Annotated in this window: 57 protein-coding genes and 1 pseudogene (2 of these 58 only partly in view); 28 read left to right on the plus strand and 30 right to left on the minus strand. The window is 68.4% G+C overall.

What is annotated here, in order from left to right; genetic code table 11:
- Positions 1–2,748, plus strand: partial view of a UPF0182 family protein gene (locus AC3EO7_RS22170; protein ID WP_431965650.1) — the 3' portion only. It extends 156 nt beyond the left edge of the window; the window shows 2,748 of its 2,904 coding nt (coding positions 157–2,904); the start codon falls outside the window, past its left edge; it ends in the stop codon at positions 2,746–2,748.
- 34 nt (positions 2,749–2,782) lie between these two features.
- Here AC3EO7_RS22170 and AC3EO7_RS22175 read toward each other — a convergent pair whose 3' ends face one another.
- A complete protein-coding gene (locus tag AC3EO7_RS22175; protein ID WP_431965652.1) occupies positions 2,783–3,895 on the minus strand; it encodes a CapA family protein in 1,113 nt (370 codons plus the stop codon).
- Between the two features lie 39 nt (positions 3,896–3,934).
- On the opposite strand from AC3EO7_RS22175, the gene AC3EO7_RS22180 reads away from it, so the two are divergent.
- Positions 3,935–4,693 carry a Mut7-C RNAse domain-containing protein gene (locus tag AC3EO7_RS22180; protein ID WP_431965654.1) on the plus strand — a complete coding sequence of 253 codons (759 nt, stop codon included), beginning with the start codon at positions 3,935–3,937 and terminating at the stop codon, positions 4,691–4,693.
- A 2-nt stretch (positions 4,694–4,695) separates the two neighbouring features.
- Here the strand turns inward: AC3EO7_RS22180 and AC3EO7_RS22185 are convergent, their stop codons facing one another.
- The 5 genes from AC3EO7_RS22185 to AC3EO7_RS22205 form a co-directional block, all read right to left on the minus strand.
- Complete coding sequence (locus AC3EO7_RS22185; protein WP_435592292.1) at positions 4,696–5,139, minus strand: nuclear transport factor 2 family protein; 444 nt, start codon at positions 5,137–5,139, stop codon at positions 4,696–4,698.
- A 177-nt stretch (positions 5,140–5,316) separates the two neighbouring features.
- The gene (locus AC3EO7_RS22190; RefSeq protein ID WP_431965658.1) at positions 5,317–6,018 is read right to left on the minus strand and encodes a TetR/AcrR family transcriptional regulator; all 702 of its coding nucleotides are present in this window, start codon (positions 6,016–6,018) and stop codon (positions 5,317–5,319) included.
- A gap of 99 nt (positions 6,019–6,117) precedes the next feature.
- Positions 6,118–7,713 (minus strand): GMC oxidoreductase, encoded by a 1,596-nt coding sequence (locus tag AC3EO7_RS22195; RefSeq protein WP_435592293.1) that lies wholly within the window; start codon positions 7,711–7,713, stop codon positions 6,118–6,120.
- Positions 7,714–7,800: 87 nt separating this feature from the next.
- A complete protein-coding gene (locus AC3EO7_RS22200) occupies positions 7,801–9,084 on the minus strand; it encodes a lipase family protein (protein WP_435592320.1) in 1,284 nt (427 codons plus the stop codon).
- Positions 9,085–9,388: 304 nt separating this feature from the next.
- Positions 9,389–9,532, minus strand: a complete 144-nt coding sequence (locus tag AC3EO7_RS22205; RefSeq protein WP_431965662.1) for a hypothetical protein — start codon at positions 9,530–9,532, stop codon at positions 9,389–9,391.
- A 168-nt stretch (positions 9,533–9,700) separates the two neighbouring features.
- On the opposite strand from AC3EO7_RS22205, the gene AC3EO7_RS22210 reads away from it, so the two are divergent.
- Positions 9,701–10,369, plus strand: coding sequence for a cyclase family protein (locus AC3EO7_RS22210; protein WP_435592294.1), 669 nt, complete (start codon positions 9,701–9,703; stop codon positions 10,367–10,369).
- Positions 10,370–10,400: 31 nt separating this feature from the next.
- Here AC3EO7_RS22210 and AC3EO7_RS22215 read toward each other — a convergent pair whose 3' ends face one another.
- Together AC3EO7_RS22215 and AC3EO7_RS22220 are read right to left on the minus strand one after the other, a co-directional pair.
- Complete coding sequence (locus AC3EO7_RS22215; RefSeq protein ID WP_431965666.1) at positions 10,401–10,724, minus strand: hypothetical protein; 324 nt, start codon at positions 10,722–10,724, stop codon at positions 10,401–10,403.
- Between the two features lie 32 nt (positions 10,725–10,756).
- Positions 10,757–12,523, minus strand: coding sequence for an FAD-dependent monooxygenase (locus tag AC3EO7_RS22220; RefSeq protein ID WP_435592295.1), 1,767 nt, complete (start codon positions 12,521–12,523; stop codon positions 10,757–10,759).
- Between the two features lie 397 nt (positions 12,524–12,920).
- On the opposite strand from AC3EO7_RS22220, the gene AC3EO7_RS22225 reads away from it, so the two are divergent.
- Complete coding sequence (locus AC3EO7_RS22225) at positions 12,921–13,568, plus strand: response regulator transcription factor (protein ID WP_435592296.1); 648 nt, start codon at positions 12,921–12,923, stop codon at positions 13,566–13,568.
- Positions 13,569–13,796: 228 nt separating this feature from the next.
- Here AC3EO7_RS22225 and AC3EO7_RS22230 read toward each other — a convergent pair whose 3' ends face one another.
- From AC3EO7_RS22230 to AC3EO7_RS22245, 4 genes are all read right to left on the minus strand, one after another.
- Complete coding sequence (locus AC3EO7_RS22230; protein WP_435592297.1) at positions 13,797–14,084, minus strand: hypothetical protein; 288 nt, start codon at positions 14,082–14,084, stop codon at positions 13,797–13,799.
- 244 nt (positions 14,085–14,328) lie between these two features.
- The gene (locus AC3EO7_RS22235) at positions 14,329–15,288 is read right to left on the minus strand and encodes an Acg family FMN-binding oxidoreductase (protein ID WP_431965674.1); all 960 of its coding nucleotides are present in this window, start codon (positions 15,286–15,288) and stop codon (positions 14,329–14,331) included.
- Between the two features lie 180 nt (positions 15,289–15,468).
- A complete protein-coding gene (locus AC3EO7_RS22240; RefSeq protein WP_431965676.1) occupies positions 15,469–16,371 on the minus strand; it encodes a DUF302 domain-containing protein in 903 nt (300 codons plus the stop codon).
- 18 nt (positions 16,372–16,389) lie between these two features.
- A complete protein-coding gene (locus AC3EO7_RS22245) occupies positions 16,390–16,914 on the minus strand; it encodes a flavodoxin family protein (RefSeq protein WP_431965678.1) in 525 nt (174 codons plus the stop codon).
- 533 nt (positions 16,915–17,447) lie between these two features.
- Between AC3EO7_RS22245 and AC3EO7_RS22250 the strand changes: the two genes are divergently transcribed.
- Positions 17,448–17,915 carry a CBS domain-containing protein gene (locus tag AC3EO7_RS22250; protein ID WP_431965680.1) on the plus strand — a complete coding sequence of 156 codons (468 nt, stop codon included), beginning with the start codon at positions 17,448–17,450 and terminating at the stop codon, positions 17,913–17,915.
- Positions 17,916–18,653: 738 nt separating this feature from the next.
- Positions 18,654–19,370, plus strand: coding sequence for a metal-dependent hydrolase (locus AC3EO7_RS22255; protein ID WP_435592298.1), 717 nt, complete (start codon positions 18,654–18,656; stop codon positions 19,368–19,370).
- 147 nt (positions 19,371–19,517) lie between these two features.
- On the opposite strand, the gene AC3EO7_RS22260 is transcribed toward AC3EO7_RS22255, so the two are convergent.
- Positions 19,518–19,979: a MarR family winged helix-turn-helix transcriptional regulator gene (locus AC3EO7_RS22260; RefSeq protein ID WP_435592299.1), complete on the minus strand. Its 462-nt coding sequence runs from the start codon at positions 19,977–19,979 to the stop codon at positions 19,518–19,520.
- A gap of 238 nt (positions 19,980–20,217) precedes the next feature.
- On the opposite strand from AC3EO7_RS22260, the gene AC3EO7_RS22265 reads away from it, so the two are divergent.
- Positions 20,218–21,222, plus strand: a complete 1,005-nt coding sequence (locus AC3EO7_RS22265; RefSeq protein WP_435592300.1) for an SMP-30/gluconolactonase/LRE family protein — start codon at positions 20,218–20,220, stop codon at positions 21,220–21,222.
- A gap of 45 nt (positions 21,223–21,267) precedes the next feature.
- On the plus strand, positions 21,268–22,518 hold the full coding sequence (locus tag AC3EO7_RS22270; RefSeq protein ID WP_435592301.1) for a lipase family alpha/beta hydrolase: 1,251 nt from the start codon (positions 21,268–21,270) through the stop codon (positions 22,516–22,518).
- Between the two features lie 7 nt (positions 22,519–22,525).
- On the opposite strand, the gene AC3EO7_RS22275 is transcribed toward AC3EO7_RS22270, so the two are convergent.
- Positions 22,526–23,617 carry a hypothetical protein gene (locus AC3EO7_RS22275; protein WP_435592302.1) on the minus strand — a complete coding sequence of 364 codons (1,092 nt, stop codon included), beginning with the start codon at positions 23,615–23,617 and terminating at the stop codon, positions 22,526–22,528.
- Positions 23,618–23,711: 94 nt separating this feature from the next.
- Here AC3EO7_RS22275 and AC3EO7_RS22280 point away from each other — a divergent pair, with 94 nt between their 5' ends.
- On the plus strand, positions 23,712–24,509 hold the full coding sequence (locus AC3EO7_RS22280; protein WP_435592303.1) for a HugZ family pyridoxamine 5'-phosphate oxidase: 798 nt from the start codon (positions 23,712–23,714) through the stop codon (positions 24,507–24,509).
- A 460-nt stretch (positions 24,510–24,969) separates the two neighbouring features.
- Here the strand turns inward: AC3EO7_RS22280 and AC3EO7_RS22285 are convergent, their stop codons facing one another.
- Positions 24,970–25,584 carry a TetR family transcriptional regulator gene (locus tag AC3EO7_RS22285; RefSeq protein ID WP_435592304.1) on the minus strand — a complete coding sequence of 205 codons (615 nt, stop codon included), beginning with the start codon at positions 25,582–25,584 and terminating at the stop codon, positions 24,970–24,972.
- A gap of 136 nt (positions 25,585–25,720) precedes the next feature.
- Between AC3EO7_RS22285 and AC3EO7_RS22290 the strand changes: the two genes are divergently transcribed.
- Positions 25,721–26,596 (plus strand): TIGR03619 family F420-dependent LLM class oxidoreductase, encoded by an 876-nt coding sequence (locus tag AC3EO7_RS22290; RefSeq protein ID WP_431965695.1) that lies wholly within the window; start codon positions 25,721–25,723, stop codon positions 26,594–26,596.
- Between the two features lie 18 nt (positions 26,597–26,614).
- Positions 26,615–27,460, plus strand: a complete 846-nt coding sequence (locus AC3EO7_RS22295; RefSeq protein ID WP_435592305.1) for a fructosamine kinase family protein — start codon at positions 26,615–26,617, stop codon at positions 27,458–27,460.
- A gap of 11 nt (positions 27,461–27,471) precedes the next feature.
- On the opposite strand, the gene AC3EO7_RS22300 is transcribed toward AC3EO7_RS22295, so the two are convergent.
- The 3 genes from AC3EO7_RS22300 to AC3EO7_RS22310 form a co-directional block, all read right to left on the minus strand.
- Positions 27,472–28,251, minus strand: a complete 780-nt coding sequence (locus tag AC3EO7_RS22300) for a helix-turn-helix domain-containing protein (RefSeq protein ID WP_431965699.1) — start codon at positions 28,249–28,251, stop codon at positions 27,472–27,474.
- A gap of 69 nt (positions 28,252–28,320) precedes the next feature.
- Positions 28,321–28,680, minus strand: a complete 360-nt coding sequence (locus tag AC3EO7_RS22305) for an RsbRD N-terminal domain-containing protein (RefSeq protein WP_435592306.1) — start codon at positions 28,678–28,680, stop codon at positions 28,321–28,323.
- Between the two features lie 356 nt (positions 28,681–29,036).
- On the minus strand, positions 29,037–29,732 hold the full coding sequence (locus tag AC3EO7_RS22310) for a S1 family peptidase (protein ID WP_431965703.1): 696 nt from the start codon (positions 29,730–29,732) through the stop codon (positions 29,037–29,039).
- A 181-nt stretch (positions 29,733–29,913) separates the two neighbouring features.
- Here AC3EO7_RS22310 and AC3EO7_RS22315 point away from each other — a divergent pair, with 181 nt between their 5' ends.
- Positions 29,914–31,500: a serine hydrolase gene (locus AC3EO7_RS22315; protein ID WP_435592307.1), complete on the plus strand. Its 1,587-nt coding sequence runs from the start codon at positions 29,914–29,916 to the stop codon at positions 31,498–31,500.
- Between the two features lie 7 nt (positions 31,501–31,507).
- Here AC3EO7_RS22315 and AC3EO7_RS22320 read toward each other — a convergent pair whose 3' ends face one another.
- Positions 31,508–32,017 (minus strand): mycothiol transferase, encoded by a 510-nt coding sequence (locus tag AC3EO7_RS22320; protein WP_435592308.1) that lies wholly within the window; start codon positions 32,015–32,017, stop codon positions 31,508–31,510.
- A 182-nt stretch (positions 32,018–32,199) separates the two neighbouring features.
- Here AC3EO7_RS22320 and AC3EO7_RS22325 point away from each other — a divergent pair, with 182 nt between their 5' ends.
- A complete protein-coding gene (locus AC3EO7_RS22325) occupies positions 32,200–32,559 on the plus strand; it encodes a hypothetical protein (RefSeq protein WP_431965709.1) in 360 nt (119 codons plus the stop codon).
- Positions 32,560–32,633: 74 nt separating this feature from the next.
- On the opposite strand, the gene AC3EO7_RS22330 is transcribed toward AC3EO7_RS22325, so the two are convergent.
- Positions 32,634–32,795 (minus strand): hypothetical protein, encoded by a 162-nt coding sequence (locus AC3EO7_RS22330; RefSeq protein WP_157119503.1) that lies wholly within the window; start codon positions 32,793–32,795, stop codon positions 32,634–32,636.
- Between the two features lie 196 nt (positions 32,796–32,991).
- On the opposite strand from AC3EO7_RS22330, the gene AC3EO7_RS22335 reads away from it, so the two are divergent.
- The 4 genes and pseudogenes from AC3EO7_RS22335 to AC3EO7_RS22350 all read left to right on the plus strand — a co-directional run bounded on the left by AC3EO7_RS22335 (position 32,992) and on the right by AC3EO7_RS22350 (position 35,512).
- Complete coding sequence (locus AC3EO7_RS22335) at positions 32,992–33,816, plus strand: DUF72 domain-containing protein (RefSeq protein ID WP_431965711.1); 825 nt, start codon at positions 32,992–32,994, stop codon at positions 33,814–33,816.
- Between the two features lie 36 nt (positions 33,817–33,852).
- Positions 33,853–34,164, plus strand: a pseudogene (locus AC3EO7_RS22340) (DMT family transporter); the annotation flags it as partial.
- 54 nt (positions 34,165–34,218) lie between these two features.
- Entirely contained in the window at positions 34,219–34,980 is a 762-nt protein-coding gene (locus AC3EO7_RS22345; RefSeq protein WP_431965715.1) for an enoyl-CoA hydratase/isomerase family protein, read from the plus strand.
- A gap of 25 nt (positions 34,981–35,005) precedes the next feature.
- The gene (locus AC3EO7_RS22350; protein ID WP_431965717.1) at positions 35,006–35,512 is read left to right on the plus strand and encodes an SLOG cluster 4 domain-containing protein; all 507 of its coding nucleotides are present in this window, start codon (positions 35,006–35,008) and stop codon (positions 35,510–35,512) included.
- A gap of 2 nt (positions 35,513–35,514) precedes the next feature.
- Here the strand turns inward: AC3EO7_RS22350 and AC3EO7_RS22355 are convergent, their stop codons facing one another.
- The 3 genes from AC3EO7_RS22355 to AC3EO7_RS22365 all read right to left on the minus strand — a co-directional run bounded on the left by AC3EO7_RS22355 (position 35,515) and on the right by AC3EO7_RS22365 (position 39,235).
- Positions 35,515–37,368 (minus strand): DUF4153 domain-containing protein, encoded by a 1,854-nt coding sequence (locus tag AC3EO7_RS22355; protein WP_435592309.1) that lies wholly within the window; start codon positions 37,366–37,368, stop codon positions 35,515–35,517.
- A 92-nt stretch (positions 37,369–37,460) separates the two neighbouring features.
- Complete coding sequence (locus AC3EO7_RS22360) at positions 37,461–38,393, minus strand: HAMP domain-containing sensor histidine kinase (protein ID WP_431966163.1); 933 nt, start codon at positions 38,391–38,393, stop codon at positions 37,461–37,463.
- Positions 38,394–38,518: 125 nt separating this feature from the next.
- Positions 38,519–39,235 carry a response regulator gene (locus AC3EO7_RS22365; protein ID WP_431965721.1) on the minus strand — a complete coding sequence of 239 codons (717 nt, stop codon included), beginning with the start codon at positions 39,233–39,235 and terminating at the stop codon, positions 38,519–38,521.
- A gap of 251 nt (positions 39,236–39,486) precedes the next feature.
- On the opposite strand from AC3EO7_RS22365, the gene AC3EO7_RS22370 reads away from it, so the two are divergent.
- The 4 genes from AC3EO7_RS22370 to AC3EO7_RS22385 all read left to right on the plus strand — a co-directional run bounded on the left by AC3EO7_RS22370 (position 39,487) and on the right by AC3EO7_RS22385 (position 42,990).
- Positions 39,487–39,684: a hypothetical protein gene (locus AC3EO7_RS22370; protein ID WP_431965723.1), complete on the plus strand. Its 198-nt coding sequence runs from the start codon at positions 39,487–39,489 to the stop codon at positions 39,682–39,684.
- Between the two features lie 175 nt (positions 39,685–39,859).
- On the plus strand, positions 39,860–40,471 hold the full coding sequence (locus tag AC3EO7_RS22375; RefSeq protein WP_435592310.1) for a nucleoside deaminase: 612 nt from the start codon (positions 39,860–39,862) through the stop codon (positions 40,469–40,471).
- Between the two features lie 378 nt (positions 40,472–40,849).
- Positions 40,850–42,250: an FAD-binding oxidoreductase gene (locus AC3EO7_RS22380; RefSeq protein ID WP_431965727.1), complete on the plus strand. Its 1,401-nt coding sequence runs from the start codon at positions 40,850–40,852 to the stop codon at positions 42,248–42,250.
- 59 nt (positions 42,251–42,309) lie between these two features.
- A complete protein-coding gene (locus tag AC3EO7_RS22385) occupies positions 42,310–42,990 on the plus strand; it encodes a S1 family peptidase (RefSeq protein WP_431965729.1) in 681 nt (226 codons plus the stop codon).
- 40 nt (positions 42,991–43,030) lie between these two features.
- Here the strand turns inward: AC3EO7_RS22385 and AC3EO7_RS22390 are convergent, their stop codons facing one another.
- A complete protein-coding gene (locus AC3EO7_RS22390; protein ID WP_431965731.1) occupies positions 43,031–43,816 on the minus strand; it encodes a helix-turn-helix domain-containing protein in 786 nt (261 codons plus the stop codon).
- Positions 43,817–44,257: 441 nt separating this feature from the next.
- Between AC3EO7_RS22390 and AC3EO7_RS22395 the strand changes: the two genes are divergently transcribed.
- The 5 genes from AC3EO7_RS22395 to AC3EO7_RS22415 all read left to right on the plus strand — a co-directional run bounded on the left by AC3EO7_RS22395 (position 44,258) and on the right by AC3EO7_RS22415 (position 48,778).
- Positions 44,258–45,079, plus strand: coding sequence for a hypothetical protein (locus AC3EO7_RS22395; RefSeq protein ID WP_431965733.1), 822 nt, complete (start codon positions 44,258–44,260; stop codon positions 45,077–45,079).
- Positions 45,080–45,141: 62 nt separating this feature from the next.
- Entirely contained in the window at positions 45,142–45,924 is a 783-nt protein-coding gene (locus tag AC3EO7_RS22400) for an SGNH/GDSL hydrolase family protein (RefSeq protein WP_431965735.1), read from the plus strand.
- A 136-nt stretch (positions 45,925–46,060) separates the two neighbouring features.
- The gene (locus AC3EO7_RS22405) at positions 46,061–46,588 is read left to right on the plus strand and encodes a hypothetical protein (protein ID WP_435592311.1); all 528 of its coding nucleotides are present in this window, start codon (positions 46,061–46,063) and stop codon (positions 46,586–46,588) included.
- A 428-nt stretch (positions 46,589–47,016) separates the two neighbouring features.
- Positions 47,017–47,586, plus strand: a complete 570-nt coding sequence (locus AC3EO7_RS22410) for a copper chaperone PCu(A)C (protein ID WP_431965739.1) — start codon at positions 47,017–47,019, stop codon at positions 47,584–47,586.
- Entirely contained in the window at positions 47,579–48,778 is a 1,200-nt protein-coding gene (locus AC3EO7_RS22415; RefSeq protein ID WP_435592312.1) for a Dyp-type peroxidase, read from the plus strand. The genes AC3EO7_RS22410 and AC3EO7_RS22415 overlap by 8 nt, the downstream gene beginning before the upstream one ends.
- 50 nt (positions 48,779–48,828) lie before the next feature.
- On the opposite strand, the gene AC3EO7_RS22420 is transcribed toward AC3EO7_RS22415, so the two are convergent.
- The 5 genes from AC3EO7_RS22420 to AC3EO7_RS22440 all read right to left on the minus strand — a co-directional run bounded on the left by AC3EO7_RS22420 (position 48,829) and on the right by AC3EO7_RS22440 (position 53,892).
- Positions 48,829–49,179, minus strand: a complete 351-nt coding sequence (locus AC3EO7_RS22420; protein WP_431965743.1) for a hypothetical protein — start codon at positions 49,177–49,179, stop codon at positions 48,829–48,831.
- Positions 49,180–49,502: 323 nt separating this feature from the next.
- Positions 49,503–51,785 (minus strand): serine/threonine-protein kinase, encoded by a 2,283-nt coding sequence (locus AC3EO7_RS22425; RefSeq protein ID WP_488186284.1) that lies wholly within the window; start codon positions 51,783–51,785, stop codon positions 49,503–49,505.
- Positions 51,786–52,044: 259 nt separating this feature from the next.
- Positions 52,045–52,446 (minus strand): nitroreductase/quinone reductase family protein, encoded by a 402-nt coding sequence (locus AC3EO7_RS22430; protein WP_431966165.1) that lies wholly within the window; start codon positions 52,444–52,446, stop codon positions 52,045–52,047.
- 342 nt (positions 52,447–52,788) lie between these two features.
- Entirely contained in the window at positions 52,789–53,184 is a 396-nt protein-coding gene (locus AC3EO7_RS22435) for a VOC family protein (RefSeq protein ID WP_435592313.1), read from the minus strand.
- A gap of 405 nt (positions 53,185–53,589) precedes the next feature.
- Positions 53,590–53,892 carry a GlcG/HbpS family heme-binding protein gene (locus AC3EO7_RS22440; RefSeq protein WP_435592314.1) on the minus strand — a complete coding sequence of 101 codons (303 nt, stop codon included), beginning with the start codon at positions 53,890–53,892 and terminating at the stop codon, positions 53,590–53,592.
- A gap of 229 nt (positions 53,893–54,121) precedes the next feature.
- Here AC3EO7_RS22440 and AC3EO7_RS22445 point away from each other — a divergent pair, with 229 nt between their 5' ends.
- Positions 54,122–54,736, plus strand: coding sequence for a TetR/AcrR family transcriptional regulator (locus tag AC3EO7_RS22445; protein WP_431965751.1), 615 nt, complete (start codon positions 54,122–54,124; stop codon positions 54,734–54,736).
- A 212-nt stretch (positions 54,737–54,948) separates the two neighbouring features.
- On the opposite strand, the gene AC3EO7_RS22450 is transcribed toward AC3EO7_RS22445, so the two are convergent.
- Entirely contained in the window at positions 54,949–55,269 is a 321-nt protein-coding gene (locus AC3EO7_RS22450) for a hypothetical protein (RefSeq protein WP_431965753.1), read from the minus strand.
- A gap of 141 nt (positions 55,270–55,410) precedes the next feature.
- Here AC3EO7_RS22450 and AC3EO7_RS22455 point away from each other — a divergent pair, with 141 nt between their 5' ends.
- Positions 55,411–56,204: the 5' portion of an ATP-binding cassette domain-containing protein gene (locus AC3EO7_RS22455; RefSeq protein ID WP_435592315.1), read on the plus strand. It continues 148 nt past the right edge of the window; 794 of the gene's 942 nt are visible here — the first part of the coding sequence; it begins with the start codon at positions 55,411–55,413; its stop codon lies off the right edge, out of view.

The following is a 56,204-nucleotide window of genomic DNA, read 5'->3' on the forward strand; positions in this document are numbered from 1 at the left end:
GGCGTCTGGCTCACCGTGTTGCTCACCCGGCTGTCGCTGTTCGTCATCGTCGGGCTGCTCATCGGCGGCGCCCTCTTCGGGGCCATGTGGCTCGCGTTCCGCTCCCGGCCGCTCGTCGTACCGGCCTCCGAGGAGGAAGACGTTCTCCGTCCGTACCGCGACATGGTGCTCCGGCGGCCACGGCTGTTCGGCGTCGGGATCGCCGCCGCGCTGGGGATTCTGTGCGGTCTCATCGGACAATCCGGCTGGGTGACGGTTCAACTGTTCCTGCACGGCGGATCCTTCGGCATCACGGATCCCCAATTCGGCCACGACATCGGCTTTTACGTCTTCGACCTGCCCTTCTACCGGTTGCTGCTGAACTGGTTGTTCGTCGCCACCGTCCTCGCGTTCCTGGCTTGCCTCGCGGCGCACTACCTGTTCGGGGGACTGCGGTTGTCGGGAAGCTCTCCGGGGCTGACCCACCCGGCCCGCGTCCAACTCGCGGTGCTCGCAGGCACATTCGTCACGTTGAAAGCGGCCGCCTACTGGCTCGACCGCTACTCGCTGCTCTCGACCCGCAGCAAGGAACCCACCTTCGCCGGCCCCGGCTACACCGATATCAACGCGGTGCTCCCCGCCCGGCTCATTCTCTTCGCGATCGCCGTCATCTGCGCCGCGGCGGTCTTCGCCGCCGTGGTGGTCCGCGACCTGCGCATCCCGGCGATGGCCGCGGCGCTGCTGCTGTTGTCCTCGATCCTGGTGGGCGCGGTCTGGCCGCTGGCCGTCGAGCAACTCTCGGTGCGCCCGAATGCCGCCGATATGGAGCGCGTCTACATCGAACGCAACATCACGGCCACCAGGCAGGCGTACGGAATCGGCAGCGACCATGTCGAATACAAGGACTATCCCGGGATCGGCACCAAACCGCCGCCGGAGGTGCCCGCGGATGTGACGACGATCGCCAACGCCCGCCTGCTCGACCCGAACGTGCTCTCGCGCACTTTCACCCAGCAACAACAGCTGAAGAACTTCTACAGCTTCCCCGCGCATCTGGACCTGGATCGGTATCCCATCGAGGGACAGTTGCGCGACTACGTGGTGGCCGCCCGCGAGCTCACACCGACCGCGCTGAGCGGCAACCAGCGGCACTGGGTCAATCGGCACACCGTCTACACCCACGGCAACGGGTTCGTCGCGGCGCCGGCCAATCGCGTCAACGCCGCGGTCCGCGAGGCGGCGGGCGACGCCGCGAGCAGCAACAGCGGGTACCCGATCTACACCGTGAGCGACATCGCCTCGCAATCCTCCGGGCACCAGGTGATTCCGGTGGATCAGCCGCGCATCTATTTCGGTGAAGTGATCGCCCAGGACGATCCCGACTACGCCATCGTCGGCGGCGGCACCGAATCCCGCGAGTACGATACCGATACGACCAAGTACACCTACACCGGCGCGGGCGGGGTGCCGATCGGGAACTGGTTCAACCGCTTGGCATTCGCACTCACCTACAGCGAGCGAAACATCGTCTTCTCCAAGGCGATCGGTTCCGGATCGAAGATCATCTTCAATCGGGATCCGCGCCATCGCGTCGAACTGGTCGCGCCGTGGCTGACCACCGACCACAACCCCTATCCCGCCGTCGTGAACGGCCGGATCGTCTGGATCGTGGACGCGTACACCACGATCGACGGCTACCCCTACGCCAAGCACACCTCCCTCGAGGCCCTCGAGCCGGGCGAGCAGCCCGGCACGGGATCGCATCGGGATATCTCCTATCTGCGGAACTCGATCAAGGCCACCGTCGACGCCTACGACGGCACGGTCACCCTCTACCAGGTCGATCAGCACGACCCGGTCCTCGCCGCGTGGATGAAGGTGTTCCCCGGTACGGTCGAACCCGAGTCGTCGATCAGCCCGGAACTGCGGGCCCACTTCCGTTATCCGGAGGACCAATTCGAGGTGCAGCGCGAGATGCTGGCCAAGTACCACGTGGACGAACCGCGAGAGTTCTTCACCACCAACGCTTTCTGGTCGGTGCCCAGCGATCCGACCGTCGAGGCCAATCCGCACCAGCCCCCGTTCTACGTCCTCGCCGGTGATGCCGACACCGCCAGGCCGACGTTCCGGCTCGCCACCGCGATGGTCGGGTTCAACAGGGAGTTCCTGTCCGCCTACGTCTCCGCCGATTCCGATCCGCAGAACTATGGCAAGATCACCGTTTTGCAGCTGCCCACCGACAGCATCACCCAGGGCCCGCAGCAGATCCAGAACTCGATGATCTCCGACACCAGGGTGGCGTCCGAGCGGACGTTGCTGGAGCGATCGAACCGGATCCAGTACGGCAACCTGCTGACGCTGCCGATCGCTGACGGCGGTGTGCTCTACGTCGAACCGCTGTTCACCGAACGGATCTCGACGACGCCGGACGGATCGACGTTCCCGCAGCTGGCGCGGGTGCTGGTCAGCTACCGCGAGCCCGGCACCGGCGGCGTGCTCGTCGGCTACGCGCCGACCATCGCCGAGGCGCTCGACCAGGTGTTCGGCCCCGCGACCGGCAGGCTGGCCACTGCGCCCGGCGGCGGGCCGGGGGCGCCGCCGCCGCCTGGCCAGCATCCGTCACCGGCGCCGTCGCCGCCACCTCCGCAGGCCCCGCCGCCGGTGGATCAGGCGAAGATCGCCGAACTCAACGCGCAGATCGACGCCATGCGCGAGGCGCTGAATCGTCTTCAGCAGCAGCTCAACGAGCTCGGTATTCCCGGTCGATAGTCGTTGTCCCCGAAGGCGTTCACCGCGTCGATCCTCAGTGATACGCCGCCGGATACACCACCGGAAGGTCGTCGGGCCGCGCGGCGACGCGGGTGTCGAATCCGCGGCTGATGTCCGCCATCGTGTCGCACAGCCAACGGGATTCGTCGTATCCGGCCGATTGGAGGCGCATGTTCCGCATCCGCAGCGGAATCAGGCGCACCTCGATCTCGGAATCCACCGTGACGAGGAACAACAGCCGAAGATCGGTGCGGTATCGCGCATGGCCCCCGATGCCTTCGTAGTCGTCGACGACGTCGCCGCACCCGTACAGAATCGGTTTGCCGCGGTAGAACTCGATCGGCCGCGGATGGTGTGCCGAATGCCCGTGCACCACATCGACTCCCGCATCGATCAACCGATGCGCGAAGCGTCGTTCGCTCGGTGTCACCCGGTAGCCCCAATTGGGCCCCCAGTGGATGGAGACGATCGCGACGTCCTGTGGGCGGGTGTACGCCGTCACCGTCTCCGCGATCTCGTCGGTCGCGGCGAGGCTCGGGGCGTCGCCGACCCGCCACAGTCCCGGCCGGTCGTGCTGCGCCGCCCAATATTCCGGAACCCCGCTCGATCCCGCGGCGACCGACACGATCACCGCCCGTCGCCTGTCGTCGAGTTCGGCTGTCGCGGGGGCACGGGCGCCGTCGAGATCCTCGCCGGCTCCGGCGTGGTCGACGCGAGCGGCATCGAGCGTGCGGAGGGTGTCGGTGAGTCCGCGCACGCCGAAATCCAGCACGTGGTTGTTGGCCAGCGCGCAGACGACCGGCGCGATGACGGTCAGCACCGGCACGTTGCGCGGGTTCATCCGATAGTGGATGCCTTTGGCGGGAGCGAACGTCCCGCCCGCGGTGATCGCGGTTTCCAGATTGATCAATCGCACGTCGGCCAGCGCGAGAAACGGCAGGGCGTCACCCCACGGCGCGCGGAAGTCCACGGGACGGGTGAGCGGGCCGTTGGCATTCTCGGCCAGCTGCACATACGTGCGCGCGTCCTCGACGAATCGTTCGCGCAGCGCCGGGTCGCCGGGATGCGGCAGGACCTGATCCATCCCGCGGCCCAGCATGACGTCGCCGCCGAGTAGCACCGTCGGCATACCACCATTGTCGATCACCGATCGGTCGCGCGCCTCGACCGGGACGACAATGGTCCTATGACCGCCGGTGTCGAACTGCGCGTGTACGCCGAGCTGAACGATTTCCTGCCCCCGGACGTCCGGTTCACGGCGCAGCGGCGGCCGATGCGTCCGCATCAGACCGTGAAAGACATCGTGGAGGCCGCGGGCATCCCGCACACCGAGGTCGATCTGTTGCTGGTGAACGGCGCGTCGGTCGGCTTCGGCCACCACCCGTGCCCCGGCGATCGGCTCGCCGCGTACCCGATGTTCGAAACGCTGGACGTCGGGCCGCTGACTCGGGTGCGCGCCCGCCCGCTGCGCGATCCGCGCTTCGTCGTCGACGTCAATCTGGGCGGGCTCGCGCGGCTGCTGCGGCTGCTGGGAATGGACGTCCGCTGCGAATGGGACGCCGAGGACGCCGTGCTGGCCGAGATCGCGGCCGCCGAGCACCGGATCCTGCTGACTCGCGACCGCGGACTGCTCGAACGCCGCAATGTCACCCACGGTGTGTTCGTGCACGCGGACCGTCCGTTCGAGCAGGTCGTCGAGGTGATCCGCCGTCTCGACCTGACCGGTCGGCTCGCGCCGTTCAGTCGCTGTGTGCGCTGCGGCGGCGTCGTCACCGATGTGGCCAAGGACGACGTCATCGATCGGATCCCGCCGCTGACCCGCCGCTACTACGACGACTTCCGGCGATGCGCGCAGTGCGGCCGCGTCTACTGGGCGGGCTCGCATCAGCGGCGGCTCGACGACCTGGTCGCCCGCGTTCGCGCCGCGACCGGGTCACCGCGCTGAGGTCAGAGACCCTTCTCCTGGCCCGCGAGGAACATGTAGCTCTTCTCCTCGACGCGCCGCCGAATGCGCCACCGACCCTCGACGCGGGCGAAGGTGTCGAGGTACCACAGCCCGCACAGCATCAGGCTCTGCGCGCCGTTCTCGCCCGCGACGAGCATCGGGTTGTGGCACATGGTGCGCGCGGTCGCGGTGTCGCCGTCCACCGTGATGGAGGAATTGCCGACCAAGTGCTGGAAAGCGGGGAAATTCGGGAGGACGTCGGCCAGGAATTTCTTGGTCGAGGCCAGATCGCCCGCCGGTCCGCCCATCGCGGTGTAGTCGATGTGCGCGTCGGCGGTGAAGATCTCGTCGAGCAGATCCCACTGCCGAGTGTCGACCGCGTGCGAATACCGGACCATCAGATCCTCGATCTCGAGCCGATCCGAAATCTCCTGCAACGACAGCATGGGTGCCTCCGAAGGTGCGACGGCGGGGCCTCGCCCCACCCTAGAACACGTTCCTATCTCGTGGACCGGTCCGCGCGCTGCCGTTCGTCGGAAATACCGGACCACACGGAGCCACGCGAGCGTCACCTCGCCCCACCCGCTAAACCATCCGCGCGGGCCTCATCGAGCCGTGACGCGCTACGGCTGGTCCGTGGCGACCGGGTCGTGCGGTGCCTGCTCGCCGGTGTCGGGGCCGGGGGAGTAGGGCGAGACGATCGCGGGACTCCAGGTGAAAGGTGCTGTGTCGGCGGTGAGCGGGCGTCCGGCGGCCGCCGCGAAAGGCTCGTTGTTCCCCGTCATCCGGGTGATCGTGCGTTCGAGCGCCGGGAGGATCTCGGTGATCTCGAGATCGTCGTGCGCGAAACGGCCGACCAGGGCGTAGACCATATTGCTCAGCACGAGCCCGACGTCGGCGATGTAGTCGGCGTCGATGCCCGCGAACAGGGTGCTCGCGGCGGGCAGGACGGCGTCGAAGCCCTGGGTGTCGAGTCGCTGGCCGCCGGGTCCGGAGCGCGCGCGGTAGTAGGCCACCAGCATCCGGGGATTGTCCTCCCACGGCTCGAACACGTACCGGACCATCCGCACCAGACCGTCGGCCAGCGACTCGTTCTCACGCGGCGGCGCCATCTCGGTGTAGATGTTGGCGGCCATCCACTGTTCGACCGCGGCCAGGATCAGCTCGTCCCGGGTCGGATACAGCTTGTAGACCGTGGCCAGCGAGACGTGCGCCTGTTTCGCGACAGCGCGCAACTGGACCGCGTCGTAGCCGTCGGAATCGAGCAGCGACAACACGGTGTCGATGATCTTCGTTGCTGGATCGCTCTCGCCTGTCCTGGCCACCTCGCTACGGTAATCCAGGGCGCCGGTGCGTCCCGGCATCTCGCGAGTGCGCCGAGGCCGCCGCCCCCCTCCACAGTGCGGCGGCATCGGCGCATCGCGTCAGATACGTGTACCCACGTCGCGGGCGACGAGGTTGTCCAAGGCCCGTTCGGCGACCGCCGCGATGGTCATCGAGGGATTGCAGGCGGCGGTGCTGCCGGGCATCAGCGCACCGTCGAGCACGTAGAGCCCCGGTTGGTCGTGGACCCGGCCGTCCAGGTCGCACACCGCGCCCATGCTCGCCCCGCCCAGCGGATGCCAGGTCGAGGGGAACAGGGCGTTGGTGTCCAGCAGGACGCCGCCGGGTCCGGCGATCTCGTGGACGGCCGGACCGATGTGGTTGTCCTGGATGCCGCGGTCACCGTCCTCCGGCCAGTGCAGTATCGCGTCGTCGCGCGCCGCGTCGTAGCCGAACGCGCCGCGCCCGTCGCTGACGCCGTAGCCGACCATCATGGTGCTGGCGACGTCGAGCGACAGCGGCGGGATGGACGCCTGGATCACGGTGTAGGCGGCCCGTGGATCGGCCCAGTTCTTGCTGCCGTAGATCACCGGGCCGCCTTGCGGCGCACCGAATCCCGCGGCGGGATCGGCCCACACGTAGATGCGGTCGGCGTTGGTGCCCCAGCCTTGGCCGAGGCCGTCGGGCAGGTCGGGGATCAGGCCCTTGGCGCCTGCGCGCACCAGCAATCGGGTGGTGTTCAGGCTTCCGGCGGCCATGATCAACGCACCGGTGGTGAGGACCTTGTGCCCGACCACGGCGCCGGTGGTGTCCAGGTGTTGCACGTGCACGATCCAGCGACCGTCGGGTGCGCGTTCGACGTCGGTCACCTCGTGCAGTGTCTCGACCCGCACCAGCCCGGTGGCTTCGGCGGCGGCGATGTAGGTGACGTCGACGGAATGCTTGCCGCCGTTGTTGACGCCCATCGCTCCGTCGCCGTTGGTGTAGGACGCCTTCATCTCCCCGCGCAGTTCGGCCAGCGCGAAATCCCAGTCGATCGGCATCGGGATCTTCGACAGCGGCATCCCGGCCGCACGCACACGGTCGGCGAAAACCCTTGCCGCCCGATAGTTCTCGGTCGCGATCAATTCGTCCGGCGCTTCGGCCAGACCGAGCATCCGCGCCACCCTCGGGTAGTGCACCCGGTTCATGGTGGCCCAGTCCAGCTCCTGCGGAAAATGCGCGTCGAACACGTGCTCGGCGGGTTGCAGCGACATGCCCTGGTAGACCAGCGACCCGCCACCGACTCCCGCGGCGCACAGCGCCGTCATGTTCACGCCGGGCACCGCCTCCACCAGACCGGTGTAGGGCTCGAACGCGAGAGGCTTGCCGAACAGGTTCGGGCTCGACCTGCACCACAGCAACCGTTTGTCCGGCGCGGAGGCGCGGGGAAAGGTCTCCGCGTTCGGCCCGGTGGGCCAGCGCAGGCCGCGCTCGAGCACCGTCACCGGTACGCCTGCTTGCGCCAAGCGCAGTGCGCTGACTCCGCCGCCGAACCCGGAACCGACTACGACGACGCGGTGCTCTTCATAGGTCAGCGGAACGCTGCTGACCCGCGCGGCGACCGGAGCGGGCACCCCGATCGAACGAGCGCCGAACAGTACGGCGCCCGCTGCGGCGGCGCCGGTCAACATCGACCGGCGCGAGATTGCTTTCATGACAGGACCTTCGGGGTGATCGTCGGCCACCGCGCGGTTCGGCGGCGGCCCCTTGGCGTGCGCCGCGTCGTTGCGGCGCACGGGAATTCAGTCGAGGGTGCAGCCGGCGACCGGTTTGCCTGCGAGGCGATCGAGCAGGTAAGTGATCGCGTTGTCGGGGCCGAAGCCGTCGATCAGTTCCGGTCCGAAGTGGTTGGGGATCGTGGCGCCGGAGAAGATCGGCGGCAGGTCGTTGGTGCGGAAGGTGACGGTGGCCCCGTTGGCGCACCAGTCTTCGGCGAGCCGGCGGGCCTGGTTGTAGGGGACGGTGTCGTCGTTGAGGCCGCTGGTGATCAGTACCGGTGTGGTGGGCGTCAGGGTGCCGACGCGGAGTTCGCTCAGCGCGCGCGCCGCCTCGGGAATCGCGTGCAGATGTTCGGTGAGTGATCGGCCGTCGATCGTCAGCGAGCTGGTCTGCAGGAAGGGGTGGTGGGTGATGACGTCGCCGATACACGAGGTGCTGAGCGTGTCCAGCATGGCGCGTCCGGCGGGACTGGTCACCCGGTCGACTGCCGTGTGCAGCTCGGGGTAGCGCGCGAGCATGCCGTTGATGGCGAATCCGATGGCGCCGCCGATCAGCGCGCCGTCGATGCGCTCGAGGATCTTCGCCAGATCCGCGACTGGCCCGCCTGCCCAGGTGCCCTTCAGATTCAGCTCCGGCGCGTAGCTCGGCTGCATCTCCGCCGCCGCGGCGGCCGCGCCGCCGCCTTGCGAGTAGCCCCAGAACACCAGGGGGGTTTCCGGTCCGACGCCCGCCAGGTTGTTGGCCGCGCGTGCGCCGTCGAGCATGGCGTGTGCGCCCTCGATGCGATTGGCGAAGGTGTGGATGCCCGGGGTGCCCAGGCCGATGTAGTCGGTCACCAGAACTCTGGCGCCGAGCGCGCTCCACACCGCGGACGACGGGAGTTCCTGATTCGCCGACAGCCCGGGCGACGGATCGGTGAACAACGCCATTCCGGTCGAGAACGCCACCGACATCGCGCACCGGTCGGCCTGACCCGAGGTGCCGGGGCCGATGACAACGGTCGGGCGCGGGCCCTCTCCCTGCCAGGGACCGGTGGCGTCGATGAACGTTCCTGTCACCGCGACCGGCGACCCGTCCTGGAGCCGCGTCGTGTACATGACGTGCTGCGCTTGCCCCGGCCATCCCGCGACCGTGGGGGCGGTCGCGAACAGCGGCATCGGCTGGGTCTTGATGATCGCGCCTGGGCCGGACGGGATCTGGGCGGGCGGAGTGTAGAAGGCGCTGACCTCGTCGGCCGCCGCTTCCTTGATGTCCATCCCGACCCCGGCTACGGCGGTGGCACAGGCCAAGGCCACCGCCGCCGCCATTCGACCGGCCCGCGGTAGCGACCCGGACCGCGAACGTCCTTCGTGCTGTCGAAGCATCGATAACTCTCCGTGAACTCCGCCCCCGGCGCCGTCGCCGGAGTGCCCTGTATCGCATCGCGTCTGCGGGATGACACCCGTCACAGCCGCGATGCGGTGTACAGTAACATGGTTACTGCAAGGTGCGAATCCAATCGGTCTCAGAATCTGGGGAGTCACTCGAACGAAGAAGCCAGATCCAGCCGTGCCGGGACGTGCCGGATGACCGTAGCGTCGGTCAACGCGAAAAGTGATGTGCGCGAAGGAATTACGGCAGCGTTGCCAGCGCGTCCGCCGCGAGGGCGGCGAGGTCGCGGGGCAGCACACGGGTCACATCGAGGGCGCCACTCGCCTCGACGATCCGGGCGACCTCGTCGATATCGCCGGCTGTGAGGCACTCGCGACGAATCATGTTCGCCAACCGGCCATCCCGCGAGCGGCCGGGCGAGGAAAGGCCACTCGTCGCGGACGGCGGCCGCCATCAGCACGCTGAGCAGATCGGCGCACACGTCCACGCCGGGCGTCATCAACGCGCTTCGAGTGACCGCCACGGACCTGTTCGCCCGGTACGGTCGCACATATGAGCAAGGCGATCGTGGAGCTGTCCCACCCGATCTCCGACGGCATGCTCACCTACCCCGGTCTGCCTGGGCCGCGAGTCACCACGGAGGTTTCGCGGGAGCGGTCGCCGCTGATCGACATGATGTACGACATCGCACGCGTGAACATGGTCGGCAACACCGGGACCCATATCGATGCACCGTTCCATTTCCATGCCCGCGGCGTCGATATCGCCGAGCTGCCGCTGGAGCGGCTGCTCAACGTGCGGATCGTCATGATCCGTGCGGAGGGGGTCCGCGCGGTGGGACCGGATGCGCTCGGCGACCCGGCACGACTGTGGGGCAGGGCGGTGCTCGTGCACACCGGATGGTCGGCCCGGTGGGGCTCGCCCGCCTACCTCGGGCCGGGGCATCCGTTCCTGGTGGGCGAGGTCGCGGAGGCGCTGGTGGCCGCGAACGTGGCGCTGGTCGGCATCGATTCGCTCGATATCGACGACACGTCCCTGCCGACGCGACCGTGCCACCACACACTGCTCGGCGCGGGCATCCCGATCATCGAGCACATGACGAACCTCGACGCGGTCCCGAACACCGGCGCCCGGCTGGTCGCGCTGCCCGCGCCGATACACGGGATGGGCACGTTCCCGGTGCGCGCGGTCGCCTGGACCGACCACGGCGTCGGTCGCTGATCAGGCATCGTTCGTGCCGTGCGAGTGTGCGTCAACCACAGCAGAAGGGGTTGTCGCATGGATCGCCGATTTCACTGGCGTAGGCGACGAAGTCTCCGATGGGCTCCAGGATCTCCTCGACCGTCCCTGGCTCCAGCGCCGGAGCGGAAGGGTCGAACGGCTTGCCCCACGTCGATGGCGTGTCATCGATGTCGAAACGGCGCAGCCCGTCGACGAAGAGCGTCCAGAGCGGGTGATCGGGAAAGCAGTTGAGCCGCAACACCCACCACGATCCGTCCACACAGGCCGCGACCGGGAAATGCGCTTTCCCGGTCTTGCTCCACCGAGGCCGTGCGTTCAACTCCGGGTATGACATGCCCACAGTCTCGTCGATCGAGCCGTCACCCGTCACGCGCGACCGTTCGGGAGGGTCGCCCCGGGCGCGGCCCCGCGAACGCGGTCCAAGACATCGGCGGGCCGATCGGGAACGGTGTCACCGCGCCAGGCGACGTGCTGGTCGGGGCGGACGAGCACGAGGTTCCGCTCGTACTGGATGCGCGCGTGCTCGTCGCGGATGTCCACGACATCCAACGGCAGACCGCGTTCGGCCGCGGCCGTCACGAAGGCGGTGACGTCGCTGTCGTCGAAGCGCAACAGGGTGAAACCGCGGCCGAACAGATCGAAGACGGCTTGGCCGTCGGCGAGGAACAGACTCGGTGGCCGGGTCCCGGGCAGTGTGCCGGGGAGGTAGGTGTGCATGCTGTCGGTCGGCGCGGGGTGTCGTTCGTGACAGATGACGGGTGAGTTGTCGTAGCGGTACCCGTATTCGATTCCGTCGGCTTCGTTTTCCAGGTTGCCCAGATCCAGGATCTCCCGGCCGGCACGACGACGGTCGCGATCTCCCGACCAACCCTCGTCGTGAATTCGCTTGCGGTAGCCGGTCTTGATCGCCAGGCGCACCAGCGTGTGCCGTGCGGAGGCCGTCCGGTTGCGCACCGCGACCGGACGGCGCTCGGCTTCATACGCGTGCAGCAGGCGAGGATCCGCCCATCCCTGCACGACGGCGGCCAGCATCCAGCCCAGGCCCACCGCGTCACCCACTCCGGTGTTCATGCCGTATCCGCCTGCGGGGACGACCTGATGTGCGGAGTCGCCTGCCAGCCAGACCCGTCCGCTGCCGTAGCTGTCGGCCAGCGACAGCCGCGGACGCCAGGCGTTGGCGACGACGATGTCGCAGTCGAACTCGATTCCCAAGCGCGCGAACAGAAACCGCTTCGGATCGATCGCCTCGGCATCGACGCCCTGACCGATGGGCATGTGCAGTGTCCAGGTGTCGCGATCGTTCTGCGAGATCAGCGTCCATCCCTCGGGTGACTGGGTGTGCCAGGCCGTGCCGAACCGTTCGAGCGGCCTGCGGTCGGGCGAGGTGAAGTGGATCAGGTAGACCCTGCCGTCCATCGGCCTCTCGCGCTCTTCGCGATAGGCGCGGACTGCCGCCGCCACTACACGTCCCAAGCCCAGTTCGCGCGCGGCGAGGCGGCGCAGATCGATGTCGTCCAGGTCGATGCCCAACCCTTTGCGCACGATGCTCCCCGCACCGTCGCATCCGGCGAGGAACTGCGCGCGCACCGTGCGGGTCCGCCCGGTCGCCGAGCAGCGGATCACCGCGTCGACCCCCGCGTCGTCCTGACGAAACGACTCGAGCCCCCAGCGGTAGCGGACGTCGATGACTCCCGCCCGGGTCTCGAGAATCTCTTTCAGCGCGGGCTCGAGCAGCGCCTGTGACACCCGCATCGGGGGTTCCAGCGTGGTCGTGCCGTCGTTGCGCTCGCGAATGAGCGCACGACCTTCGGCGACGGTCGGGTAGCGGAAGCGCGCCAGTTCCCACCCGCTGAGCTTGGTCACCCACGACACGTCGAACGGATGATCCTCCGGCACCGCGACTTTCCGCACGTCCTCGGCCACACGCAGCTTGCGGAACAGTTCCATGCTGCGGCCATTGGTGATGTCCATCTTCGGGTGCGTGGTCGTGGACGGGTTTCGTTCCACCAACATCGCGGCCACACCGTGGTGCGCCAATGTCAACGCCAAGATCAGACCGACCGGACCGCCACCGACGACAAGGACCGGAACCTGCTCGTCCTCCGCTTCCGTCGCATCGGCATTCGAACTCATGGTCACGCCCCTTCGGTACCGCGGCTGGGATCACCCACGAGCAATATTGAACACTACTGTTCAATTCGGATCAAGTTTGCCTATCGTCAGAGCACGGGTCGATCAGGCTCGTCCAGCTGCCGTGTCACTGCCCGCCGTCGATTGCCGATCGCCGCATGGAGCACCGGCCTCGAGGCGACTCCCGCAGATCGCCACCATGGCGGGGACGGCGGCGAATTGGCCGGAAGCGGCGTCCATCGGCACCGGCCTGTTGCGCGCTGATGTCGTGGCGGCGGCACGCCGGGAGTGAGACGGCGAGCGGTCAAGGGGCTTCGGTCACCACTCCGAGGGCGAACTCCGGCACGATCCGGCGAATACCTTCGTACGCTGAAAGCATGGCTGACGGAGGTGCATGGACATGATCAAGGTGTTCCTGGTCGATGATCACCACATCGTGCGGCGCGGGGTGGCCGACCTCATCGATACCGAGTCCGACATGGACGTCGTCGGCGAAGCGGGCAGCATGTCGCAGGCGCTGGCGCGAATCCCCGCGCTGCGACCCGATGTCGCGGTGCTGGACGTGCGGTTGCCCGACGGCAACGGCATCGAGCTGTGCCGCGAGCTGCTGAACCAGCAGCCGGAGCTGCGCTGCCTGATCCTCACCTCGTTCACCGACGAGCAAGCCATGCTGGACGCGATCCTGGCCGGGGCCAGCGGCTATGTGGTCAAGGACATCGGAACGACCGACCTCGTCGACGCTATCCGCGATGTCGGATCGGGCAAATCACTGCTGGACAACCGGGCCGCGGCCGCGTTGATGGCGAAGTTGCGCGAAGAGGCCGAGGCCAAGACGGGACCGCTGGCCGCGCTCACCGATCAGGAGCGTGTTCTGCTGGGTCTGCTCGGTGAGGGGTTGACGAACAGGCAAATCGCCCAGCGAATGTTCTTGGCGGAGAAGACGGTGAAGAACTACGTGTCCCGGCTGCTGACGAAACTGGGTGTCGAACGACGCACCCAGGCCGCGGTGCTCGCTTCCAAACTGAATGCCTCTAATAACCGGGGCTGAGATTCGCGGCGGTGCACGAGCGCGTCTATCCGGGGTTCGTATTCCGTAGCGGCCGGGTGGATGTCAATCGTGCCTCCTGTCATCTGTCTGTTCCTCCGTTCAACTCAGCGGGCCCGATCGCGGTTCGACAGGGCCGATGGTTCCTGTCGAACCGCGATTCGTCACCGAGAATGTCAGCGACTTCGGGTACCTTCCGGACAACCTCGGCGGTAGGCGTAATCGTGCTCGTCAATCGCGAGGCTGCTGCTCGGTCCGGACCGGACCCCGGCGTTGGGCGAGACGGCGCAGCCGCTCGTGCTCGAGCCAGAACACCGCGACGCTGGAGATGAAGCACAGCGCGGTAACGGTGGCGCCGACCGCGACCCATCGGGTGAATCCGTCTCCCGCTGCGGTGAGCGTGGATGCCAGGCTCACCACACCCGCGATGAACAGCACGATGCCGGGGATGTTGTAGATGTCGGCGAGGCTTTCTCCCGGCTTGGCGTGGTACTGCTGGCCGGATGTCGTGTCGCTCACGGTGATTCCTCTGGTGTCGGTTCGAGCAAGCCGCCGCTGGGAGGTGCCGCGGCCCGTCATCACCATGCCCGCCGAGGCGAACCCGAGCGCAGAGTCGTTGGTCCTTGTGCGGCCGGACCAAGGTCGACACAGCCCGGTGACTTACCCTCCCGCACCGCAGGAAAACGCCTCGAGGCAAGCCTGTTTTGCAGCGCTGGCGTCGCACAACCGGCCGCTGGGATGCGTCGGCCCGCTGGCGACGGTGTCAGGCGTGGACGGGAGAGAGCAGTACCTCCGCGAGCGATCGGCGTGGGGTGATCGGCGGCGGCTCAGTGGTGTCGGGAGCCTGGCCCACACGCAGGATGACTTGGGGGTGTGCGGAGTTGTCGAGGATGTCGCGTCGCAGCTGAAGGCGTCGGTCGGCGCTGTCGAGAGGGGCCGAGAGCGGGCAGGTGGCCAGCCCGATGTTGGTCGCGGTCAGCAGTACCGCGCTCATCGCCTCGCCAGCACGCAGTTGCGCGAGTGGGTCGTCGTCGGAGGTGGCCAGCAGAAGCAGGTCGGCGTGATCAGGCCCTTCGGTCGCATCGGCCCAGTCAGCGGTGGTCAGCGCGCGTTCAGAGGCAAAGTCGGCCCAGGTCTCCTGGGTGCGGTATGCCGTCGCGTCGTCGAGGTCGTAAGGTCCTCGGCTGCCGGATGCGGGGGAGTCGTCTGCCCAGCCTCGCGTCGCTGATCGCGTCCCGACAGTCGAGCGCTCGGCGATACGGTCGTGAAGCGGTCGAATCAGTGCGCCCAGAGCCGCGGCACGTTCGGCCAACAGCCCAAGGTATCCCGGTGGGACGGCCCAGTCGCTGTAGCGCCTGCGGTCGCTGCGCCGACGGGTGATCGCGGCGCTCATGGCGATGTCCTGGCCGGTGGGCCGCCGCGCCACGGCTGCCACGGTGGCCAGATGGTCCGGGTTGTCCGGACTCGGCATCCGATGCACGATCGTCGCCCAACCCAGCGCGGCGAAGGCCACCGACAGATGATGCAGTGCCGCCCCGCAGCCGAGTAGCACATCACGCCGGTCGCCCACGGACAGCGATCGTGTCCGATCCAGATACAGATGCACACTGCCCGGAGCGATCCGCCAGCGCCACGGCTGCATGTTGCCTCTCGACGGCGCGCGCAAGGCCAGCGCCAAGGCGGTGGCGACGGTGTCTTCCTCCGGTAGTCCGCGGTCGTCCATGGGTGTCGTAGCCCTTCGCGGGTCGAATCGCTTTCCTCCACGATCCCCCTGCCGCAGCGCCCTGCGGCAGGGCACGATGACCCCTGATGAGCGGACTTCCGCCCGACACGGCCGGGACTCGGCCAGTTCGATCTCATCGGGCCACCGGTGTGGGGATCGGCTCGTCGCCAGGATTGCGGATCAGTGGCCGTCGCCGGGGATTTCCGCGGTCGGCTCGGCCGAGGAGGCGCGCACCCGCGCCAGCGCAGCGACCAGACTGTGGCGGACCTGTCGCGCGATGGGGTTCCATGCGTGCGTGTGGGTCTGCTCGACCATGGTGAGCGGGTCGGCTGCCTCGATGACGCTATAGCGGCCCTCCGCGCGCACGACGAGGGTGCAGCCCATCATCAGTCCGAGACGTCGGTCGATGTCCAGTGCTCGGGCGGCCAGTTCCGGATTGCACGCGCCGAGAATCACGTAGTCGGCGATGTGCCGACCGGTGCGGGCGGCCACGGTGGCACGCACGTCGAGTTCGCTGAGCACGCTGAAGCCGTGTTCGACGAGTGCCTCGCGGACGAGAAGCACGGTGTCGGCGACCGACGCCGCGACAGTCGCGCTCAAATCCGTGGGTGCGACCGGGATACGGATCTCGGTGACCAGGTCGTGAGCGCTCACCGCCTGCTCGGGCGCGACCAGATACACCTCGGTAGGCGGCCCGACCGCCCGGTACGGCGCTGCGCCGAGCCAGGTTTCGAGCGCGCGGTAGGCGCGGGTGATCGTCTGGTAGCCGCCGCGGTGGACGGTGCGCGCATACCAGCCGAACTCAGTGGCTCGCATCGTCGGCTCGTCGGCGACCCCCGAAGGGGAATCGGCCGTGCCGACAGGAAGCGCGAAATCGACCTCGACGATGGTTCCGGGGCGAAAGTCGCCATGGTAGGTGGTCGACGGCGGCCCCGAGGCCGTCAGTCCGGCGGAAGCGGCGAGAGCATAGAGCGCGTCCATGCCAGCGCCGATGTCGTCGCCGGCATGGTCGGCGCGGATCGTGCGGTGCAGCTGGAGCACCGTGTGCGGAACCGACTCGACCACCGCGACCTGGTAGGGCATGACCGAGATGCCTTTCGCTCAGCTGCGGTGAGCGCTGCGCTCGAGTTCGTGAGCGAGCTCTTCGCCCCACCGGCGGGCACGATCGAGTTCGCCGGCGCTGAGCGGCCCGGTCATCCCGTCGACCAGGAAATCGGCGGGCTCGCTGACCAGCTGGTAACCCAGACCGCGCAACCGTCGTGCGATACCGCGCGCTGCCGAGCCCGTCAGCCACCGCGGGTGGGCGGTCTTGGTTCCGAACGCCGCGGCGCGGGCGCCCTCGGGAACCGGCAGTGCGCTGCCGAGCCACTCACGGATACCGGTTTCTACCGCGACCGGTGCGGTGGTGCGGGTGGCGGCGTCACGACGTGTACGGGCCCGGCTGAGCCCGAAGACGTGGGTCGGGCCGCCGACCACCAGAAGATCGACCGTGGGCGCGGGCGACTGGGCCGCAGTGGTCACCTCGAGCAGGTCGACGGCGGCGTGCGCACCCGCCCCCTTGGCGATCGCCTCGGCAATCGTGGCGGTATTGCCGAACATCGACTCATAGACAACACGGACCCTCATCGGAGTCTCCTTCATGCCTCGGATTCGCGGCTCTGCAGGACTCGACGCTACGGCGGGCATCCCTTCGGCCGACAGTGCCGAACCGCCATCGCGGCGAGGACCTTCGTCGCCGAACGAGCCGCATCGCTGGCCCCCTCCCGGCTCGGGCCGGGCGATGTCACCACTGCATGCGCCCCGCGGTCATCGGTTCTGCCGCCCAAGCGCATGTTCGAGCAGGCCACGATGTCCATCTCACGCTGCGCCACGGTCGATCCGTCGTGCAAGCCGCTGCACGCTCGGCTGATGACAGTGACTGTTCTCCCGCAGCCTGCACCCATGGCGTCGACCGGTCCCGCAGCAGAGACGAACGGCCCTCGCAGTCGGGTCGGCGGGCCCTTGCGCCGCACGGCAGAAGCTTGGTCGAATCGAGGTTGCTTCCCGATTCGACCGACTGCGAGCCGATGCCTCGCCCCGGATGTGTGAGGGCGGTTTCCGTGCGGCGCGCCGGTGGGCGACTGCCGACACAACCTCGACGCGAACGACAGGAGATATCGATGACCACGGCACAGATGATCATGCATCCCGGCGCGGCCTGTATCAGCGTGCGCGACACCATGCAGACCGTGGCGGAGCGGATGCACCAACTGGATGTGGGTGCGATGCCGATCTGCGACGGAGAGGGGCGCCCCGTCGGCATAGTCACCGACCGCGACATCGTCGTCAAATGCCTCGCAATGGGCCACTCGCCCCACACCACGACCGCGGGCGAGCTGGCTCAGGGCATCGAGGGACTGCACACCGTCGAGGCGGGCGAGGACATCGGCAATGTGCTCGCTGTCATGGAGCGCCACCAGATCAGGCGGCTACCGGTCACCGAGCACGGACGCCTCGTCGGCATCATCACCGAAGCCGATCTGGCGCGACGAATGCCCGATGAGACGGTAGGGGAGTTCGTCGAAGCGGTGTGCGCGCAGCATCTTCCGACCCCCGCCTCGCAGACCACCGAGAGCACCACGCTGTAGCGACAACGGAAATCAGAGCGGCATTGGTGTCACGCGACCGCAGCCGCCGCGCACGCCTGCCGTGCTGTCCCCACCGCGCCCAGCGACACCGTCGAACAGGTGCTCGCCGGAATTCGAGGGCGCAGGTTTCGCCATCCGAACCGACGAATCATCAACGCCGAACGCGTTTTTCGTCACTGTGACGCATTAGACCGGCTGGCCACAGGGCGGGGAAGTAGCCTTTCGAGCCAAATCTTGGCAATTTCCAAGACATTAGAATGATTCCGACGATCGCCGGAAAATTTACGGCCGTAGAAATATGCGCCGAGGGGACAACGGCGACGTTCCGTGACACAGAGTCACACCTCAGGAATACGAGAAACGGCGGATGCCGACGAGCGCCGGACACGAGACGCAACAGCAAGCAAATCAACGACATTCGACGGCGACCGAACCCCTTCCCCCGACGCCGTTCTCGCGCCGATAATCGACATTATGTCAAGTAACACCCGTGAAGCGTGACCCCCAAACCGTCACTGCGCCCTCTCGCCCAACACCCCGGGCCTCGTGCTCGAACCGACAAGGACATGCTCGATGCACCCGTACATCGTGCCGCTCCACGAACATCTCACACCCACCCGACGCCCTCGACCGCGCCCGTCACTCGCGCCGCACAACGCGCACCGGCCGAGCATGCCAATCCGCTGGCGGACAGTCCGATTACGCCGTGTGGTCACACGTTCAACTAACCTCCAAGCGGTGCTTGGACATTCACATGCGACCAGCGGCGCGCTCGCCTGGTCGGTGGCGGCGGCGACGCTGCCTCTCGCGGCGTTGACCTATCCGGTATTGCAGACCAGCGAGGCTCGGCTGGGACCGGTCGACATCCTCCTCGGCGTCTTCCTGACCGCGGGCGCGGCGCTGCTGCCCGATGCCGACCATCCCAAAGGAACGATCGCGCATGCGCTCGGCCCACTCTCCTATTTCCTCTGCAAAGTCATCTCGACCGTCGCGGGCGGACACCGGCAGGCCACCCATTCCTTCGCGTTCGTGATCGTGGCCGCGTACGGTACTTGGGCCGGAATGCACTGGATCGGACGAGGATTCACCCTCGCACTCGTGTTCTTCCTCCTCGCCTTGGCAGTACGGGCCCTGCACCTGTACCCGCCGGGCGACGGAATCCGCTCGTGGGGCACGGTCGTCGTCCTCGCGACCGCGGGCACCTTCGCGATGGACAACTGGATCAGCGACCGGCCCGCCTGGTTGCCGTTCTGCGTCGGCCTCGGCGCCTTCGCCCACCTCGTCGGCGACTGCCTCACCGACCGCGGCTGCCGGCTGTTCTGGCCGTTCAAGCTGCGTACTCGCCTGCCGATCATCGAACGAACCGGGAACAAGCTCGAAACCTGGATTCTCACACCGCTGTTCGCGGTAGCCACGCTCGGCGTGCTGTGGCACGTGTTCACCACGAGTCCGTAGCGGAACGGGTGGGTCGCCACGGTGACCCACCACTCCCCTCGTCTATGCGTCTTTCAAGTCGTAAGAGGTCGAAAGAAGTTGCCCGTCTTCAGGGTTGCAATATAGATCGATATGCATATCTAGATATCGGTATCTTTTATCAGACCTTCACGGCCGAGGCCAAGGCCGTCGGTCGATCCGCTCGATATCGGTGTTGAACCGCTCCAGGAATCCGGCGAAAGCCGCCACGTCGGCCGCCGACCACTCCCTCAGGACGGCCTCCAGCGCCGCGACGTTGTACGCGCGCTCGTCCTCGAGACGTCGCTCCCCTTCGGCTGCGACGCGAAACTTGCGGGCCATCCCGCCCTCCGGATCGGGAATGCGTTCGACAAGACCGGCTTTCATCATCGCGGTCGTCTGCCGGTGCAGTGTCGAGGTGTCCAACCCGAAGGCATCACTCAACTCCCCCACCGACATCGGACCCTGCACCTGCAACCGGCACAGCACGATGTAAGCGCTGCGATCGAGGTGGCCGGTTGCCCGGCGCGTCTTGGTGCGGAGTCGCGGCCCTCGCCGCCCTCGCCATCCCGGGACGCCGCGCGCCGGCCGTGGCGACGGAGAAGGACGCACGAGACATGGCCGCCGCCAACGCTTGACATTCGACGCGGGTGGATTCGGCTTGGCACAGCGTCGAATCAACCCGCGTCCGGATGGAACTCCCTTCCCCGTCTTTGCTTCGCAAGGTTTGCCGGGCGCTGAAGGGCTATCGATATCTCATGGTTAGATGCGCATATTTCCATATCGAGATGTAGTTTTCCGTACTCGATTCTTCAGCTATTCCGGCTCCGCCGCGGATACGCTGGCCGCCATGTTCGCAGGCTCGACCATGCAACCGCACCGCTGGACTCCGCCGTCCGCCCCCGAGAGGGCGCGCGAGAAACGCAGCACTCCCCCACTGCCGCCGGTCACCAGGATCGAACTCCCCGGCGCAGCACCCGAAGACGTGGTGCGCACGCCGGACGGAAGGGTGATCGCCGGCCTCGAGAACGGCGCGATCGTGAGCATCGACCCTGCCGGCGGGTCGGTGCGCGAAGTGGCGAACACCGGCGGCCGCCCGCTCGGACTGCACGCCGATGCCGACGGCTCCGTGCTGATCTGCGATTTCGCGCGCGGACTTCTGCGCATGGACCCCGACGGCGCGCTCGAGGTACTCGTCGACGAGATCGACGGCGAGCGACTCGCGTTCGCCAGCAATGTGGTTCGCGATGTCGACGGCACCATCTATTTCTCCGCGTCCTCGCGCCGCTATCCCCTCGACCAGTGGATGGGCGATCTGCTGGAGCATTCCGGCACCGGCCGCCTGTTCCGGCTCGACCCGTCGGGCAAGGTCGAAACCCTCCTCGACGGGCTGCAATTCGCCAACGGCGTGGTGCTCGCCCCCGATCGCTCCTGCGTGTTGGTGGCCGAGACCGGCGCGTATCGTGTGACCCGCTATTGGCTCACCGGACCGCGGGCGGGCACTCACGATCGGTTCATCGAGAACCTGCCGGGTTTCCCGGACAATATGGCGCTCGGTAGCGACGGCCTGGTCTGGATCACGTTGCCCGCCCCGCGTGATCCCCTACTGGACCGCCTGCTTCCACTGCCGGGCGTGCTGCGCCGCGTGGTGTGGTCGCTGCCGGCATGGGCGCATCCGAAACCGCCGCGCACAGTCTGGGTGCAAGCGGTCGATTTCGACGGGACGGTCGTGCACGATCTCCAGGCCGAGGGCGCGGATTTCTCGATGGTCACCGGGGTGGTGGAACACGACGGCACGTTGTATATGGGCAGTTTGACGGAGTCGGCCGTCGCCGTCAGTCGCGTGCCGAGCTGAACACTCCCCGCGACAGAATTCAGTGCACATATGTACACTGAATGCATGTCGGAGAGAATCCCGCAGCGCCGGGCGGAGGTTCGCGCCCTGGCCCGTTTGGCGGGCGACGAACTGGGTGGCGCGGTGGACGGCATCGCGACGATCCATCGGGCGGTGTCGGATCGCGTGTTCGCGGCCGTGCGCTTGGGTGTCGGACCTGCCGCGGAGCCGGTCAAGGTGGTGCACGACGCGATCACCGACGGCGTGTATCGGATCGTCGGCGGTGCGGCGATGACCGCGGGCGCGGTGGGCGAACGAGCGGCGGACCTGCCGGGCGCTCCCCCGTCCCGCACCGTGTGGGGTGCGGGATTCCTGGCGGCATTGCAGGGCCTGATCGGCGACAGCCTCGAGGAGGGCACGCCGATCCTCGCCGGTCCGATGACGTTCCGGGTGGACGGCAATCCCGTTGCGCCGGAGTCGATCTCCGAGCATGTGCCGCCGCGCGATCATCTGGTGGTGTTCCTGCACGGCTTGGTCGAGACGGAGCACGCGTGGCGGTGGGGCGGGCGGGCGACCTATGCCGAGCGCTTGGCAACGGACCTGGGGTGCGCGTGCGTGCAGGTGCGCTACAACAGCGGGCTGCACATTTCCCAGAACGCCCGGGAGTTCGCCGATCTGATGCAGCGGCTCGTCGAGCACTGGCCGGTGCCGGTGCGGCGCATCTCGCTGGTCGGGCACTCGATGGGCGGGTTGATCGCGCGAGCGGCGTGTTTCGATGCGGCGGAGCAGAATCGGGCATGGGTGCGGCTGGTGCGCCAGATCGTGTGTCTTGGTTCGCCACATCTGGGTGCACCGCTGGAGCAGGTGGTGCATCGGTTGTCGGCGGCGCTGGTGTGGTTGCCGGAGACCCGTCCGGTGGGCCGGATGCTACGGCGGCGCAGCGCGGGGATCCGGGATCTGCGGCACGGCTCGCTGGTGGACGAGGATTGGCGCGGTGTGGACGCGGACGCGCTGAAACGGCGTGCGGTGCGGGAGGTTCCGCTGCTGGAGGGTGCGGACCACTACTTCGTGACCGCGTCGTTCACGCGGAGTCCGCGTCATCCGCTCGGCCGGTTCATCGGTGACGGGCTGGTGCTGACGCCGAGCGGCGCGGGCCGGAGCCGGGCCAGACGGCTCGGTTTCGCGGAGGACAACGGTCTGCACGTGCCGGGCGCACATCATTTCGCCCTGTTGAATCACGACGCGGTGTACGCCGCGTTGTGTCGTTGGCTCGGCGGTGCGCCCGCCGCGGCCCTCGGTCCGGGCCGGGCGGGGTGAGACCGGTTCAGAAGAGCCGTTCGGAGTGGGTGTCGGCGGCGCGGCGAACGTCGGCGGCGAAGCGGTCTTCGATGTCGGTGTCGTCGTCGTGGTGGGCGGCGTAGAGCAGCAGGCAGCCGCGAATGCCGTCGAGCAGGTCTTCTAGCAGGTCGAGTGCCGGGCGGGCGGGATCGAGCCTGCTGACGCGGAATTCGGCGAGCAGGGCGGCGCGGGTGGCGTTGTCGATCTCGTAGCGGCGGGCGTGCTCTTCGAGTTCGGCGACGCGGGCGACGACGGCCCACGGGGCGGGCAGGTGGCCTTCGGAGACGGCGACGGCTTCGGCGATGAGGTCGACGACGATGTCGGTGGCCGTTTCGCCGCTGTCGAGTCGTTCCAGGACGAGGGTGGGGGTCGCGACGGGGATGGCTTCGATCTCGTCGGCTTCGGCGATGACGTCGGTGATGGGGAGGTCGGCGAGTTCGCCCGCGATCTCGGCGGCGGCGTGCAGCCAGTGGGCGGCGGCGACGGAGGCCGAGGCGGGGTCGAGTTCGGTGAACAGTTCGGGTGCGCCGAGCGGGTCGGTGCGCAGCAGTGCGTCGGCGGCGTGGACCTGGGCGGGCGAGACGTCGGGGCGGGAGAGTTCGACGGCTTGGCGGGCGCGGCCGGAGAGGTCGCCGAGTTCGGCGGCTTCGATGGCGGCCTGTTCGCGGTGGATCTCGGCGACGATGGTTTCGGTGAGTTCGGCGGTGTCGATGCTGTGCAGGCAGCGGCCGACGCGGTGGGCGGATTCGACGACGCCGCTGTAGGAGACGAGCAGACCTGCCTCGGTGGGCAGGTTCGGGTTGCGCAGCCCGCTCTCCACCACGGTGAAGTTTCGGCGTTCTTCGGCGCGGCGCCAGGCTTCGCTGTCGGGGACCTCGGGGTCGCCTGCGGCGGCAGCGGGGTGGGTGTAGGTGCGCCAGTGGAAGCGCGACAGCGTGGTCAGATTCGACGCCAAATCCGTTGCCAGCTCGGGTGCTGTCGGCGGCAGCATGGCTACCGTCTGGGCCTGGTCGCCGCGTCCGGTCGCCCAGATGGCGACGAGTGCGTTGCGGTCGGCGTCGAATGCGTATCGGGTCACGACGCCCATCCTCACGCATCGGGTGGCGGCGCGTGGGTGTTGGGTTGCTTTGGTTGTGCCGTCGACGGCGTTTCGGCATGGCACGCTGGTGGCCATGACTCTCGATCATGGTGATCCCGGGGATGCGCCGTCGATGCCCGGCCCGCTCGGTCCGGTGGTGAATCCGGTGCGTCCGTCGGCAGCGGAGGAGGCGAGAACGGTTGCGGCGTCGACGAATATCGCGACGTTGGCGAGTTCGAGCGAGGACGGGACGCCGTGGGCGTCGTTCGTGACGTACGGGCTGTTGGACGGTGCGCCGGTGCTGTGTGTGTCGCGGATGGCCGAGCACGGGCGGAATCTGGCGGCCGAGCCGCGGGCCAGTCTGTCGATCGTGGCGCCGGAGCTGCCCGCGGATCCGTTGGCGGGTTCGCGGATCACGGTGGCGGGCGTGGTGGAGCGGCCGGTGGACGCGGAGCTGGCGGCGGCGTGGGAGGCGCATGTGGTGGCGGTGCCCGCAGCGCGGATGTATGTCGATTACAGCGATTTCGCGCTGTGGGTGTTGCGGGTGCGGCGGGTTCGATGGGTCGGCGGGTACGGGCGGATGGATTCGGCGACGGGTGCGGAGTATCTGGCGGCGGAGCCGGATCCGGTAGCGCCGGTGGCGGCGCGGGCGATCGCGCACCTGAACGACGATCACGCGGATGCGTTGCTGTCGATGGCCCGGGCGCTCGGCGGTTATCCGGATGCGACGGCGGCGCGGTGTGAGCGGGCGGATCGGTACGGGCTGGATTTGCGGGTCGAGTCGCCGCGCGGGGTGGCGCGGACCCGGGTGGGTTATGCGGAGCGGCTCGATGGGATCGATGGCTTGCGCGCGGCGACAGTGGAATTGACGCGGCGTGCGCGGGAGGGTTGAGTAGTCCTACGCTTCCGGCGGCGTGCGGCATCGGTGATGCTGGCGGTCATGGAGCGGTATCGGGGGTTGTGGTGGGCGGTCGGTCGGCCCGCGGTGTGTTCGTTTGCCGGTGGTCGGCGAGGTGGTGTGTGATGCGGCCGCGGATTCTGGGGCGGGTCTGGCGAGATCACTGCGCGATGGCGGCACCGGAGGCGCCGGTCGATCGGCAAGATGTTCCGCGGCCGAGGCGGCGTGGCTCGATGATCGCGCGAGCGACGTCGTGCTCTGCGCGCGGGTCCGGCTGAAAGGGTTCGCTTCCCAGGCGACCTCGTGCGGCTCGTCCGAGACCGTCAGCTCACCGCTCACCGGTCGCCCGAGCAGGCAGATCGAGAACTCTTGCCGCACTTTGCCGTGGTCGTAGGAGAAGACGTGTGTCCCGGCACCGACCCCAGCCGGGCGCGCGACGCCCGAGCACGGGATCTCAGCGCGGGGGCACGGTGAGCATCGCGACGAGCATGTCGGCGATCTCGGCGGTGTCGTCGTCGAGGTGTGGGGTGCGGGTGCCGTCCTGGAGTGCGCGTTCGTAGTCGGCGACGAGTGCGAACAGCACGGTGGTCATGGTTTCCATGCGCCGGCGGCGGTGGCGGGGCTCGAGGTGCGGGAGGGCGGTGTCGAGGCGGGTGGCGATGATGCGGACCGCGGCGCGGTCGGCGCCTGCGAGGCGGCGTGCGTCGGCGATGACGGGGTGGGTGCGGACGACTTCGAGGAAGCGCCCGTAGTGGCTGGTGCGGTCTTGTCCGACGAGTTCGAGCATGGGGCCGACCAGCATGCCGACCAGGGCGTGCGGGTCGGTGCCGGTGCCGTCGGCTTCGTGGGCGGCGAGCATGTTCATGCGGCGTTGTTCGAGCCGGTTCATGCGGCGCTCGACGATGGCTTCGATGAGTCCGTTGCGGGAGTCGAAGTAGTAGTGGACGGCGGAGTTGTTGCGCTGGCCCGCGGCGGCGGCGATGTCGCGCAGCGGGACGTCGACGCCGCGTTCGGCGATGAGCCGCTCTCCCGCGGCGAGGAGGGCGGCGCGCGAGTCCTCGGCTTGCATGGACACCCACTGTACTGAACCCGAGTCTTGACCTTGTTAAGCACCAGTGATTAATTGGCTGGGAGATGTTCCGTGGGCGTACCGCGCCCACCGACGACCCGTTGCCCGGCGACGACCGAGCAGGAAGGCTGGTCCCATGCGGTTCACGTACGCGGAGACGATGACCGACCCGTCCTACTACGTGCCTTTGGCGCAAGCCGCCGAGGCGGCCGGGTACACGTCGATGGCGGTGGCCGACAGCGTCGCCTATCCGCGCGATTCCGACGCCACCTATCCCTACACCCCCGATGGCAGCCGGGAGTTCCTCGAGGACAAGCCGTTCATCGAGGCGTTCGTGCTGTCGGCGGCGATGGCGGCCGCGACGACCACGCTGCGGTTCACCCCGTTCGTGCTGAAGCTGCCCATCCGTCCGCCGGTGCTGGTGGCCAAGCAGGCGGCGTCGGTGGCGGCGCTGAGCGGCAACCGGTTCGGTCTCGGTGTCGGGATCAGCCCGTGGCCGGACGACTTCGAGATCATGGACGTGCCGTTCGAGAAGCGCGGCGCGCGCATGGACGAGTGCGTCGACATCGTGCGCGGACTCACCGCGGGCGGCTACTTCGAGTACCACGGCGAGTTCTACGACCTGCCGCCGATCAAGATCAATCCGGTGCCCACCGAGCCGATCCCGATCCTGATCGGCGGGCACAGCGGTCCGGCCCTGCGCCGGGCGGCCCAGCGCGGCGACGGCTGGATGCACGCGGGCGGCGACCCCGCCGAACTCGATCGGCTGTTGCTCGAGTTGGACGCGCTGCGGGCCGAGTACGGGACGCGCAAGGATTTCGAGGTGCACGTCATCTCGCTGGACGGTTTCACCGTCGACGGCGTGAAGCGTCTGGAGGACAAGGGCGTCACCGATGTCATCGTGGGCTTCCGCAATCCGTACACCCGCGACCAGGACACCGAGAGCCTGGACACGAAGATCGCGAACCTGTCCCGGTTCGCCGAACACGTCATCGCGCGCACCGCGTCCTGAGGGGCATACCGTGGTGCGGTGAGCATCGCGGAGCGGCTGGGTGAGTCGCTGGGTGTCGGGGTCCGTGCGGTGACGGATCTCGGGTCAGGTCACGGGTGGACGCTGCACCGGGCCGAGCTGGACGACGGTCGCATCGTGTTCGTCAAGGCCGCCGCGGACCGGGCCGGGGTGTTCGCGGCGGAGGCGGCGGGCCTGCGCTGGCTCGGCGCGGGAAACCCCGCGCTGGTGCCGACGGTGCTGGCCGCCGGTGACGGGATGCTGGTGCTGCCGTGGTTGCCCGATGCCGCGCCCTCCCCCGCCGCGGCGGACCGTTTCGGCCGGGATCTCGCGCTGCTGCACGCGGATTCGCCGGGCGCTTTCGGGGCGCCGTGGCCCGGGTGGATCGCCGAGCTGCCGCTGGACAACACACCGAGCGAGGGGCCGTGGGCGCGCTGGTACGCCGAGCGCAGGCTGCGCCCGTTCGTGGCGCGCACCGCAGACGTGCTCGGCGCGGACGGGGTGCGGCTGCTGGAGCGGGTGATCGACGCGGTCGAGGAGCTGGCGGGGCCGCCGGAGTCGCCCGCCCGCATTCACGGCGATCTGTGGTCGGGCAACCTGCGCTGGACCGAGGCGGGCGTGGTGCTGATCGATCCGTCGGCGCACGGCGGGCACCGGGAGACCGATCTGGCCATGCTCGCGCTTTTCGGCGCACCGTATCTGGACCGCATCCTGGCCGCCTACGAGCGGGCCCGTCCGTTGGCGGCGGGCTGGCGGTCGCGGGTTCCGCTGCACCAGTTGCATCCGCTGCTGGTGCACGTCGCGCTGTTCGGTGGGGGCTACCGCGCGCAGACCCTCGCCACCGCACGCGCCGCGCTGACCGGCTGACGGCGCAATCCTCAGGAAGCCAACGCGCTCAGACGTTTCCGTGTTTCCGCGTCGGCGGGGAAGAACGATTCGATGGCGAGTTCGGCGACGGTGACGTTCATCGGCGTGCCGAACACGCTGGTGACCGACAGGAACGACAGTTCCGCGCCGTCGTGGCGCAGCCGCAGCGGAACGGCGGCCTGATCCGGTTCCGGGAGCGCGACCTCGGTCTCGCCGCCCGGGTAGCCGCGCAGTTCCTCGCGCAACGCGACCAGGTCCGGCGCGCCGGTGACCTCGATCTGCCGGGACAACCGGGCGAACAGGTGCCCGCGCCATTCGGCGAGATTGACGATCCGCGGCGCGAGGCCGCCGGGGTGCAGGCTCAGCCGTAGCGCGTTCACCGGCGCGGTCAGCAGCCGCGAGTCGATGCCGGTGAGCATCACGGCCACACCGGCATTGGCATCGACCATGTTCCAGTCCCGGTCGATGGCCAGCGCCGGGTAGGGCTCGTGGCCGACCAGGATCTGTCGCATCGCCTGCCGCACCGCGTCCATCTCGGGGGTGTCCATGGTCGGTTCGGCGTAAGCGGGGGCGTAGCCGGCCGCCAGCAGCAGGCGGTTGCGTTCCCGCAGCGGAATGTCGAGGTGATCGCACAGGTGCGCGAGCATGGCGCGGCTGGGGGTGGCGCGCCCGGTCTCGATGAAACTGAGGTGGCGCGCGGAGGTTTCGGCGCGACCGGCCAGCTCGAGCTGACTCAATCGACGCTCGAGACGCCAGTGCCGCAGCAGATCGCCCGCCGTCCGAGTACTCACTCCGTCGATCCTACGAACCGTCCGGGCGTCGCACGATTACCCGGCGGGTAATGGCCGCGCCTCACCCGCCTAGCGTGCGGTGCCGCGCGTCGCGCGATCGGCCGTCAGGTACGCCCGCGACACGGTCGAGGTCATGATGTCGAGCAGATCGACGACGAGCAAACAGTCCAGCACCGGGCCTGCGTCGTCGCGCAACTGGGCGAGCCCCGATTTGACGCCCTCGTGGACCGCGTGCTGGATCTCGTCGATCGGCACGCCGTCCAGCGCCCACAGCGCGGCGTTGCGCTCGAGGGTGCGCAGCATGGCGTCCAGCGACGGGTCGGCATCCTCCACCAACGCCAGGGCGAGATCCAGGCCCATGCGGATCGCCGTGCCGAAGTCACGCACCGGAGCCGGTTTGCCGTCGTCCTCGGCGTTGTTGGAGCTCATGTGGATTCTGCTTCCTCTCCCTCCAGATGTGCCCCCACGGTATCGACCGGCAACCATCGAGGCGATTCAGTGGCGTGAATTCGGCAAACACCCCCGGTTGAGTGTCCGGTCATTGTGACCAACCCCAAACCGAAGCGGATCGATTTGCGATTCATGCGTCACTTGACTAGTGGGATTCATCCGTAATCTGTTGTGGTCTCGTACAAGTCGGCACCGATGGGGGAGCGACTCATCCAGATCGGTGATTCACTTCGCGCACGCTGCCGCGGCGGGCGAGAGACCGTCTCTCACATCGCTGTCCTCGGACAACGATGAACACCCGGCGGGCTCGTCGAGAGCCGGGCCGCGCGAACCGATCAGATCGGCTGGAAACCCGCGCCGACCTCTCCGCGCGCATTCAGGTCGGTCACCACCGCATGAATGTCGGTACCCACTTCCGGGCCGAAGCAACCCACCCCGAGGTAGGCGTTCACCATGCCGACGAGAGTGGAGCCGATCAGCACCGGCGCGCCGGAATCACCTTCCAGCACGCACAGCTGCGTCCAGGATTCGGTCGCGGGGCCGACGGCGCCCCACGCGACGCCGCAGGTGGTTCCCGTGGTGCGGCCCTTCTTGCACACGACCGCCGGGAACCGCGCGGGCGCGCCGATACCGGTGATCGCGATATCGCCCAGCTGCCGCACCGGGGTGACGCGGTCGGCGTCGAATTCGATGACCGCGTAGTCCAGGACGGGATCGGAGTGGGCGAACCTGCCGACCACGCCGTAATTGGGATCGTATTCGGCCAGCACCGTCGCACCCGGCGCACCGCAGTGCCCGGCGGTGAGACCCACCAGCCGTCCGGCGCGGTCGTGACCGATCGCGGTGAGCGTGCACTGGGCCTGATTGCCGACGACGATGCCAGAGCCGCCGCCGAGTACCGGCGGATCGGCCGCGGTCGCCGTGCCCGCGACCGGCGCGAGACACACCGCCGCCGCGATCAAGGTGGATGCGCCGCGCACCGCGGCGGTGCGCCGCCTGGTGTCGCGGCGGTCTTTCGGTAGCCGGCTCATCGAAGCTCCTCTCCGCGGGTCGGCAGCCGGACGTGCCCGCCGACGGTCCTTGGTTCGGATGAGGACTACCGCCAAACCCGCGGCGGCAAACAACCCCTGGATCCGGCGGGCTTCCACCACAAGATCGGTTGATCTACGCTCTAGGGTGGGTTTGTGTCGAAGACGACCCCCGGGAGTGGCCGTGCGGAGAGATCGGCGGAGAATTCCGGGTCTCGCGGCGCTGCTGGCCGCGGGACTGCTCGTCGGCGGCTGCGTCGACGCCCCCGCACCCGAGTCCCCCGCTATCACCTCGCCCGAGATGCCGAATCAGGTCGCCGGGGTGACGATTCCCGACGGACAGATCGATCAGGCGGTGCAGCGCCTGGACGGGCTCGCCGAGAGCCTGTTGCAGTCCTCGCGCATTCCCGGACTCGCCGTCGCCGTCGTCCACGACGGAAAACTGGTGTACCGCAAGGGATTCGGTGTGCGTGCCGTGGGCTCCGACGCCAAGGTCGGCCCGGAGACGGTGTTCCAGCTGGCGTCGGTGTCGAAGTCGCTCGCCGCGACCGTCGTCGCCAAACAGGTCGCCACGGGCGCCGTCCAATGGAATACGCCGGTGCGCGAGCTCATGCCCTCGTTCGCGCTGAACGATCCGTACGTCACCGAGAAGGTGACCGTCGGAGACCTTTTCGCGCACCGGTCCGGTCTGCCCGATCACGCCGGTGACCTGCTCGAGGACCTCGGCTACGACCGGGATCAAGTGCTCGAGCGCCTGCGGCTCCTGCCGCTCGACCCGTTCCGCGACTCCTACGCGTACACCAATTTCGGACTCACCGCCGCCGCCGTCGCGGTCGCCGAGGCCGCGGGCACCGACTGGGAATCGTTGTCGGACAAGGAGATCTACCAGCCGCTCGGCATGGGCTCGACCAGCTCGCGGTACAGCGACTTCCGCGCCCGCGCCGATCGCGCCGACGGCCACGTGCTCGTCGACGGCACGTACCGGGTCGCCGACCCGCCCCGTCAGCCCGACGCCCAGTCCCCCGCGGGCGGAGTGAGTTCGTCGGTGGACGATCTCACCAAATGGATGGCGATGGTGCTCGCCGACGGAGCAGCGGGCGGGCGGCCGTTCCTCGCGCCCGACGCGCTGCAACCGGCCGTGTCGCCGCAAGCGGTGTCGGCGCCGCCGAAGACCTTCGACTCGCGCGCCGGGTTCTACGGTTACGGCTTCAACGTCGGGGTCTCCCCGGCCGGACGGGTGGTGCTCGGGCATTCGGGCGCTTTCGATCTCGGCGCCGCGACCGCGTTCACCCTGATCCCCTCCGCGAACGTGGGCATCGTGACGCTCACCAACGCCGCGCCGATCGGGGTGCCCGAAACGCTCAACGCGGAATTCGCCGACCTCGTCCAGTTCGGCACCGTCCGCGAGGACTGGCGCGCGCTCTACCGCGAGGCGTTCGCCCCGTTCAGCAAGCCGAGCGGCGGTCTGGCGGGCGCGACGCCACCTGCTCAGCCCGCACCCGCCCAGCCGCTGCCGTCCTACGCGGGTCGCTACGACAACCCGTACTACGGGCCTGCCACGGTCACCACCGAAGGCGATTCGCTCATCCTCACCCTCGGGCCGAAGGACATGCGTTTCCCGCTGCGCCACTGGGACGGCGACACCTTCGTGTTCACCCCGAGCGGCGAGAACGCCACCACCGGCTCGGTCTCGCGCGCCACGTTCGCCGGAAACACCCTGACCCTCGAGTACTTCGACGCCGATGGTCTCGGCAGATTCACGCGGCCCTGACGGGGTTTCACCTCGTCCGGTCGAACACTCCGCGCAGGAACGCCGCCTGACCGGCGTGCTGGAGGTCGTCGGAGATCACGCTGACCAGACGCACACCGAGTGTGACCGGCGGGTCCCAGCGGACGTCGACCACCTTCGACAGGTCCTCGTCGGACAGGTCGCGCACGAACGCGAGGGTTCGCTCGTGGACGGCGTCGTAGTAGCCGCTCAGCAGTTCGGCGGGGGCGCGGATGACGGCGACGTCGTCGGGGCCGTCGCCGTAGCCGGTCGCCCGTTCGTCGAGCGGCAGGCCGAAACGGCCGTGCCAGTCCTGCGCGGTCCACACCTGCTCGGTGCCCGCCACGTCGGCGAGGTGGTCGTCCTGGACGCGGGTCAGATGCCAGATCAACCAGGCGATCGTGTTGGCGCCCGGATCGATCCGGAAGGTCAGCACGTCCTCGCCGAGCCCGTCGACGGCCTCGTGCACCACCTCCTTGACCCGCTCGTATCCGTCGGTGAGCAGCTGTGCGCTGGTCATCGCCACCGCCTTCCTGGGTCGTCGATGTGCTCCGTGTTCGGAACTACCCACTGCCGCGCGCGCCACGCCGCGATGTCACAGCGGCGGACCGGGAGGCGATATGCACTGCACGCCGCCGAACCAGATCATCCTTCACCGACCGGAGCCCCCGTTGCATCGACGCAGTTAGTGAGGACACCGTGATGTCACCCGAATTCCCGCACCTCGGACCTCGCCTCGACGACATCGACCAGCTGCGCAATCAGGCCCGGCTGTCGGTCCGCCGCCGCGACCCATTGGGCGCGGTGCGCGATCTGCGCCGTGCCCAGACCATCGCCGAAGAACTCGCAGGCGACGCCGAACGGCGGATACCGGGCCACGCCGCGCTGCTGACCGTGCTGGTGCGCGTGATCGAACTGGAAGCCGAGATCGCCCGCGGTATCGACGACGGCACCCTCGGCGATGTCGGCGCGTTGAGCGAGGCGCTGATCAGGTTCTCGGTGCGGCCGTGTGTGCACGGCCACCCGAGTGTCAGCGGCAAGTGCGGGCCGGAGTGCGAGTGAATCGTGCGTCGATCCGAAATCCGGCCGGCGGAACTGTCCGAGCCGACCCTGCCATCGGCCACGACGAGCGCGCTTCAGGCGCCGTAACGCCTGCGCTGTGCGTCCTCGGCGATGAGGCGCAGGCAGGTGTCGTGCTCGGTCTCCGCGGGATAGCGTTCGTTGCGCAGCCGCAGCATCGCCTGCGCCACATCGATGCCCAGTACGCTCGACAGCCGCACGGCATCGACCTTCGACATGTGATTCCTCCGATTGAACTCTGTTGAAAAGCGAATGATCCGACCATGACGTACCCGAACCACGGGCCGCCGAACCCTCGGAGATATTGCCGCGTACGGATTTCCGGCTCACAACCGCCCCCGGCACGTCCGCCCTCCGCGTTCGGATCGCGCTCGTCCGGCACGCTCCTGCGCAACGGATGCCACCATGGATGCCATGGGCGACATCCGGATCGGCACCTCTGGATGGGTGTATCGACCGTGGCGCGGCGTGTTCTATCCGCAAGGGCTGACCCAGCGGCTCGAACTCGCCTACCTCGCCGAGCGACTGAACAGCGTCGAGATCAACGGATCGTTCTACTCGCTACAGCGACCGTCGAGCTACCTGCGCTGGGCCGCGCAGACACCCGACGACTTCGTGTTCGCCGTGAAGGGCAGCCGCTTCATCACCCACATGAAGCGGCTGCGCGACGGCGACACGCTGCTGGCGAACTTCCTCGCCTCCGGCGTGCTCGCGCTCGGCCCCAAGCTCGGCCCGATCCTCTGGCAACTGCCGCCGACCATGCCGTTCGACCCGGAACTGCTCGCCGAGTTCTTCGCACACCTGCCACACAGCACCGCGCGGGCCGCCGACATCGCGCGCCGTCACGATCACCGCGTCGGCCCGGCCCACACCGCCATCGACGCGGACCGCCCGCTGCGCCACGCGCTCGAGATCCGGCACCCCACCTTCGTCACGCCGGAGTTCCCAGAATTGCTGCGCGCACACGGAATCGCACTCGTCGTCGCGGACGCGGCAGGCAAGTATCCACTCCTGGAGGACGTCACCGCGGACTTCGTGTACGTCCGGCTGCACGGGCACGACGAGCTCTACGTCAGCGGATACACCAATGCCGGACTGGACATGTGGGCCGAGAAGATCCGTGCGTGGGCGTGCGCCGGGGACGTGTACGCCTATTTCGACAACGACGCGAAGGTGATGGCGCCGCGCGACGCGCTCGCCCTGCGCGCCCGGCTCGCCGACGCGACCGAGTCTCGATAGACGCCACGCCGGCATCGAAGGCAACGTCGCGGTGCATCGCTCGCCGAGTCCCGCGGTTTCCGGCGTCTCGTTCCCACCCTCGTTTTCGCGGCGGCGCTCGCCGCCAGCATGCTCGGCCTCGCGTTCGCCATGGGCAGCCTGCCCACCGGCACCGCCTACGCGGTCTGGGTCGGCGTCGGCGCGGCACTCACCGTCGGCTATGCCATGGCCACCGGCGCCGAGACCGTCTCGGCGGGCAAGATCGGGTTCCTCGCGGGCATCATCGCCTGCGTCGTCGGCCTGAAGTTCGTGAAATCCCCTCCCGCGCGGTCCCGCCCGCGGCCTTCCGCACACGAACACGCCGACTAGGGTGCGAAAGACGCCGGCGTGGCGTGCACGGCGGTGTGAACACGGAGGTGACCCATGAGCGAGCGAGGCGAAGGCATGAGCGACGACCTGGTTCTCTGTTCGATCGACGGCGCGATCGCCACGGTGACGCTGAACCGGCCCGACAAGCTCAACGCGCTCACCGCCGACTCCTTCGACCGGCTGCGCACCCACCTGGAAACGCTCGCCGCCGACGACACCGTGCACGTCGTCGTGCTCACCGGCGCGGGCCGATCCTTCTGCGCGGGACACGATCTGGCCGCGCTCGCCGAGGGCGACGCGCTCGCGCACCGGTTCCGCGAGGCGGAGACCATCGGACTGCTCGAGGCCCTGCCGAAACCCACCATCGCCAAGATCCACGGGCACTGCTTCACCGGCGGCCTGGAACTGGCCCTCGGCTGCGACCTGCTGGTGGCGGCCGAATCCGCGCAGCTCGGTGACACGCACAGCCAGTGGGGGCTCGTTCCGCTGTGGGGCATGTCGGTGCGGCTGCCCGAACGAGTCGGCATGTCCAGGGCCAAGGAACTCAGCTTCACCGCCCGCAGGCTTTCGGCTGCCGAGGCGGCCGACATCGGGCTGGTCGACCACTGCGTGCCCGACGCCGAGCTCGACCGGCACGTCGCCGATCTCGCCGCCCGCATCGCCGCGAACTCGCCCGGCTCGAACCGCATCTACAAGGCGCTCTACGCCAACACCCGGTCGATGGACCGGGCCGCCGCGTTGCGCGCCGAAACCGAGATGACATTCGGTTTCCCGGACGACGCCGCCGCGCGACTCGCCGGAGGAACCCGCGGCTGACCACCGCACCCGGCAGACTGTCGGTATGGCAGCGCTGACGATCCGCCGCACCCACGCCAAGCAGGTCGCCGTGTGCGGGCCCACCGCGTGCACCCGCGCCGACGCCGCGAACGCCACCGAGGTCGGCAGATTGCTCGCCGCCGCGGGCGCGACCGTGCTGTGCGGCGGTGGCGAAGGGGTGATGGCCGCCGTCGCCGACGGCGCGTCGCGGGCGGGCGGGCTGGTGATTGGAGTGCGCCCCGATCTCGACCGCGACGCGGCCTGCCCCGGTCTGTCCGCCGTGCTGTTCACGAACATGGGCGAGGCGCGCAACGCGATCCTGGTGCGCTCGGCCGACGCGGTGATCGTCATCGGCGGCTCCTGGGGCACCCTGTCCGAACTGGCGCTGGCCCGCCACCGCGGCGACATCCCGGTCGTCTCGCTCGGCGGCTGGCAGATCCTGGACGCCGCCGGCGAACCCCTGCGGGCCACGCTCACCGCCACCGACCCCACCGACGCGGTGCGGCTCGCGATCGGCACGCACAGGCGCTGAGTTCAGCGCGCGGCGGCGCGGGACAGATTCCAGCTCTGCCAGGTGTCCGCGGGCAGGTCCTCCCGGATCGGTGCGAACACCTCAGCCCGCATCGGCTCGGGAAGCCGGTCGAGCGCGGGCAGGACATCGGGCGAGAGTGTGCTCAGATACTCCGTGTCGAGCCGCTTTCCGTCCACCCAGCGGTCGATGTTGCGCTCGGCGACCAAGCGTTCCGGATTCAGGATCGCCAGCGCCAGCAGTGTCGCGAGGGCCGTGCCGACCGCGGCGCGCGGCAGCCACGCGCGGCGCAACCGGACCACTGCGGCGAGCACGAGCACGTAGATCAGCCCGAGCCACAACTCGCTGACCTCCACCAGCAGGCGAAGCACCGTGACCCCGTAGGCCTGCTGATAGATCCACATGCGGCCCAGCGCGGACGCGACCAGCACCAGCGACAGCGTGCTCACCGCGCCGAGCAGCGCGCGCAACCACGTCCGGTCGCGCGCCGAATCCTGGGCCGCCCACCGCAGCACCGCGAGGATCACCGCCAGCGCCAGCATGGTGACGATGGACAGCTGCCAGAATCCGCTGCGCGCGTACTCCGCGTAGGTGAGGCCCGCGGTCTCCTGCACGTAGTCGTCGCCGCCGAACAGCGCCGCGAACTGCGCGGCGACGAACGCCGCGAACAACGCCGTCAGCGCGCCCACCGGCAGTGCCCACTCCCACCGGCTCAGCGTGCGACCCGAAACCGCTTCGCGCGCCGCCGAATCCGCCGACATCGGCGGCCCGGCCAGCAGGAACATCGCGGCGACGCAGCCGAGTGCCACCGCCCCGGAGACCAGCGTCCACCGCACGAGCGGCTCCGCTTCCACCGTGGGTACCAACCGGTCGAGCATCGAGCCGAACGTCGCATCGGCGCTGCCGAGCAGCGGCGCGAACACCGCGAGCAGCGCGATGGTCGCGCCCACCGACAGCCCGGCCCGCCACGTGCGCGCCGACCGCACATCGGGCAGGCGACGCGCGCCGTCGTACACCCACAGCGCCGCAGACACCGTCTCCAGCGGCACCGCTATCGCGTCGTACCAGAGGCCGTGCACCGACCGGCGCGGCACCACCGCCAGCGAACCTGCGATCACGGCGGCAAGCACGCACAGCGCGAACAACCATCCCGCCGCCCGCACCGCTCCCACCGCCAGCAGTGTCAAGGCGAGCGCGGTCCACCACAGCCGCGCCGGATTGCGGCGCAGCAGAGCGAGTATCGAACGGTCGGCGGCTTTCTGTTCGGCACCCTGGCGCGCACGGCGATCGACCTCGAACACAGCGCCTGCGGCGATCACACCCGCGAGAACCCACCCGATGCCGGGACGATCCCACGGAATCGTCACCGCCGCGGCGACGCCTGCGACGGCCGCGGCGGGGAGCACCGCGCGCGGATAGTTGACCTTGCGCCATCGGGGTATCGGCGGTGGGCCGAAGCGCACGGTGACCGGCGTCATCGGCCGGGGCATGCCGTCGTGCGAATTCGACGAGGTGGCAGGATCTTTCGAGACGGGGTCCGCGGGTTTCTCGGGATTGTCGACCGTCTCGGATGTCTCGGTGCGGGTGTCGGCGATCGACGCGACCTTCCCCTCGGCCTGCGTGCCTCGAGGAGCGACGGTCTCGGCGTCGGCGGAAATGCTGGCGGATGTCCCGCTCTTCGGTGCCACAGCCTCTGCCGAGGCCGCCGCCTCGCTTTCGGTCACCGTGGTCCGAGATTTCGGCACGCCGGTTTGCGCGCCGATGGATTCGGCGGCACCGGGTGCGGCCGAAGACGTCGGAACACCTTCTTTCGATGACGAATCAGACGAATCGTTCCGTTCGGTCTGTTCTTTGGTCATGTTCCCCTCCGTCTTTCGGGTGTGCGTGATCGCCCCGGGACCTCATGGCGGTCCAGGTTGCGGTGGATGGATTGCCGGTCGGGTCCGGCCCGTCAGGGGGCGGGCAGGACCACGCGGATGCGGGAGCCTGGGTCGGCCACGGCGATGGTGCCGCCGTGCAGGTCGACCAGCCAGCGGGAGATGGCGAGACCGAGTCCGGTGCCGCCGCCGTTGCTTCGCCCGCCGCGGGTGAAGCGATCGAAGACGGCGGCCCGTTCCGCGAGCGGGATGCCCGGCCCCTCGTCCTCGACGTCGATGAGGAGTTCGCCATGCTGCGCGCGGGCGGTGATCCGCACTTCACCGCCCGCCGGGCCGTGCCGCGCGGCGTTGTCGAGCAGGTTGATCAGCACTTGATGCAGACGTGCGCGGTCCGCGTCGACGCGCGCGCTGCCGGGCTGGACGTCGGCGCTGAATCGCACGCCGCGGCCGAGCGCCGCCGCCATCACCTCGGCCTCGGCGACCACCTCGGCGAGTAGCGGCGCGACCGGCAGGTCCTCGCGGTCCAGCGACCGTGCGCCCGCCTCGATGCTGGACAGGTCGAGCAGTTCGGAGACCAGCAGCCCGAGCCGTTCGGTCTGCGCGAGCGCGGTGCGCAGGGTGCCGGGATCGGGTTCGGAGACACCGTCGACCAGGTTCTCCAGCACCGCGCGCAAGGCGGTGATCGGTGTGCGCAACTCGTGCGAGACGTTGGCGATGAGGTCGCGGCGCTGCTGGTCCACGGCCGCGAGGTCGGCGGCCATCCGATTGAACGCCTCGGCCAGCTGACCCACCTCGTCACGGGAACTCGCTCGTACCCGGCGGGTGTAATCGCCCTGGGCCATGCGCTGGGCGGCCGCGGTCATCTCACGCAGCGGCCGTGTGATGCCGTGCGCCAGAACCTGCGAGGTCGCCAGGGCGATCAGAACCGCGGTCAGGGTCGTGCGCGGCGGCAGCCAGCCGATCTGGAAGCGGAAGAACGCGAACGCGACACCGCCCGACACCACCATCAGGATCGCCAGCTTCAGCTTGATCGACCGGATCGGATCCAGCGGCCGCGGCAACACTTCCGCCACCACGTCAGCGAACTCGCGGCAGCGGCGCGCGAGAAGTTCGGACCGCGAAGCGTCGGAATTCATCGCGCCTCCAGGGCGTACCCGACGCCGTGCACCGTGCGAATCAGGTCCGCGCCGAGCTTGCGCCGCAACGCCTTCACGTGGCTGTCGACCGCGCGGGTGCCCGCGGCATCGGCCCAGTCCCACACCTCCTCGAGCAGACGTTCCCGAGCCAGCACCGCGCGCGGCCGCCGCGCCAGCCGGACGAGCAGCTCGAATTCGAGCGGGGTCAGTTTGGCTTCGGCCTCGCCGCGCCAGACGCGATGCTGCTCCAGATCGATGCGCAGATCACCGACGACGATCGCGGCGTTCTCCCGGTCGGCGGCGCGCTCGACGCGGCGCAGCAGAGCGTGGACCCGCGCCGCGAGAACGCGCAGCGAGAACGGTTTCGTGAGGTAGTCGTCCGCGCCGACGCCGAGACCGACCAGCTGGTCGGTCTCGTCGGTCCGGGCGGTCAGCATGAGCACCGGCACTCCGCGCCCGGCTTGGATGCGCCTGCACACCTCGAGTCCGTCGAAGCCGGGCAGCATCACGTCCAGCACCACCAGGTCGGGCTCGCTCGCCTCGACCGCGGCCACCGCGCCTGGGCCGTCGTGCGCCAGTTCGACGGTGTACCCTTCCGCCCGCAGCCGCGCGGCGACGGATTCGGCGATGGTCACCTCGTCGTCCACCACCAGAATCCGCCGCGCCGCGTGCCCGTTGGCCGCGACGCCGCGCTCGACATTCCGAAGCTCCATGCTCGGAACCCTAACCACCCGCTGTGGAGAGCAGCGTCGGCAATTGTGGAGATTCCGTGCGCGCCACCACGAAATGTTCGAAAACCATTCGAACAGATTCTGTACTTGCAGATGTGCTTACAGCTGTTCTTGCATCTCGCTCCTGGTCGACCTAGGCTCTCCGATGATCGGGGCGATGCGCCCGCCTGACCTCCCGATCGAGCCCAATTACGTGATACGTCAAGATGTTTCACAAACCGAGGAATTCCACAATGGAGAGCAATTCCAGGGGCCCGGTGATCGTCGGCTTGGTCGTGGTGGTGCTGATCGCCGTCATCGTCGGGCTGGTGGCGGCAATCTGCGCCAGGGCCGCGAGCAACCCGGTTCCGAAGGCCATTCTCATCGGCGGCGGGGCGTTCGTCTCCGCGGCGACTGTCGGAATGATGGGACTATCGCTGCTATACGGCTAGGCGCAAGCCCCCATGGCGGCACCGACCTGGCGTGCCTCGTCATCAAGCCCTGACCCTCCGCGACGGGAAACCCAAGGTGGAGCCCGTCATCCGGAGGACTCGAACCGGCAATGGCCCCGCAATCGATCGTCTCTAGCCTGGTCGTGAGCAGCACCGCCGAGGAAAGGGGAGCGCCGTGGACGTCTCGCGGATGCCCTGCTCGTATGGGGCGCGGTTACCGGAATGGGTGATCGAGGAACTGGCCGCCGCGCCCGCGACACTGCCCACCGATGCCGATCGCATGGCGCTCGCGCACCGCCTCGCCGCCCGCAATCCCGTGGAAGGCTCCGGCGGGCCGTTCGCGGCCCTCGTCGTCGACACCGATTCGGGAGAGTTGCTCGCGGCCGGGGTCAATCTGGTGCTCGACAGTCGCATTTCCGCGGCGCACGCCGAGATCGTCGCCCTGTCGCTCGCGCAGACCAGGGTCGGCGGCTGGGACCTTGGCGCGGCCGGATCGCCCCGGCGGGAACTCGTGGTGAACTGGCGTCCGTGCGCGCAGTGCTACGGCGCGGTGCTCTGGTCGGGTGTGCGACGGCTCGTCATCGCGGGCGAAGGCCCGGAGCTGGAACAGCTCACCGGGTTCGACGAAGGCCCGATGCGCGCGGACTGGTCCGAGCAACTGGAACTCCGCGGCATCGCGGTGACCTCCGGCGTGCTGCGCGAGCGGGCGGTCGAGGTGTTCGGCGAGTACGGCCGGATGACGGTCGAGCGCGGGCTCACGGTGTACAACGCGCGCGGCGCGGGCTGACCCGACCTTCGCGACCGTCCCGAGACCGAACCGTGTCCGCGCCGCAACGGGACGACCGGGTCCGGTCTCGGCATCGCCACGCCCGCCGCCGACGGCCGCCGGGACCGACCGGACGAGCGAGCCGCGCCGCGCGGTACACCGAACCCATTGGTAGCCAGCCATTTACCGCGCGCATCAGCCTGCACTGCCACCGGCCCGATCCCCCACGACACCCCTCCGCACCGAGGCGCCCGCCGCCCCGAAAGGCCCCGTCGCGGCCGGATTGCATCTCGGCATCGCTCTCGACAACCACGCCAACCCCCGCATCCGCGCGCGTAGCGTGACTGACCCGACCGAAGTTTGCCGACACGATGCCCACGCCGGTGACACGGAGGCGATATGACCACGCACTCTCCTTACGCAGCCGCTGCGGACCTGCGGCACCAGTTCGCTGGTTCGGTGCTGACACCCGACGATCCCGGTTACGACGCGGCGCGGACGATCTTCAACGCGATGGTCGACCGCAGGCCCGCGATGATCGCGCAGTGCACCGGCACCGAGGACGTCCGCGCCGCGCTGGCCTTCGCCGACCGCACGGGTCTGGAGGTGGCCGTGCGCGGCGGCGGCCACAGCGTCGCAGGCGCGAGCCTCACCGAAGGCGGACTGGTCATCGACCTGCGCGGCATGCGCTCGGTCACCATCGACCCGAACGCGCGCACCGCCGTCGTCGAGGGCGGCGCCACGTGGTCGGACTTCGATCGCGCCTGCCAGCCGCACGGCCTCGGCACCACCGGCGGCCGGGTGTCGAGCACCGGCGTGGCCGGGCTGACCCTGGGCGGCGGCTCCGGGTGGTTGGAGCGCAAGTTCGGATTGGCGTCCGACAGCCTGCTCGCCGTCGACCTCGTCACCGCCGACGGCATCGAGATCCACGCATCCGAGGACGAACATCCCGACCTGTTCTGGGCGCTGCACGGCGGCGGCGGGAACTTCGGGGTGGCCACCCGACTCACCTTCGGGCTGCACCCGCTGCCGGTGACCTCGCTGGCCCTGTTGTTCTGGGAAGCCGAGCACGGACCCGACGTCCTCGCCGCCTACCGCGACCTCGTCGTGCGCGGCGTCACCGAAGACCTCGGCGGGGCCGTCGCCTACCTGACCGGACCACCGGAGGAGTTCGTCCCCGCCGAACTCCAGGGCAAGCGATTGGTGGTGTGCATCGGCATCTATGCGGGCACCGCGGCCGAACTGCGCGACGTCCTCGCGCCGATGCTGGCGCTGAAACCGGACGGCGAGCTGCTCACCGAAATGCCCTACTGCGACATCCAGTGCGCGCTCGACGATCCACCGGGCCTGCGCAACTACTGGTCCGGCGAACACCTCACCGCCCTGCCCGACGAGGCACTGCGACGGTTCGACGAACAGGGGATGACCATGCTCGTCCCCACCGCCTCGCAGAGTCTGCTCCTGCCGTGGGGCGGCGCGGTCGCGGCCGGCGCGCAGAACTGGCCGCAACCCCACCGAAGCGCCGCGTGGGTGGTCCATCCGTTCGGTCTGTGGGAGGACGCCGCCGACGACGCGGCGGGCATCGCATGGGTCCGCGACTCCATCGCCGCGATGCGGCCCTTCTCCACCGGATCGGTGTACCTCAACTTCATCGGCGACGAGGGGATGGACCGGGTGATCGCAGGCTACGGCCGGGAGAACTATGCCCGGCTGGCGTCCGTCAAGCTGGAATACGACCCGCGCAACGTCTTCCACCTGCATCACAACATCCACCCCGCGGCCGCGGCCCGACGCTCATGAATCCGGCGCCAACGCAACAGGTCCGGCCCACAACGCGACGGTCGGGTGTCACTCGCATCGTGCTGACCGCGGTGTCCGCGATGCTCATCGCCATCATGTCGCCAGGGCGCGCGTCCGCGGTCGAGCCCGCCGTCCTCGGCGGCGGATCGGGCATCGTGCTCGGCCAGTCGGCGGCCTGCACGCTGACCACGATCGGCTACGACAACGCCGGGCGTCTCGTCGGATTGACGGCCGGACACTGCACCATGCCGGGCATACCAGTGCGGGCCGAGCACGCGCCCTGGGTGGGCCCCGTCGGCACCGTAGTACAGGTCGACCGCTGGGACGACTATGCCGTCATCGAGTTCGACCGCGAACGCGTCGTCCCGCTGCGCAGCGTGGGCGGGACCGTGATCGCCGACATCGGCGGACCGCCCGCGCCGGGCACGATCGTCTGCAAGAACGGACGCACCTCCGGCCACGGCTGCGGCGTCGTGTGGGATCAGAACGAGGAGTGGTTCCGCAATCAGGTCTGTTCGCAGCCAGGTGATTCCGGCGGGCCTGTCACGGTCGGTGATCGCCTGGTGGGCATGAACATCGGCCACACGGGCGTCTCGGCGTTCGGGGTGACGGTGTTCGACGTGGCGTGTCAGCATCCCCAGGTGGCGGTGCACGATCCGGCGGTGGCGACGCAAATCGGCAAGGTGCTCCACGATATCGATCGGGCGGGCGGGCCCGGAGCCGGATTCGAGCCGTTCTGACCGATCCTCCGGCGTCCATCGCTCAACCGATTCCGATCGGCTACGGCAGGCGGGTGCCGACGAAGAACTGGATACGGCCGGGATAGTTTCCCGAATCCAGGCGAAAGACTTGGACGGCGACGCGATCGGCCCGGCCGGTGGCGGGGTCGGCGATCAGCATTTCCGGTCGATCGCGCCCGTAGGCGACATTCCCCTCGTGCCACAGCCGGCGAAAATCCGGATACTCCGCCAACTCGGCGAGCACATCGCCCGGCCATGTGGCCTCCGGTTCCTGTCCGGACAGCCCGCGCAACCAGTGCACGAAAACCCGGGCTTCCGCCTCCCATTCGACCAGCACGCCGCGGGCGATATCGCTGCCGAACAACCAATGCAGCAGACTGACTTCGGCGTCGATTCCGGGAAAGGCGGCGGCGAAAGAGTCGTTGCACGCCAGCACATTCCAGCGGGTGTCGAGATAGGCGGCCAGCGTCGGTTCGTGCAACGTGAGACGGTGCCGCATATCCGAGGAGATCTCGGCTCGTAACGCGTCGACGCCCGGGTAGTCGATGGTGCTGAGCCCGGCGAGATCGAACAGGTAGCGGAGTTCCGCTCCGCTGATCGCGCGGATGTTCCGCAGGTAACGTACCAGCGCTTCCACCACCGAACGGGTGGGATTCGCGCGCACGCCGTTCTCCAGGTGACTGATATAGCTGGTGCTGACCCCGGTTTCGAAGGCGAGCTTTTCCCGGGAGATCCGGCGCTCGTCGCGTAAACGACGCAGCACGCTGCCGAAAGTCGGGAAGGGTAGTTGTCTGATTTCGGCTCCCCCGGCAGGTTGAATCGGCAAGGCGATGCTCCTAGGACAATGGTTCGACGAACCCCGACATACGAACCACAGCGAGGTTCGGCTCCCACTCGCCGACCGCCTCCGGCGATGTTTCCACGCCGTCGTCGAGCTGAATCCCCCAAGCCTGCTGGGCACGCATAATTAAAAGCAAAACGTCCGGTATTCGCAAGACGAGGAGGCTGGTGTTGCGCAACTCACATTCTCGGCGCGAGCCCTTCTAAGACCGTGTGCCGCACCATGTTTCGGCCCTACTCGACTATCGATGACTACCGTCGTCCGGCGACGATTCCCCTGAGAAAGGCATTCTTCGAACCCCCGCCATTCCGATACCAACCGGAGCAGGTACCCGACAGTGCAATTCCGATACCGGCGAGTGTATGGACTCTTCCGCTGTTCTCGATTTGGATCAGTTTGTCGGACGCCATCGAACGGGGAACAGGTATGACGACCAAGAATGACGCACCGGCCCGAGAAATCACCCTTGCGGTCGCCGGAGACATCGTGGCGGGCACCTTCGCGGTGACCGATCGCTACGGACGACCGCTCTGGTACGGCCCGCTCGGACGCGACGCCGGCGGCGGCGAACGCGTGGTGCCCGCGACGATCGCGGCCCTGCACGGCATCCGGCTCGCGGCGCAAGCCAGAACCGCGGCCGGAGTCGCGCACGCGAGGCTTCGCCTGCTCGTCTCCTCCCGCCAGGTGGACGCACGCAGGCTCACCGAAGCCGCCGCGAGCGGGGAGCTCGATCTCGACCTCGTCGTCGAACCCGACAACCCCGCCCACGCCTGGTGCGCCACTTACGGCCGGCTGGAATGGGATCCGACCACCGTGGCCGAGCTCGTCGAATACGTGGTGCGCCCGGCCGGGCCGGAAGATCTCGACGACACCCTGCCCTTGCGCGAGGCCCTCGAACGCCTGCTGTTGGACCATTGCGTCTTTCACACCGACGACAGACACGCGATCGCCGCCGCCGTGCACCTCGCGGTCGACGCTCCGCCGACGCCGCCGCGGGACGCGGACGAATTCCTGCTGCGATTCGACGCGGGCTGGCTCGGCACCGCCTGGGAAGGACACGACGTGGAACTGTCGCTGCTCGACACGCTCGCCCGGGGCGCGAACCCGGCGCTGTCCTGGTGCGAACTCATGTTCATCACCGCCCTGGCGCCCTGGTCCACCGCCGAGCCCGCGGTGCACGGACGTGGCCTCTTCGCACACACTCCGGAGCCCCGCGCTGGAATGGCCCGAACCCTCCCGCGCTCGTAGGATGTTGCTGCACCGGAGGTGACCGGTGCGCGCGCGTCGCCGCCTACCTGCAGGAGCCGAACGTGGACACCGGATCCGCCCCCTCCTACCACCGCTTCGTCGCGCTCGGCGACAGCCAGACCGAGGGCATCGGAGACCCCGACGGCGCGGGCGGACACCGCGGCTGGGCCGACCGCTTCGCCGCACTGCTCGGTGCAGGCACGCCCACCCTGCGCTACGCCAACCTCGCCATCCGCGGCCGCCGCGCCGCCCAGATCCGCGACGAACAACTCGGCCCCGCCGTGGCGCTTCGACCGGATCTCGTCACCGTGATGGCGGGCATGAACGACCTCATCCGGCCGCGCTTCGATCGCGCCGCCCTGCTCGCCGATCTGCACGCCATGTTCGGCGAACTCACCGCCACCGGCGCCCGCGTGATCACCTTCACCTACCCCGACATCGGCGGCGTCGCGCCCTTCGTGCGACCGCTGTCCCCGCGCGTGCGCGAGCTCAACGCCGAGATGCGCCGCCTCGCAAGCCGATACAGGCTCACCCTGATCGATTTCGAGCCCGTCGCCGCCACCACGCATCCGCTGGTATGGTCCGCCGACCGCCTGCACCTGAGCCCGCTCGGCCACGACCTCGTCGCCCGCGCGGTCGCCGACATCCTGACGCTTCCCGGCGCCGACGCGACCTGGCGCGACCCGTTGCCGCCGGTGCGACGCACGGTGGCCGAGACCGTGGCGACCGAATTGGCCTGGACCACACAGCACATGCTCCCGTGGGTCGTCCGCCGGGTGCGCGGCCGATCGTCCGGCACCGGCATCCAACCGAAACGGCCGGATCTGCTGCCGATGCTCGCCTGAGACCGGCGTAGCGGACGACCGGCTGGGCCGTTCGGCCCAGTGCCGGAGTCGCGACGACTGCTGCGCGGGACGGCGTGTCGTCCACCGCGAGGGAGTGTGTCTGGTCGACGACTACGACCGGCGGTAGTATGGGCCGGTGCGTAAACCGGCGGTGGGAGCGACGCGGCTGCGCGGCGCCTTCGTCGGATCCGCCTCGGGGGCGGTCAGCATCGCCGCGCACGCGCTCGGCGGTGGTGTGATCTCGCCCGAGCAGTCGTCGGTCGCCCTGCTGATCGGGGCCTGCGCGGCGGTGGGCGTGCTCGTCGGCTCCCTCCGGACGCGGGCCGGGCTGCTCGAACTCATGGGACTGCTGGCAGTCGGACAGGCCGTCGGCCACACCGCGCTCACGATGTCCCCCGGTCATCACCACGGAGCGCACGCGACCGCGCTGATGCTCCTCGCCCACCTCGCGGCGATTCCCGTGGGGGCGTTGCTGATTCGCGGCGCCGAAGCGGCAGCGGGCAGAGCGTCGTCGAGCGTGCGGCGTGCCGTGCGGGTTCTCGGCGCGATGCCTGTGCCCGCGCTTCGCGCGGTTGTTCTCGTCGCCACGCGCGACGCCGTGATGCCGCGAAAACTGCTCCTCGGCTCCGGGATGGGAACCCGGGGGCCACCGGTCTATCGGTAGGCCTCACACCGCCATCGAGTTCCAGGCGTCGAATATTCGCCGACGCCCCTGCCCGACAAGGGATTTGCCGCCATGTCTGCTGGACGTGGTGAAGGCCGATCCCGTGTGTACTCGCGCTCGCACCGTCGATCCGAGGCAGCTGTCGGCGACGGACGCGCGGACGCACGGTAACTCCAGTCGAGCTGGTTTATGCGGTTCGCGAATCGAGCCGTCCGAAAGCTCGATTCCGAGTTCCGGCCGCTCAGCGACACCACGATGCCCTGTTGTCGCTCGTTGCCGATGAGCTCGGCCGTTCGCGACCGGTCGGCAAATCAGCTGTGTGACAAGACAAAGCGCACGACGACCGGTGTCTGCCGCGCACGAACGCGACGCCGGCCCAGACCGATGGCGGTCCCCTCTCACTTCCCGATTCCGAACGGAGCTTCTCCATGTTCTCCACCAACCGAACCCGCCGCCCCTCCCGCCTACTGCGCGGCACCGCGGCACTCGCCGCCGCTCCCCTCCTGCTGGTCGCCTGTTCCTCCACCGACAGCACGCCCGCCCCGGCCCGGGCCGCCGACGCCGTCACCATCCAGGACCAGTGGATCAAGGCCGCGGACAGCGAGATGTCGGCCGCGTTCGGCGAACTGACCAATACCGGCGACAAGACGCTGACCGTGGTGTCCGCGACCAGTCCCGCCTCCGCCAGGGTGGAGTTGCACGAGGTGGTCGCCGACGCGAGCGGCACCAAGACGATGCGTCCGAAGAAGGGCGGTTTCGTCATTCCCCCGCACGAGTCGCTGGCGCTGGCGCCCGGCGCCGATCACATCATGTTCATGGGGTTGAACGGCCCGCTGCGCACCGGTTCCGAAACTCCGGTCACGCTCTCCTTCGACGACGGTTCGACCATGACCTTCACCGCGCAAGTGCGTGACTTCCCCGGCAATCAGGAGAACTACGTGCCCGACGGCGACCATCACGCGGGCGCGCCCGCACCGACCCACACGCCCGGTGCCTGAGCCGATCAGACCCCGGGGCTTCACCCGCAGGCGCCTCCTCGGTGGGGGCGCCGCTGCGGCGGGCGCCGTCGGCCTCGGGGCCGGTGCGATCGCACTCACCGGGCGCGACACCGGCGCGCACGGGGCCGCGCCTGCGACCGCACCGTTCTATGGGCCGCACCAAGCGGGCATCGCGACCGCACCGCAGTCACACGCGGCATTCGTCGGATTCGATCTGCGACCGGGGCTGGATCGCGACGACATCGCGGGCATCATGAGGATCTGGACCGGCGACGCCGCCCGCCTCACTCAGGGCACCGCGGCGCTCGCCGACACCGAACCCGAGCTGGCGGCGCGCCCGGCGCGGCTCACGGTGACGGTCGGCTTGGGTCCCGCGGTGTTCACGGCCGCGGGTCTGGAGCACCGCAGGCCCGCCTGGCTGCGGCCGCTGCCGCCGTTCACCATCGACCGGCTCGAACCGGTCTGGAGCGACGGCGATTTGCTGCTACAGATCTGCGCCGAAGAGGCCACCGCGGTCGCGCACGCCGTTCGGGTGCTGTGCCGGAGCGTGACCTCGCTGCTCACGGTGCGCTGGGTGCAGCGCGGGTTCCGCGACGCGGCGCCCGGTCAGACCCCGCGCAATCTGATGGGCCAGGTCGATGGCACGGTCAATATCGCCGCGCCCGACTTCGACCGGCTGGTCTGGGACGACGGCACCGCCCAGCCCTGGCTCGCGGGCGGCACCTCGCTGGTGCTGCGGCGCATCGCCATGGCGCTGGACACCTGGGACGAAATCGACCCGGAGGGAAGGGAACTCACCGTCGGGCGCAAGCTCGGCAACGGCGCCCCGCTCACCGGCGGCCGGGAATTCGACGAACCGGACTTCGCGGCCGTCGACGCGCACGGCATTCCGGTGATCCCGCCTTCCTCGCACATCGCTCGCGCCCGCCACACCCACGACGGCGAGCGATTCCTGCGCCGCGGCTACAACTACGACGACGGCCCCGCGCCGGGCCAGACCTCCAACTCGGGTCTGCTGTTCGCCGCGTACCAGCGCGACGTGGACGCTCAGTACCTGCCGGTGCAGCAGCGGCTGGCCGATTTCGATGCGCTGAACGTCTGGACGACGCCGATCGGATCGTCGGTGTTCGTGATTCCACCCGGCGTGCCGGAACCCGGCGGCTACCTCGGGCAGACTCTGTTCGAGTCGTGAGGTTGCTCGGGGCCCGCCGATCAGCGGGCCCCGAGCGCTTCCCGCCTCGATCAGCTCCAGAGCACCGCCACGAACACGTTCACGATGCCCAAACCACCCGCCGCGTGCGTCATCCAGGGCACGTCCTTGCCCCGCTTGGCATCGGCGCGCCCCATCTCGGCGAACGCGGCGACCAGCACGGAGATCACCAGCTTGACGCCGATCTTCACCATGTTCAGGTCTTTGTCCAGCGAAGCGATCGACTCGGCCATCCCGACCAGGATGATCCCGGTGATGATCTGGGCCCGCGCACCCCACACCATCACCTCGTTGACCTTGGGCTGCCCAGCCGCATACCCGCCGATCACCGCGGCCATACCGAGCAAGTGCGTCACGACCACGACGTTGTAGACGAAATCCATAACGCCACACGCTAGTTCATCCCGCCACCGTCTACTACGCGGTGTCGTGAATTCACTGCCGTGTCGCCGGACCTCCCGCCCTCACATCCGGCCACCGGCGGTGCACCCGTGCGCGATCCGACGCCTGCACAAGGGTGGGCACCATATCCGAGGCGGCGTTGCACACGGTGATTCCGCTCGAGGTCTCAGCTCAGACCCCCGGCAGAATGATCAATCGGCGTGGACTCCGGTCCCGCCCTCGCTGCGCGCGGCGCCCTGCGGTGGGCCTACGACGTGGCGGGCCAGCCGGCGCGATCGGCCAAGCGGGCAGCGTTGTCCAGCGGTCAGGACTGGGGATTGGGCTCCACGATGCGAGCGAGGGCCGCCAGGTCCGACTGCAGGGCGTAGAAGGTGCGCAGGGCGACGGCGAAGCCGATGAGCCCACCGATACAGAGGGCAACGATCGGGGTGGTCACCGCTGCCTGCTGATGTGGAGTCAGGAACATCAGCCCTGCCGGCACACCGATCAGCGGAACCGACGCTGCCACACCCAGATACACGCGGCTGCGTCGGGTCAGCCGATGGAGGCGGATGGCGTCGTCGGGGGAGGTTTGCCCAGCGACGACCAGACCGGGGTAGTACCAGCGCATGACGAAGAAAGTGGCGGGAAAGTACGTGTACACGACCGCCACCGCGGCCGCGACGAGGATCGAGGCGATCAGATTCGCCAGCAATCCGATCGGCATCGGCCCGAGCGACAGGAGCTTCACCACGAAGATGATCGTGGCCAGGGTCCATCCGATGAATGCGACCGCCGCGATTCGGTCGCCGCAGGCGAGGGTGTCGGCGCGCGCCTGCGCGAGGGTGGTCTCGTCGAAGTACCTGCCCTTGCGCAGGCCGTCAGGCACCAGGAAGACCTTGCGGCACCAGTACAGCAGGCCGACGACGGCGACCGGGTAGGCGATTGCCATCACCACGTATCCCAGGTGGGTCATCTGCCCGGCGGCGTTTTCTCCCAGTTCGAGTTCGATCAGCCGGACGTCGTGATAGGACAGGTAGAGCCCGGCCACGATCTGGCCGAATATGCTTGCCGGAATCACCACTGGTATCGGCCGCATGTGCAGCCGCGCCCGCAGGGTGTGTGCGGGCGGGTCGACCAGGTCGCGAGCGGTCCGGTCCTGACTCAATTCCAGTCTCTTGGCCAGTTCGGCGCCGTTGGGGTATCGGTCGGCGGGGTCGGGTGCAAGGCAGGTGAGCAGTGCATGATGCAGTACGGCCGGGCAGTCGGGGGGCACCTGGGCCTCCAGGGCCGCGTCGATGGGCCGGCGGCGTCGATCGATCATCGCTTGTAACGACTGCTCCGATTCGCCGGCCCTGTGCCCATCGTCGAACGGTCGCCGTCCGGTGAGTAGTTCCCACAGAAGCACTGCCAGCGAGTAGAGATCGCTGCGGGTGTCCAGATCGGCGGCAGTAGTGGCCAGGTTGGGGTGGCAGGCTTCGAGCTGTTCAGGGGACATGTAGGCCAGGGACCCACCGAAGTAGGCGACCGGGTTCGCGCCGGGCAGGTGCCGACTGAAGCTGATGTTGAAGTCGGCCAGTTTGGGCTGGCCATCGGCGGCGAGCAGCACATTCGCGGGTTTGATGTCGCGGTGCAGGACACCATGGCGGTTGGCGTAGTCCAGAGCGGTCGCGAGGCGGCTGCCCAGCCACGCGACCGCTTCCGGCCAGGTGAGCCGTTCCAGACCCGCGCGCGCAGCCGAGAGCTGAGGCTCGAGCACGCCGCCGGTCGTGATGGCGGCGTCGATGGCCTCCAGCAGCAGCTTGCCATCGCGTTGGGCCGGTGGACAGCGTCGCAGCAGTCCCAGCACGTCCAGCAAGGTGCCGCCGGGTACGTACTGCATATACATGAGTTTCAGATGCTGTTCGGCGATCTGACGCTGATCGAAGACCCGGACGATGTGGTCGTGGTCGAGCTGGGCCAGCGTCTGTGGTTCGGTACCGCGATCGTGGGAGATCTTCACCGCGACCAGTCGGCTCATCGACCGCTGCCGAGCCAGGAATACGCGCGCGAAGGCACCGCGACCCAGCGACAGCAGCAGATCGAAGTCATCGACGGTATCGCCCGGATTGATGGAGTCGAGAGCGTCGAGCGCCTTGGGCTCGGCCAGCAGCGTGGTACGTGGGCCGCCGACATCGAAACCCTCGGTGATGCGGGCCAGCTGGGTAGGGTACTCGTCCTCGTACTCGCTCAAGTCGACGTCGTTGCGGCGACTGCGGGCGCTGATCTCCTCGTAGACGAGATCGGGCGGCAGCGGGGTAGCGCACAGTTCTGGGAACTGTGCGCGATAGTCGGCAAGGCGCGGCGCGGCGCCGCTACGCCGCCAGCGTTCGTGCAGATCCACTTTGATCAGCTCGATCAGCGCGGTCCGCCGCAGCGCGGGATCGCCCGGCAGGTGGGCCGACAGATTGGGCGGTTCGTTCGATGATTTCCAGTGCTCGGCGAACTGGGCAACCAAACCCGTCAACGCGGTCTGCGTTGCCGTCACGCGACCACCACCGGGTGCGGCCGCGCCGGGGCCCTCATCCATCGTCGCTCGCTTTGAAGTGGTTGACTCGGACCTCCGCACCGAGTGCATCGGATCCCTAAGGCGAGTATCGGCACTGCCCCACTAGCCTTACTCCGCTGCTGCCCAGCTGTCCACCCCGACCACGGCCACCGACGAATGTCCACAGTGACCGCCGTGTCGCCGGACCTCCCACCCCCCGCATCCGGCCACCGGCGGTGCACCGTGCGCCGATCCGACGCCTGCACAAGGGTGGGCATCATGTCCGAGGCCTGCGCGCATACCCGACACCCGAACCCGCCAGGTGTGCGGCATCCACTACTCAGGCCCGCAGCTCACAGATCACCACGGGGATGTCGCGCGTGGTTCGTTGCTGATAGTCCGCATAGCCCTTGTATGCCGCAATGATCTGCGGCCAGAGCTCCGCCTTCTCCCGCGGACTCGCGGTACGTGCGTGCACTTTGCGCCGACGGCCGAAGATGACCAGCTCAGCGTCAGGGCGCGACTGGAGATTTCGATACCAATCAGGGTTCCGATCGTCACCGCCCTTCGACGCGACGAGCACTACCCGATCGGAGTCGTGCACCGGAGCGGTCAGGTAGCACGACCGCGGAAGCCCTGACTTGCGCCCGGTCGTGTGCAACTCGACCACCGGCATACCGAATGGGTTCGCCAGCAATCTGTTCCCGCTGACCGTGAGGACGAACCGATGGGCAAGGTTCATCAGCTTGGCCCCGCCATCTTTCACCGTGTACTTGTTCACCGCGTGCTCCTTGTCCCGACCACACCGAAGCCTTTCGCAGACCGCCAGAGTCTAGTTAGCGGCGCATACATTACCAGAGGTGTGAGCAGCGCCAACATACATCGAAGAGCACGCTGCCAAGCATCGGTAGAGCTGCCTGAACCTACGGTGGACATGCGGTAAGTCCAATCAGGAGATACGCATCGGCGGCCGAAGCCCCGCGTCTCTGTCGCCATCCACGAGAGCGATTCGCCATCCACACTCCGCTCATCGCACGACCCGCGGACGGGCGGCGGAGCCGATGACAGGATGCGCACCGGAGATTCAGCGGTCGGCGAAGATACCTTCGAGCATGCCGGTGGCTTGGCCGATCTCGATGAGGTAGCCGTCCGGATCACGCAGGTAGCAGCGAATTTCGGCTTTGCGGTCGAGGGGCTCGGTGAGGAACTCGGCACCCTTGCGGCGTGCGTCGGCATAGAAGGCGGCGATGTCGGCTACACGTACGTTCAGGAACGCCGAAACGGCATCGGTGGGCTCGGGGGGACGCAGGACGATATCGGGTTTGTCGGGGGTCGGTCCACCGCCGGGGTTCATGATGATCCAGCTGTTGGCGACTTTGACGATGCACGGGTTCTCCTCGAGCACCACCCGGCCGTTGAAGATGTCGGCGTAGAAGGCCCGGGAGCGACCCACGTCGGACACGGTCAAAAAGTGCGTCACCAGTAGTCCCTGGTCAGGGGCAGGGAAATCGGTACCGTTCATGAACGCTGCCTGCTTTCACGGTCGGTCGGTGGAATGCGGTGTGCCATGAACTGCGCCCTCGGATCGCCGGCAACCCCATCGTGCCACGCCACCACCAGCGATTATTGGTGCCACACCGCCATCAATACTCGAGCAGTCGGGCCGTCGACTCGCTATAGGCGATCGCCACGCTGTTCTCCCCCTCCCGCTCGGCGGGCACCACAACATCTCGGCGCCCGGAGCGAAGGGGCCGCCAGCTGGCGAATTTCGGCGGCCGTCAATCCAATTGGGCGACGGCAACTGTGCCGATCTTGTGGTCGGCGATCGAGGAGGCCGCGCCGTATACGCCCAGCGCGCCGATAACCGTGCCGCGGACCCAGATGATCACGCCACCGCCCCGTTGGGCACCAGTGAGTCTGCACCCGACTGCTGCGGTCCACCGACCAGCGGCTGTCCCTGTGGCGTGGCGGTGGTCATGTGCACTGTGTCGAATCCGAGCGCAATGGCCGTGTCTGCCTTGCGTTTTGCGATTTCGGTCGTATACCGGGGCGCGCCGTCCATGCACGCGAAGGCCACCAGTTTGCCGCCGGCCTCCACGACCGTAAGCGAGATGGCCTCCCCCAGCTCGGCTGCCGCCTGACGAGCGGCCGAGATCACCGAGTCGGCCTGGTCCAGCGAAATAGCCACGAGCCACTACTCCCTCACCCGCAACATCCATCGGCCCGCTCGTCGGCGGCACCTGCCGCCGGAGTGCACCGTAGATGACGACAGCGCTAAACGGTGCGCCTCCCCGCCCAGATCAGGGCCCTCCAGCTGCTAATTGAACAATGGTGTTCAATTATGCGTCCACTCGTTCGATCCTGCTACAGTCTCAGCTGATTGGACACGAGCGGGCACTGGATCGGAACCGGGGCACATGACACCGACGGAAGAGCGAATTTTCATCGCAGCTGTTCAGCTGTTCGTGGACAAGGGGACCACCCAGATCACCATCAGCGAGTTGGCACAGCAAGCCAATGTCGCCCGAGGCACGCTGTACCGCAACATCGGTTCGATCGAGGGCCTGTTCGATCGCGTCGTGCACGACATCAGTACAGACATGCACCAGCGTGTCGCCGCGACGTTCACCGGCATGGACGACCCCGCCGCCCGGATGGCAACGGGCGTACGGCTGTGGATTCGAACCGGCCACGACAACCCGTTGATGGGTCGCTTCGCTGTCGAGTTCGGCCTGCTCACCAAGGAAATACTCCGAACATGGTTGGCCGGGCCGCCGCAGGAAGATTTCCAGGCCGGAGTCGCCTCAGGGCGCTACATACTCGGCTCGGCCAGCATCGAGAGCGTCATCTCCATGGTTCTGGGCTCCACATTGAGTGCGATGTGGATGGTGCTGGAAGGTCATCAAACATGGAGAGAGGCAGGGGCGTCGACCGCAGAGCTGCTGCTGCGCGCACTGGGCATCGATCCTGAAGAGGCGCACGAGATTTCGACTCGAGAACTGCCAGCACTCGCTCCCAGCACAGTCCTGTAGACCACCACCATCACCGCCACCGTGGACGCCGACGCCTCGTCGCTCACAGTTCGCGGCACCGATGACGACCGAGGTTCGACTCTGGTTCACCGTTGTCCTGAGCTGATCGGAAGCAGTTTCGCAGATCGGTTTCCGGCGCGGAGATCGCTGACATCTGTGCACCGACAACGACTTTCCGTCACGGTGGATCGCCGACCCCGCCGAACCGGAGCTCACACGCCCGGACCACCGCCACCGTAGCCGTGGTGCCCGCCTCCCGCCGGACCACCACCGCCGGGACCACCCGGCCCCGGCTGGTGCGGGCCGCCGTAGCCCGGAGCTGCGCCCGGCCCGCCCGGTACACGACGCGTGGACCGGCGGGTCACCAGCACGACGATCAGCGGAATACCGATCACCACGAGCGCGATCAGCCCGATAACAGCGAGCCAGACCAGGTACCGACTGAGTTGCAGGAACTTCTCCGACTCCGGCGGCGGCTCGGGAGTGGGATTGCCGACTTGCGCCAGAATGTCGTACGCGGTGGCGAGAAGCATTGTCGTGCTGCCGATCTGCTCAGCGGATACGGAAATCCTCGACGGATCGTATCGTCTCCCGGAGCGGTGTGAACGTCAATGCGGAACTCCGTGTCAGGGGCGTGACAGGCCGGTGTCAGGCCGGGTGCCGATGGTGGTCGCATGAGTAATTCAGCGATCGCGGTTTCCGGGCTGCGGAAGGCATACGGGGACAAGGTGGTGCTCGATGGCATCGATCTGGATGTCCCTGCGGGAACGATCTTTTCCCTTCTCGGCCCGAATGGGGCGGGTAAGACGACGACGGTGAACGTGCTGAGCACGTTGATCACGGCCGATGGCGGGACGGTACGCGTTGCCGGCCACGACGTCGCGACCGAGGCCAAGGCGGTGCGCGCGGCGATCGGGGTCACCGGTCAATTCGCGGCGGTGGACGAGCTGCTGACGGGGCAGGAGAACCTGCAGCTGATGGTGGACCTCAACGGGATTCCCGACCAGGCAGGCAAGCGGACCGTCACAGAACTGCTGGAACGCTTCGAGCTGGTGGAGGCGGCGCACAAGCCCGCGTCGACCTACTCCGGCGGTATGCGCCGCAAGCTCGACCTGGCGATGACACTCGTCGGCAACCCGAAGATCATCTTCCTCGACGAGCCGACCACCGGACTCGACCCGCGCAGCCGCCGCACGATGTGGTCGATCATCCGCGACCTGGTGGCCGACGGCGTGACCATCTTCCTCACCACCCAGTACCTCGAGGAAGCCGATCAACTCGCCGACCGGATCGCGGTACTCGACCAGGGCCGCCTGGTCGCTCAGGGCACTCCCCACGATCTCAAGCGCCAGATCCCCGGGACGCACGTCCGGCTCCGGTTCGCCAACGGCTCACAGCTCGGCGCGGCCGCGCGTCTGTTCCCCGACTCCACGCAGGACGACGAGACACTGACCCTGCGGATTCCCAG

This window comes from Nocardia sp. bgisy118, from assembly GCF_057708605.1.

Bases quoted from the DNA above. Each gene is read 5' to 3' on its own strand.
- AC3EO7_RS22355 (WP_435592309.1), bottom strand. From the start codon at position 37,368: ATGACCAAAGAACAGACCGAACGGAACGATTCGTCTGATTCGTCATCG.
- AC3EO7_RS22180 (WP_431965654.1), top strand. From the start codon at position 3,935: ATGACCGCCGGTGTCGAACTGCGCGTGTACGCCGAGCTGAACGATTTC.
- AC3EO7_RS22245 (WP_431965678.1), bottom strand. From the start codon at position 16,914: ATGAGGGTCCGTGTTGTCTATGAGTCGATGTTCGGCAATACCGCCACG.
- AC3EO7_RS22285 (WP_435592304.1), bottom strand. From the start codon at position 25,584: ATGCAAGCCGAGGACTCGCGCGCCGCCCTCCTCGCCGCGGGAGAGCGG.
- AC3EO7_RS22280 (WP_435592303.1), top strand. From the start codon at position 23,712: ATGACTCTCGATCATGGTGATCCCGGGGATGCGCCGTCGATGCCCGGC.
- AC3EO7_RS22370 (WP_431965723.1), top strand. From the start codon at position 39,487: ATGGAGAGCAATTCCAGGGGCCCGGTGATCGTCGGCTTGGTCGTGGTG.
- AC3EO7_RS22290 (WP_431965695.1), top strand. From the start codon at position 25,721: ATGCGGTTCACGTACGCGGAGACGATGACCGACCCGTCCTACTACGTG.
- AC3EO7_RS22365 (WP_431965721.1), bottom strand. From the start codon at position 39,235: ATGGAGCTTCGGAATGTCGAGCGCGGCGTCGCGGCCAACGGGCACGCG.
- AC3EO7_RS22395 (WP_431965733.1), top strand. From the start codon at position 44,258: ATGACGACCAAGAATGACGCACCGGCCCGAGAAATCACCCTTGCGGTC.
- AC3EO7_RS22305 (WP_435592306.1), bottom strand. From the start codon at position 28,680: ATGAGCTCCAACAACGCCGAGGACGACGGCAAACCGGCTCCGGTGCGT.
- AC3EO7_RS22325 (WP_431965709.1), top strand. From the start codon at position 32,200: ATGTCACCCGAATTCCCGCACCTCGGACCTCGCCTCGACGACATCGAC.
- AC3EO7_RS22220 (WP_435592295.1), bottom strand. From the start codon at position 12,523: ATGAGTTCGAATGCCGATGCGACGGAAGCGGAGGACGAGCAGGTTCCG.
- AC3EO7_RS22350 (WP_431965717.1), top strand. From the start codon at position 35,006: ATGGCAGCGCTGACGATCCGCCGCACCCACGCCAAGCAGGTCGCCGTG.
- AC3EO7_RS22410 (WP_431965739.1), top strand. From the start codon at position 47,017: ATGTTCTCCACCAACCGAACCCGCCGCCCCTCCCGCCTACTGCGCGGC.
- AC3EO7_RS22360 (WP_431966163.1), bottom strand. From the start codon at position 38,393: ATGGTGGTGTCGGGCGGTGTCGCGTTCGCGTTCTTCCGCTTCCAGATC.
- AC3EO7_RS22205 (WP_431965662.1), bottom strand. From the start codon at position 9,532: ATGATTCGTCGCGAGTGCCTCACAGCCGGCGATATCGACGAGGTCGCC.
- AC3EO7_RS22335 (WP_431965711.1), top strand. From the start codon at position 32,992: ATGGGCGACATCCGGATCGGCACCTCTGGATGGGTGTATCGACCGTGG.
- AC3EO7_RS22225 (WP_435592296.1), top strand. From the start codon at position 12,921: ATGATCAAGGTGTTCCTGGTCGATGATCACCACATCGTGCGGCGCGGG.
- AC3EO7_RS22430 (WP_431966165.1), bottom strand. From the start codon at position 52,446: ATGAACCTTGCCCATCGGTTCGTCCTCACGGTCAGCGGGAACAGATTG.
- AC3EO7_RS22195 (WP_435592293.1), bottom strand. From the start codon at position 7,713: ATGAAAGCAATCTCGCGCCGGTCGATGTTGACCGGCGCCGCCGCAGCG.
- AC3EO7_RS22330 (WP_157119503.1), bottom strand. From the start codon at position 32,795: ATGTCGAAGGTCGATGCCGTGCGGCTGTCGAGCGTACTGGGCATCGAT.
- AC3EO7_RS22250 (WP_431965680.1), top strand. From the start codon at position 17,448: ATGACCACGGCACAGATGATCATGCATCCCGGCGCGGCCTGTATCAGC.
- AC3EO7_RS22345 (WP_431965715.1), top strand. From the start codon at position 34,219: ATGAGCGAGCGAGGCGAAGGCATGAGCGACGACCTGGTTCTCTGTTCG.
- AC3EO7_RS22380 (WP_431965727.1), top strand. From the start codon at position 40,850: ATGACCACGCACTCTCCTTACGCAGCCGCTGCGGACCTGCGGCACCAG.
- AC3EO7_RS22450 (WP_431965753.1), bottom strand. From the start codon at position 55,269: ATGCTTCTCGCCACCGCGTACGACATTCTGGCGCAAGTCGGCAATCCC.
- AC3EO7_RS22185 (WP_435592292.1), bottom strand. From the start codon at position 5,139: ATGCTGTCGTTGCAGGAGATTTCGGATCGGCTCGAGATCGAGGATCTG.
- AC3EO7_RS22445 (WP_431965751.1), top strand. From the start codon at position 54,122: ATGACACCGACGGAAGAGCGAATTTTCATCGCAGCTGTTCAGCTGTTC.
- AC3EO7_RS22235 (WP_431965674.1), bottom strand. From the start codon at position 15,288: ATGGACGACCGCGGACTACCGGAGGAAGACACCGTCGCCACCGCCTTG.
- AC3EO7_RS22320 (WP_435592308.1), bottom strand. From the start codon at position 32,017: ATGACCAGCGCACAGCTGCTCACCGACGGATACGAGCGGGTCAAGGAG.
- AC3EO7_RS22200 (WP_435592320.1), bottom strand. From the start codon at position 9,084: ATGGCGGCGGCGGTGGCCTTGGCCTGTGCCACCGCCGTAGCCGGGGTC.
- AC3EO7_RS22240 (WP_431965676.1), bottom strand. From the start codon at position 16,371: ATGCCCTACCAGGTCGCGGTGGTCGAGTCGGTTCCGCACACGGTGCTC.
- AC3EO7_RS22310 (WP_431965703.1), bottom strand. From the start codon at position 29,732: ATGAGCCGGCTACCGAAAGACCGCCGCGACACCAGGCGGCGCACCGCC.
- AC3EO7_RS22270 (WP_435592301.1), top strand. From the start codon at position 21,268: ATGTCGGAGAGAATCCCGCAGCGCCGGGCGGAGGTTCGCGCCCTGGCC.
- AC3EO7_RS22420 (WP_431965743.1), bottom strand. From the start codon at position 49,179: ATGGATTTCGTCTACAACGTCGTGGTCGTGACGCACTTGCTCGGTATG.
- AC3EO7_RS22265 (WP_435592300.1), top strand. From the start codon at position 20,218: ATGTTCGCAGGCTCGACCATGCAACCGCACCGCTGGACTCCGCCGTCC.
- AC3EO7_RS22215 (WP_431965666.1), bottom strand. From the start codon at position 10,724: ATGTCATACCCGGAGTTGAACGCACGGCCTCGGTGGAGCAAGACCGGG.
- AC3EO7_RS22210 (WP_435592294.1), top strand. From the start codon at position 9,701: ATGAGCAAGGCGATCGTGGAGCTGTCCCACCCGATCTCCGACGGCATG.